Annotated in this window: 56 protein-coding genes, 1 pseudogene and 1 other annotated feature (1 of these 58 running past the window's edge); of the genes and pseudogenes, 45 read left to right on the forward strand and 12 right to left on the reverse strand. The window is 35.9% G+C overall.

Features of this window, described 5'->3' with window-relative positions; translation table 11 throughout:
* Positions 1-193: 193 nt before the first annotated feature.
* The gene (locus BUB48_RS03225; protein ID WP_073024522.1) at positions 194-1,102 is read right to left on the reverse strand and encodes a LysR family transcriptional regulator; all 909 of its coding nucleotides are present in this window, start codon (positions 1,100-1,102) and stop codon (positions 194-196) included.
* A gap of 304 nt (positions 1,103-1,406) precedes the next feature.
* On the opposite strand from BUB48_RS03225, the gene BUB48_RS03230 reads away from it, so the two are divergent.
* The 18 genes from BUB48_RS03230 to BUB48_RS03315 all read left to right on the forward strand — a co-directional run bounded on the left by BUB48_RS03230 (position 1,407) and on the right by BUB48_RS03315 (position 22,535).
* The gene (locus tag BUB48_RS03230; RefSeq protein ID WP_175548339.1) at positions 1,407-2,582 is read left to right on the forward strand and encodes a Gfo/Idh/MocA family protein; all 1,176 of its coding nucleotides are present in this window, start codon (positions 1,407-1,409) and stop codon (positions 2,580-2,582) included.
* A gap of 209 nt (positions 2,583-2,791) precedes the next feature.
* Positions 2,792-3,706: a hydroxymethylglutaryl-CoA lyase gene (locus tag BUB48_RS03235; protein ID WP_073024526.1), complete on the forward strand. Its 915-nt coding sequence runs from the start codon at positions 2,792-2,794 to the stop codon at positions 3,704-3,706.
* Between the two features lie 49 nt (positions 3,707-3,755).
* Positions 3,756-5,225: an aldehyde dehydrogenase family protein gene (locus BUB48_RS03240; protein ID WP_084524335.1), complete on the forward strand. Its 1,470-nt coding sequence runs from the start codon at positions 3,756-3,758 to the stop codon at positions 5,223-5,225.
* Between the two features lie 18 nt (positions 5,226-5,243).
* Positions 5,244-7,064, forward strand: coding sequence for a thiamine pyrophosphate-binding protein (locus tag BUB48_RS03245; protein WP_175548340.1), 1,821 nt, complete (start codon positions 5,244-5,246; stop codon positions 7,062-7,064).
* 21 nt (positions 7,065-7,085) lie between these two features.
* The gene (locus BUB48_RS03250) at positions 7,086-7,907 is read left to right on the forward strand and encodes a sugar phosphate isomerase/epimerase family protein (RefSeq protein WP_073024528.1); all 822 of its coding nucleotides are present in this window, start codon (positions 7,086-7,088) and stop codon (positions 7,905-7,907) included.
* A gap of 60 nt (positions 7,908-7,967) precedes the next feature.
* Positions 7,968-8,846: a shikimate dehydrogenase gene (gene aroE / locus BUB48_RS03255; protein WP_073024530.1), complete on the forward strand. Its 879-nt coding sequence runs from the start codon at positions 7,968-7,970 to the stop codon at positions 8,844-8,846.
* Positions 8,847-8,895: 49 nt separating this feature from the next.
* Positions 8,896-9,462 (forward strand): TRAP transporter small permease, encoded by a 567-nt coding sequence (locus tag BUB48_RS03260; protein ID WP_073024532.1) that lies wholly within the window; start codon positions 8,896-8,898, stop codon positions 9,460-9,462.
* Positions 9,459-10,745: a TRAP transporter large permease gene (locus BUB48_RS03265; RefSeq protein WP_073024534.1), complete on the forward strand. Its 1,287-nt coding sequence runs from the start codon at positions 9,459-9,461 to the stop codon at positions 10,743-10,745. The genes BUB48_RS03260 and BUB48_RS03265 overlap by 4 nt, the downstream gene beginning before the upstream one ends.
* A 122-nt stretch (positions 10,746-10,867) precedes the next feature.
* Complete coding sequence (locus BUB48_RS03270; protein WP_073024536.1) at positions 10,868-11,944, forward strand: TRAP transporter substrate-binding protein; 1,077 nt, start codon at positions 10,868-10,870, stop codon at positions 11,942-11,944.
* A gap of 380 nt (positions 11,945-12,324) precedes the next feature.
* A complete protein-coding gene (locus BUB48_RS03275) occupies positions 12,325-14,064 on the forward strand; it encodes a methyl-accepting chemotaxis protein (protein ID WP_073024538.1) in 1,740 nt (579 codons plus the stop codon).
* A 316-nt stretch (positions 14,065-14,380) separates the two neighbouring features.
* On the forward strand, positions 14,381-16,666 hold the full coding sequence (gene helD, locus BUB48_RS03280) for an RNA polymerase recycling motor HelD (protein ID WP_073024540.1): 2,286 nt from the start codon (positions 14,381-14,383) through the stop codon (positions 16,664-16,666).
* A 143-nt stretch (positions 16,667-16,809) separates the two neighbouring features.
* Positions 16,810-17,040: a DUF1858 domain-containing protein gene (locus BUB48_RS03285; protein WP_073024542.1), complete on the forward strand. Its 231-nt coding sequence runs from the start codon at positions 16,810-16,812 to the stop codon at positions 17,038-17,040.
* 50 nt (positions 17,041-17,090) lie between these two features.
* Positions 17,091-17,462 carry a PH domain-containing protein gene (locus BUB48_RS03290; RefSeq protein WP_073024544.1) on the forward strand — a complete coding sequence of 124 codons (372 nt, stop codon included), beginning with the start codon at positions 17,091-17,093 and terminating at the stop codon, positions 17,460-17,462.
* Positions 17,463-17,690: 228 nt separating this feature from the next.
* Positions 17,691-18,140 carry a DUF2975 domain-containing protein gene (locus BUB48_RS03295; RefSeq protein WP_073024546.1) on the forward strand — a complete coding sequence of 150 codons (450 nt, stop codon included), beginning with the start codon at positions 17,691-17,693 and terminating at the stop codon, positions 18,138-18,140.
* A 15-nt stretch (positions 18,141-18,155) separates the two neighbouring features.
* The gene (locus tag BUB48_RS03300; protein ID WP_073024548.1) at positions 18,156-18,365 is read left to right on the forward strand and encodes a helix-turn-helix domain-containing protein; all 210 of its coding nucleotides are present in this window, start codon (positions 18,156-18,158) and stop codon (positions 18,363-18,365) included.
* Positions 18,366-18,382: 17 nt separating this feature from the next.
* Positions 18,383-19,951, forward strand: a complete 1,569-nt coding sequence (locus BUB48_RS03305) for a DUF4153 domain-containing protein (protein ID WP_073024550.1) — start codon at positions 18,383-18,385, stop codon at positions 19,949-19,951.
* Between the two features lie 658 nt (positions 19,952-20,609).
* Entirely contained in the window at positions 20,610-21,056 is a 447-nt protein-coding gene (locus BUB48_RS19285) for a methyl-accepting chemotaxis protein (RefSeq protein ID WP_242944157.1), read from the forward strand.
* Positions 21,057-21,413: 357 nt separating this feature from the next.
* Positions 21,414-22,535 (forward strand): SLC13 family permease, encoded by a 1,122-nt coding sequence (locus BUB48_RS03315; protein WP_073024554.1) that lies wholly within the window; start codon positions 21,414-21,416, stop codon positions 22,533-22,535.
* A gap of 49 nt (positions 22,536-22,584) precedes the next feature.
* On the opposite strand, the gene BUB48_RS03320 is transcribed toward BUB48_RS03315, so the two are convergent.
* Positions 22,585-23,196, reverse strand: a complete 612-nt coding sequence (locus BUB48_RS03320; protein WP_073024556.1) for a cupin domain-containing protein — start codon at positions 23,194-23,196, stop codon at positions 22,585-22,587.
* 419 nt (positions 23,197-23,615) lie between these two features.
* Here BUB48_RS03320 and BUB48_RS03325 point away from each other — a divergent pair, with 419 nt between their 5' ends.
* On the forward strand, positions 23,616-24,353 hold the full coding sequence (locus BUB48_RS03325; RefSeq protein ID WP_073024558.1) for a DNA methyltransferase: 738 nt from the start codon (positions 23,616-23,618) through the stop codon (positions 24,351-24,353).
* An 82-nt stretch (positions 24,354-24,435) separates the two neighbouring features.
* Here the strand turns inward: BUB48_RS03325 and BUB48_RS03330 are convergent, their stop codons facing one another.
* Together BUB48_RS03330 and BUB48_RS03335 are read right to left on the reverse strand one after the other, a co-directional pair.
* Positions 24,436-24,636: a hypothetical protein gene (locus BUB48_RS03330; protein ID WP_073024560.1), complete on the reverse strand. Its 201-nt coding sequence runs from the start codon at positions 24,634-24,636 to the stop codon at positions 24,436-24,438.
* Between the two features lie 177 nt (positions 24,637-24,813).
* Positions 24,814-25,563 (reverse strand): epoxyqueuosine reductase, encoded by a 750-nt coding sequence (locus tag BUB48_RS03335; RefSeq protein WP_073024562.1) that lies wholly within the window; start codon positions 25,561-25,563, stop codon positions 24,814-24,816.
* Between the two features lie 172 nt (positions 25,564-25,735).
* Between BUB48_RS03335 and BUB48_RS03340 the strand changes: the two genes are divergently transcribed.
* From BUB48_RS03340 to BUB48_RS03360, 5 genes and pseudogenes are all read left to right on the forward strand, one after another.
* On the forward strand, positions 25,736-26,173 hold the full coding sequence (locus tag BUB48_RS03340) for a MarR family winged helix-turn-helix transcriptional regulator (protein WP_073024564.1): 438 nt from the start codon (positions 25,736-25,738) through the stop codon (positions 26,171-26,173).
* A gap of 25 nt (positions 26,174-26,198) precedes the next feature.
* Complete coding sequence (locus BUB48_RS03345; RefSeq protein ID WP_073024566.1) at positions 26,199-27,926, forward strand: ABC transporter ATP-binding protein; 1,728 nt, start codon at positions 26,199-26,201, stop codon at positions 27,924-27,926.
* Complete coding sequence (locus tag BUB48_RS03350; RefSeq protein ID WP_073024568.1) at positions 27,923-29,755, forward strand: ABC transporter ATP-binding protein; 1,833 nt, start codon at positions 27,923-27,925, stop codon at positions 29,753-29,755. Before BUB48_RS03345 ends, BUB48_RS03350 begins: the two co-directional genes overlap by 4 nt.
* Positions 29,756-29,946: 191 nt before the next feature.
* A pseudogene (locus BUB48_RS03355) lies at positions 29,947-30,132 on the forward strand (transposase); the annotation flags it as partial.
* Between the two features lie 358 nt (positions 30,133-30,490).
* Positions 30,491-30,994 (forward strand): GNAT family N-acetyltransferase, encoded by a 504-nt coding sequence (locus tag BUB48_RS03360; protein ID WP_073024570.1) that lies wholly within the window; start codon positions 30,491-30,493, stop codon positions 30,992-30,994.
* Positions 30,995-31,168: 174 nt separating this feature from the next.
* Here BUB48_RS03360 and BUB48_RS03365 read toward each other — a convergent pair whose 3' ends face one another.
* The gene (locus tag BUB48_RS03365; protein WP_084524336.1) at positions 31,169-31,519 is read right to left on the reverse strand and encodes a YggT family protein; all 351 of its coding nucleotides are present in this window, start codon (positions 31,517-31,519) and stop codon (positions 31,169-31,171) included.
* Between the two features lie 160 nt (positions 31,520-31,679).
* On the opposite strand from BUB48_RS03365, the gene BUB48_RS03370 reads away from it, so the two are divergent.
* The 5 genes from BUB48_RS03370 to BUB48_RS03390 all read left to right on the forward strand — a co-directional run bounded on the left by BUB48_RS03370 (position 31,680) and on the right by BUB48_RS03390 (position 35,415).
* Positions 31,680-32,093, forward strand: coding sequence for a bacteriohemerythrin (locus BUB48_RS03370; RefSeq protein WP_073024572.1), 414 nt, complete (start codon positions 31,680-31,682; stop codon positions 32,091-32,093).
* 36 nt (positions 32,094-32,129) lie between these two features.
* Positions 32,130-33,095 carry an AEC family transporter gene (locus tag BUB48_RS03375; RefSeq protein WP_073024574.1) on the forward strand — a complete coding sequence of 322 codons (966 nt, stop codon included), beginning with the start codon at positions 32,130-32,132 and terminating at the stop codon, positions 33,093-33,095.
* A 149-nt stretch (positions 33,096-33,244) separates the two neighbouring features.
* A complete protein-coding gene (locus BUB48_RS03380; protein WP_073024576.1) occupies positions 33,245-33,478 on the forward strand; it encodes a FeoA family protein in 234 nt (77 codons plus the stop codon).
* 2 nt (positions 33,479-33,480) lie between these two features.
* A complete protein-coding gene (gene feoB / locus BUB48_RS03385) occupies positions 33,481-35,250 on the forward strand; it encodes a ferrous iron transport protein B (RefSeq protein WP_073024578.1) in 1,770 nt (589 codons plus the stop codon).
* Between the two features lie 15 nt (positions 35,251-35,265).
* On the forward strand, positions 35,266-35,415 hold the full coding sequence (locus BUB48_RS03390; protein ID WP_084524337.1) for a FeoB-associated Cys-rich membrane protein: 150 nt from the start codon (positions 35,266-35,268) through the stop codon (positions 35,413-35,415).
* Positions 35,416-35,466: 51 nt separating this feature from the next.
* On the opposite strand, the gene BUB48_RS03395 is transcribed toward BUB48_RS03390, so the two are convergent.
* Together BUB48_RS03395 and BUB48_RS03400 are read right to left on the reverse strand one after the other, a co-directional pair.
* Complete coding sequence (locus BUB48_RS03395; RefSeq protein WP_073024580.1) at positions 35,467-35,769, reverse strand: hypothetical protein; 303 nt, start codon at positions 35,767-35,769, stop codon at positions 35,467-35,469.
* Positions 35,770-35,918: 149 nt separating this feature from the next.
* Positions 35,919-36,446 carry an amidase domain-containing protein gene (locus BUB48_RS03400; protein WP_073024582.1) on the reverse strand — a complete coding sequence of 176 codons (528 nt, stop codon included), beginning with the start codon at positions 36,444-36,446 and terminating at the stop codon, positions 35,919-35,921.
* Between the two features lie 157 nt (positions 36,447-36,603).
* On the opposite strand from BUB48_RS03400, the gene glpK reads away from it, so the two are divergent.
* Positions 36,604-38,103: a glycerol kinase GlpK gene (gene glpK / locus BUB48_RS03405; protein WP_073024584.1), complete on the forward strand. Its 1,500-nt coding sequence runs from the start codon at positions 36,604-36,606 to the stop codon at positions 38,101-38,103.
* A 26-nt stretch (positions 38,104-38,129) separates the two neighbouring features.
* Here glpK and BUB48_RS03410 read toward each other — a convergent pair whose 3' ends face one another.
* Entirely contained in the window at positions 38,130-39,611 is a 1,482-nt protein-coding gene (locus BUB48_RS03410) for an AAA family ATPase (protein WP_073024991.1), read from the reverse strand.
* Between the two features lie 9 nt (positions 39,612-39,620).
* Complete coding sequence (locus BUB48_RS03415; protein WP_073024596.1) at positions 39,621-40,151, reverse strand: hypothetical protein; 531 nt, start codon at positions 40,149-40,151, stop codon at positions 39,621-39,623.
* Positions 40,152-40,280: 129 nt separating this feature from the next.
* On the opposite strand from BUB48_RS03415, the gene BUB48_RS03420 reads away from it, so the two are divergent.
* Positions 40,281-40,475: a DUF378 domain-containing protein gene (locus tag BUB48_RS03420; RefSeq protein WP_073024598.1), complete on the forward strand. Its 195-nt coding sequence runs from the start codon at positions 40,281-40,283 to the stop codon at positions 40,473-40,475.
* A 57-nt stretch (positions 40,476-40,532) separates the two neighbouring features.
* Here the strand turns inward: BUB48_RS03420 and BUB48_RS03425 are convergent, their stop codons facing one another.
* On the reverse strand, positions 40,533-41,546 hold the full coding sequence (locus tag BUB48_RS03425) for a leucine-rich repeat domain-containing protein (protein ID WP_073024600.1): 1,014 nt from the start codon (positions 41,544-41,546) through the stop codon (positions 40,533-40,535).
* A 569-nt stretch (positions 41,547-42,115) separates the two neighbouring features.
* On the opposite strand from BUB48_RS03425, the gene potA reads away from it, so the two are divergent.
* The 13 genes from potA to BUB48_RS03490 all read left to right on the forward strand — a co-directional run bounded on the left by potA (position 42,116) and on the right by BUB48_RS03490 (position 54,978).
* Positions 42,116-43,162: a spermidine/putrescine ABC transporter ATP-binding protein gene (potA, locus tag BUB48_RS03430; RefSeq protein WP_175548341.1), complete on the forward strand. Its 1,047-nt coding sequence runs from the start codon at positions 42,116-42,118 to the stop codon at positions 43,160-43,162.
* Positions 43,159-43,983, forward strand: coding sequence for an ABC transporter permease (locus BUB48_RS03435; RefSeq protein WP_073024604.1), 825 nt, complete (start codon positions 43,159-43,161; stop codon positions 43,981-43,983). The genes potA and BUB48_RS03435 overlap by 4 nt, the downstream gene beginning before the upstream one ends.
* The gene (locus tag BUB48_RS03440; protein WP_073024606.1) at positions 43,977-44,768 is read left to right on the forward strand and encodes an ABC transporter permease; all 792 of its coding nucleotides are present in this window, start codon (positions 43,977-43,979) and stop codon (positions 44,766-44,768) included. The genes BUB48_RS03435 and BUB48_RS03440 overlap by 7 nt, the downstream gene beginning before the upstream one ends.
* Positions 44,765-45,811: an ABC transporter substrate-binding protein gene (locus BUB48_RS03445; RefSeq protein ID WP_073024608.1), complete on the forward strand. Its 1,047-nt coding sequence runs from the start codon at positions 44,765-44,767 to the stop codon at positions 45,809-45,811. The genes BUB48_RS03440 and BUB48_RS03445 overlap by 4 nt, the downstream gene beginning before the upstream one ends.
* Before the next feature lie 258 nt (positions 45,812-46,069).
* Positions 46,070-46,301 (forward strand) — a binding site (T-box leader).
* Positions 46,302-46,507: 206 nt separating this feature from the next.
* Complete coding sequence (locus tag BUB48_RS03450) at positions 46,508-47,686, forward strand: ABC transporter substrate-binding protein (RefSeq protein ID WP_073024610.1); 1,179 nt, start codon at positions 46,508-46,510, stop codon at positions 47,684-47,686.
* Positions 47,687-47,782: 96 nt separating this feature from the next.
* Positions 47,783-48,661: a branched-chain amino acid ABC transporter permease gene (locus tag BUB48_RS03455; RefSeq protein WP_073024612.1), complete on the forward strand. Its 879-nt coding sequence runs from the start codon at positions 47,783-47,785 to the stop codon at positions 48,659-48,661.
* 12 nt (positions 48,662-48,673) lie between these two features.
* Positions 48,674-49,606 (forward strand): branched-chain amino acid ABC transporter permease, encoded by a 933-nt coding sequence (locus BUB48_RS03460; protein WP_073024614.1) that lies wholly within the window; start codon positions 48,674-48,676, stop codon positions 49,604-49,606.
* Positions 49,607-50,383 carry an ABC transporter ATP-binding protein gene (locus tag BUB48_RS03465; RefSeq protein WP_073024616.1) on the forward strand — a complete coding sequence of 259 codons (777 nt, stop codon included), beginning with the start codon at positions 49,607-49,609 and terminating at the stop codon, positions 50,381-50,383.
* 162 nt (positions 50,384-50,545) lie between these two features.
* Positions 50,546-51,808 carry a LysM peptidoglycan-binding domain-containing protein gene (locus BUB48_RS03470; protein WP_073024618.1) on the forward strand — a complete coding sequence of 421 codons (1,263 nt, stop codon included), beginning with the start codon at positions 50,546-50,548 and terminating at the stop codon, positions 51,806-51,808.
* A 288-nt stretch (positions 51,809-52,096) separates the two neighbouring features.
* A complete protein-coding gene (locus tag BUB48_RS03475; protein WP_073024620.1) occupies positions 52,097-52,969 on the forward strand; it encodes a tRNA 2-thiocytidine biosynthesis TtcA family protein in 873 nt (290 codons plus the stop codon).
* A 5-nt stretch (positions 52,970-52,974) separates the two neighbouring features.
* The gene (locus BUB48_RS03480; protein WP_073024622.1) at positions 52,975-53,463 is read left to right on the forward strand and encodes an LURP-one-related/scramblase family protein; all 489 of its coding nucleotides are present in this window, start codon (positions 52,975-52,977) and stop codon (positions 53,461-53,463) included.
* A 136-nt stretch (positions 53,464-53,599) separates the two neighbouring features.
* A complete protein-coding gene (gene mscL, locus BUB48_RS03485) occupies positions 53,600-53,983 on the forward strand; it encodes a large conductance mechanosensitive channel protein MscL (RefSeq protein ID WP_073024624.1) in 384 nt (127 codons plus the stop codon).
* 20 nt (positions 53,984-54,003) lie between these two features.
* On the forward strand, positions 54,004-54,978 hold the full coding sequence (locus BUB48_RS03490; protein ID WP_073024993.1) for a P1 family peptidase: 975 nt from the start codon (positions 54,004-54,006) through the stop codon (positions 54,976-54,978).
* A gap of 557 nt (positions 54,979-55,535) precedes the next feature.
* On the opposite strand, the gene BUB48_RS03495 is transcribed toward BUB48_RS03490, so the two are convergent.
* Positions 55,536-55,829, reverse strand: coding sequence for a YmaF family protein (locus BUB48_RS03495; protein WP_073024626.1), 294 nt, complete (start codon positions 55,827-55,829; stop codon positions 55,536-55,538).
* A 40-nt stretch (positions 55,830-55,869) separates the two neighbouring features.
* Between BUB48_RS03495 and BUB48_RS03500 the strand changes: the two genes are divergently transcribed.
* The gene (locus BUB48_RS03500) at positions 55,870-57,270 is read left to right on the forward strand and encodes an MATE family efflux transporter (RefSeq protein WP_242944152.1); all 1,401 of its coding nucleotides are present in this window, start codon (positions 55,870-55,872) and stop codon (positions 57,268-57,270) included.
* On the opposite strand, the gene BUB48_RS03505 is transcribed toward BUB48_RS03500, so the two are convergent.
* Positions 57,253-57,671, reverse strand: the 3' portion of a protein-coding gene (locus tag BUB48_RS03505) for a DUF3810 domain-containing protein (protein ID WP_073024628.1). 652 nt of this gene lie beyond the right edge of the window; the window shows 419 of its 1,071 coding nt (coding positions 653-1,071); the start codon falls outside the window, past its right edge; the stop codon is at positions 57,253-57,255. The genes BUB48_RS03500 and BUB48_RS03505 overlap by 18 nt on opposite strands.

The raw sequence follows: 57,671 nt of genomic DNA on the forward strand, positions 1-57,671 counted from the left end.
ACCCATATAATATCATCTATCAGGGATTTTATATCCTTATTGATTGGTATAATATTCCTGATAGTAAAATCGAATTAACTAGCACAAGAGGTTAAGTTATAGAATTGATAATCGGCTTTGCATTGAATCTTGAATATTTGATGATTAAACTCAGTATGAATGTGAAAAAATCTTCCTTTTATTAAAGCATTTCTTATATATTTTTAATTGCATCTTTATTTGACCTTATATACATGCAAAAATCCAAAAAACTTGTCAATGCATGACTATGAGTTATGCAATTATTCCATAAAATGCTGATAGTCCTGTTTACTGTTCTATCTTCAAAAGGAATAGCAGTTACCTTATAGTTGTCGAGAGCCGGTATTTTTGGCATAATGGCTATTCCAAGCTGTGCTCCTACAAAGGAAGCCATAGAGTTACATTCATCAACTTCAAAAAATACATTTGGGATTATATTGTACTTCTTAAATAAGGAATTAGTCTGCAAATAAAGATCTGTTCCTTTTTTTATCATAATGAACTTCTCGTTTTTGAAATCGCCTATTGTAACAGAGGTGCGGTTTGCTAAAGGATGGTCATTGTAAACAACAAGGTAAAGCTCCTGTTCAAATAGAGGAATGGATTCAATACATTCGTTATTTACTTCAGAAGCGGGAGCAATGACAACATCAAGAGAACCTTCTATAAGCCTCTTTATAAGCAAATCTGTCATATTAACCTGAAAACTGAAACTAATATTACGGTTACCTCTATACATGTAGAACTCATCGATTAATTTAGGAATTGCATCAAAGCTGACAGTATAGATGTATCCCAAATTTATATTACCACCAGAAGGATTAAACATTTTGCTAATCTGTGCTTCGCCTTGAATAAGAATGTTAAGGGCACTCTCTGCATATGGAAGAAAAGCTTCACCGTATTCTGTCAATGAAACCTTCAATCCTTCTTTTTTAAACAATGGTACTCCTAATCTCTTGCTTAGTTGTGTTATGGCATAACTAAGGCTAGGTTGAGATATATTCAAATTCTCAGCTGCTTTAGTGAAATGAAGTGTATGGGCAATTTCAACAAAATACCGTAGTTGCTGTAGTGTCATAATATCATCTCCTATGGAGTTTAAATATAATACCAGAACAAATTATAGAGAGCTTCTATTAGATTATACAAAATGATTATTAGACAGTCAAGAAATTAGAATATATAATTAATATGCAGCAAATAATAGGTATATAGAGCTAAGTTAGTTATTACCTATAACTTGTAATTGCTGTATATAAAAGTATAAAAATGTTCTATATTTAAGCACCTTTCAGAAGTTCATGTCCAGATTTCTTGTCTGTATATGAAATCATAGAAAAAATTTATAAATTACACACATTATGATTGGAGGAAGGGTATGTATGAAAACAATTAACGTCGCATTAATAGGTTCAGGTTATGGAGGATTTCTACATGCAAATGGCTACAGCAAGGTTTGTAAGGTACCTGTGAAGATTAAAACTGTAGTAGATGCCTATGATTTAGAAAAGGCAGAGAAGTTTGCCAAGACTTATGGCATCGAAAATGTAACAATGAATATCGAGGATGCACTCAATGATCCAGAAATAGATATCATTGATATTGTTACACCTCCAATATCTCATGTTGACATTACAATTAAAGCTCTTAAAGCTGGAAAGCATGTTATCTGTGAAAAACCACTGACTGGCTATTTCGGAGAAGAAGACGATGAAAAGCCTATAGGAAAAAAAGTTCCTAAAGCTAAGATGTATAAAAAGGTTGTTGAACAGATTGAAGAGCTGAAGAAGGTAGTGGAAGCCAGCGATAAGTTGTTCATGTATGCAGAAAACTTTGTATATTGTCCTTCAATTATAAAGTCTGCAGAAATCATCAGAAGCAAGAAAAGCAAGATTCTTTTCATGAAGGGTGAAGAAAGCTTAAGAGGTTCTTCATCACCAGTTGCAGGTTATTGGGATAAAACCGGTGGAGGTTCCCTCATAAGGATTGGATGCCATCCCCTTACAGGAATATTGTGGTTGAAGCAAGTTGAAGCTGCTGCAAGAAATGAAGAGATTCGTGTAGTGAGCGTAACAGCTGATATGGGCAATACAACTACTCATCTTAATGAATATGAAAAAAGACATTTAACAATCAAGCCATATGATGTTGAAGAATTTGCAAATGTGACATTGACATTCTCTGACAACACAAAGGCTGTTATCATGGCCAGCGATAATGTATTGGGAGGCACCAAGAATTACATAGAAATCTATGCAAATGACGGTGCTTTGATGAATAACATAACTCCTGCAAATAATCTGCAAGCTTACTTCCTGGATCAAGAAGGCATTGAAAATGTACAGTTCTCAGAAATGCTGCCTGAGAAAACCGGCTGGAATAACCTGTTCGTATGTGATGAAATACTACGAGGTTATGTATATGAAATGCAAGACTTTGTTGAATGTGTTGCATATGGCAGAAAGCCCGTATCCGACTTCAATCTTGCCTATGAAGCTATAAAGACTATTTATGCTGCATATCAATCTGCAGAAGAAGGAAGAAAGATTGAACTATAAAATGCCTTGTTATGAAGCAAGAAATTGCAAGCAAAACTAGAAGCGCTTGAGATGCTTAAGACTTCACTTTTTTAATAAAAGTCAGAATAAGTCCATAGAGAACTTCTATCAAGTTATACAAAACCCGTATTAGACAGTCAAAAAAAAGTGATTTAGAATAATAATGACATAAAAAAATGCCAATATTATTCACAAAGGGGGGAAGAAATATGAATCTTCCATCAAAGATAACTATTTGTGAAGTCGGCCTTAGAGATGGTCTGCAAAATGAGGCTAAGATATTGCAAACCTCAGAAAAGCTGGAGATAGCGAAAGACCTGATAGATGCCGGTTTCAAGGTAATAGAACTAGGTTCTTTCATGAGTCCAAAGGCAGTACCTCAAATGGCAGACACCGATGAGCTTTACAAGCAATTGAACCAAGTTGATGAAGTAGAGCTTAGAGCACTGATTGCCAATAAAAAGGGTGTAGAAAGAGCCATAAACTGCGGTTGCCGCAAGGTTAAGATTAATGTTTCAGCAAGTCGAGGACATAACCTGGCTAATTTGAACATGACGCCTGAAGAAAGTGTTGCTGGTTTTAAGGAGATTGTTGATATGGCAGCAGAACATGGCATTGAGGTATCTGGATCAATATCCATGCCCTTTGGTTCTCCATGGGAAGGCAAGATACCGCTAGAAGATGTCCAGAGTATAGTTGAAGCATACTTGAATGTGGGAGTAAGCGAAATATCCCTGTCAGATGCTTCTGGAATGGCTGTACCAAATCAAGTTTATGAAATGTGCAGTAAAATGAAAGAACGATATCCACAGGTTAAATGGTGGCTTCACTTCCATAATACAAGAGGAATGGCCATGGCTAATATAATAGCTGCAATGCAGGCAGGTATGACTCAATTTGATTCCTCCTTCTGCGGCTTGGGTGGCTGTCCTTTTGTGCCAGGAGCTGCAGGAAATGTTTCATCCGAGGATGTGGTACACATGATGGATGAAATGGGAATAGAAACGGGCATCGACATTGTTAAATTAATTGAACTGTCAAAAAAGGTACGGCAAATGGTAGGCCACGATACTGATTCCTATATACTAAAGGCAGGCCGTTCCAAAGATTTGATTAAAAAGTAAAGATGAGACACAAAATAAAGGGAGTAGCATTTGATTAGGAGGTATTATTATGAGCAGAATGAATTCAATGGATGAAGCTTATGCAAAACTAACTCAAGACCAGATAGACGAAATAGAGGAAAAATTTGCGAGAGCTGATGCAGCGCAAAAGATATTTGAAAAATGGAGTCAGGAGGAAATTGACCGCACTATCAGAGCTATAGCATGGAAGGTAGCAAATACTCAGACCTTTAGAGAATTGGTTAGGATGAGTATAGAAGAGAGTGGAATGGGTGATCCTGTAACTCGTGAGAACAAGAAATATAAAATCAGAGGTGTATTGAGAGATGCACTTCGTCAGAAGAGTGTAGGAATTATCGAAGAAATTCCTGAAAAAGGAATTGTTAAATACGCAAAACCTGTAGGAGTTATTTCCTGCGTTATCCCAGCTACTAATCCTGATTTGACACCTGCAGGTAATGCTATATACGCACTTAAAGCCAGAAACGCTATAATTTTCTCACCACATCCAAGAGCAGTTAAAACTGGCGGACGTACAGTTGAGCTTATGCGTGAAGGCTTAAGACAAGTAGGTGCACCTGAAGATCTAATCCAGATCATAGGAACAGGAAAAGCAAAGATAAACAGAGCTATGTCTGAGGCTTTAAATACAAAATGCGACTTGGTAATTGCTACCGGAGGACAAGGTGTTGTTAGAAGAGCATACTATTCAGGTACTCCTGCTTATGGTGTAGGCGCAGGTAATGCAACAATGATATGGGATGAAACAGCTAAGCAAGACCTCCACAAAGCTGCATACAACACTATGCTGTCCAAGACATCTGACTTCGGGTCTGGATGTTCTGCTGATGGTAATATCATCATTCATGAGAGCATATATGAAGATGCAATTAAAGAATTGGTTGCAGTGGGTGGTTATCTGCTAAGCGAAGAAGAGCAAGAAGCCATCAAAAAGATCATGTGGGATGAAGAATGCCATCGTAAGCCTGATTCAGTAGCACAATCACCACAGAAAATGGCTCAATTAGCTGGATTCTCAATACCTGAGGATCGCAAGTTCCTTATAGCTAGAGGAACAGGCTCTTATACAACTAGCTATGAAGATGTATGGTGCAGAGAAAAATTAACAACTTTATTGGCTGTACACAAATATGAAGGCGAATTCCAGAATGCCATAAACATAGTTAAAGCTATACACGAAGTAGGCGGTAAAGGCCATAGCGTAGGTATATTCTCCTTTGATGATGATCATATTCACAGATTGGCCCTTGAAGCTTGCGTAGGTCGTATCATGGTTAGACAACCACAATCAAAGTCCAATGCAGGATCTTTTACTAACGGAATGCCTATGACTTCAAGTATTGGATGCGGAACATGGGGAGGCAATGCTACATCTGAAAATGTTAATCTACGCCACTACATGAACGTTACATGGGTATCTAGAGAAATTCCTGAAGATAGACCAAGCGATGAAGAACTATTCGGTGAATTCTACGAACCAGAGAAAGAACAAGTATAATTGAGAGGAGGCTATTTCTTGAAAAAACTTGTAGCTGATTTGATGGTAAATTATTTGGAACGCCGTGAGGTCGAATATGTATTCGGCCTCTGCGGTCACACTGTAATAGGTTTTCTGGATGCACTATCCAGAAGCAAAAGTGTAAAGTATATATCCTTTAGAAACGAACAGATTGCAACTATTGCAGCTGACGGATATGCCAGAGTAAAGAAAAAAGCAGGAGTAGTTTTATGCCATGTAGAACCTGGCATAATGAATACTGTGACAGGGGTAGCTAATGCAGCAGCTGATTCCATACCTATGGTAGTAATAGCAGGGGATGTACCAAGATATTACTATGGTAAACATCCACATCAGGAAATAAATATGCATACTGACGCTTCTCAGTATGAAGTTTTGAAACCTATAGTAAAGAGAGCTTGGAGGGTAGATGATCCAGAGGCAATGCCAGAAATATTGGACAAAGCTTTCCGCCTTGCTGAAAGCGGAAGACCTGGACCGGTTCTCGTATCTGTGCCAATGGATGTATTCTCCGAAAAAATAGATGAAGAACTATTCGCAAGAACTTATCTTGACAGTCATAAGACAATTAAGCCTGGATTGGCACCATCTGCCGCACAAGCAATAGCTAAAAAATTGGTAGAAGCTAAGAATCCAGTTATTCATGCAGGTGGGGGAGTACTAGCAGCAGGAGCCTCCAAAGAGCTTCAGGATTTAGTAGAATTCCTTGATATACCAGTATCCAGGACATTGATGGGACAGGGTTGTTTATCTGATACTCATCCTTTGATGCTTGGACAGACAGGATTCTGGGGTCTTGAATTCACTCACAGGTTTACTGCCAATGCAGATGTACTTCTAGGTCTTGGAACCAGATTTGCAGAAGCTGACAGTTCAAGTTGGTATCCGGGAGTAACCTTTGACATGAGTAAGACAGAATTCATTCAAATTGATATAGATCCAGCAGAAATCGGACGCAACTATCCAGTAAGCATCGGTGCTGTAGCTGACTTAAAAGAGGCATTAGCACAGATACTGGAGGAAGTTAAGAAAATATGTCCTGAAGGAATAAAGAGACCAGAGCTCAGGGAAATGATAAAGAAAAATCGCGAGCAATTCAAAGAATCCAACAGAGCCATAGCCGAGGATGGGCGCTTCCCAATGACTCCTCAAAGAATATTGAAAGATGTTAAGGAGACTATTCCTGAGGATGCATTAATATTCACAGATGTAGGCTGGAATAAGAATGGTGTGGCTCAACAGTTTGACATCACTGTGCCAGGAAGCATTCATCACAGTTCAGGATTTGCGACTATGGGCTTCGGAGCATCAGCCCTTTTGGGAGGCAAGCTTGCTGCGCCTGATAAGGTTGTACTCACACTTGTTGGAGACGGCGGATTCGGAATCAATCCAAGCCCACTGGCAACAGCAGTAGAGCAGGGAATACCAGTAATTTGGATTGTAATGAACAACTCTGCATTTGGTACAATTGCCGGCTTGGAATATTCAAATTACCAGACTAAGTTTGGAACGGTGTTTACAACACCTGATGGTGAAAAGTATTCTCCAAACTGGGCAGAGGTTGCAAAGGGATACGGAGTTGATGCAATTCGCATAGAATCAGCCGATGAATTCAAACCAGCACTAGAAAAAGCATTGGCAAGCAAAAAGCCCTTCCTGTTGGATGTTCCAATGGAAAACATTGCAGTGCCAACACCTGGTTGCTGGAATATAAATGATATCTACACACCAAAAGCAAATGTAGTGAACGGTAAAGTGAGGAAAAATGAAAAGGGTGAATATGAAGCGCCTAATCATTCAGCTTCACATAAAAATTAAAGAGTTTGAAAGGAGATAACTATGGCCAGAAAATTTTCCCTTGCTTATCTAACCATACCTGGAACTAACCCCGTTGATCAAATAAAAATAGCTGCGGAGGCGGGATATGACTTTGTCAGCCTCCGCCCCATTCCCATGCATCTTCCTAACGAGCCCCTTTTCCAATTTGACCAGAATAAAGATTTATTCAATAACATAAAGAAGGCTTTGTCAGACAATAATATTAAACTGATGGATATTGAGTTGGCAAGAGTTAGAGAGGATCTGAAGGTCGAGGATTTTGAATCAGCATTTGCTGCAGCGGCAGATTTGGGAGCTACAGATGTGCTCTCAAGCATATGGACAAAGGATAAGAACTTCTACTATCGTGAATTTGAGAAAATATGTGATCTTGCTGACAAATATTCACTTAAAGTAAATCTTGAATTTGTTACTTTTGCAGGAGTTACAAACCTTGATGAAGCTTTAGATGTGCTTAATACAGTAAATAGACCTAATGCATATCTGATGGTGGATACACTTCATGCGCATAGATCAAGGGTATCTGCAGATGATCTAGCAAAGGTAGATCGTTCTAAGTTTGGATTTATCCACCTTTGTGATGGTCCTGGAGCGATTCCTGCATTGGATGATCCAAGCATGACAGGAGTTGCAAGAGAAGGAAGATTATATCCTGGAGAAGGCGAAATAGACTTAAAGGGTATGCTCCTTGCAATGCCACAAAACCCAATATCCATTGAATTACCAAACTCCAAGGAAATGACTGCAAGAGGAGCGGCAGGTCATGCTGCACAATGCTTGGTAAAAGCCAAAAAGTACTTTGCAGAAAATGGCATTGAATGAATAAATTAATACTGACAATATATAAGAGATATAAGATATAATTACAAGGAGGAGACTAATATGCCCGTTAATATTAATACAAAGATGATTACTCTTCTGGGAAAACCTCTATCTCAATCCTATGCTGCAAGAATGCAGAATGCTGCATATAGAGCAGCTGGATTAAACATGCTGTATTTCTATACTGAAGTTGATAATGAACATTTAGGTGATGTAATTAATGGTATTAAGCACATGAATTTTGCAGGTTTTGCTGTAACAAAGCCTAATAAGGTAGAAGTTATGAAATATGTTGATGAAGTGGATCCTCTATGCGAAAAAATGAATGCAAGCAATACTGTAGTAATAAAGGATGGAAAACTTATAGCATACAATACTGATGGCGTAGGTTTCTTCAGATCCTTGATAGAAGAAGCACCCGAACTAGATGTAAAGAATTCTGTGTTCTTATGCCTTGGAGCTGGTGGAGCTGCCAGAGCTATTTGCAGTGTACTTGCATATAACGGAGCAAAGAAGATATACATTGCAAGCAGAACTATGTCAAAGGTTCAGGAGTTGGTAGATGACATCAATAATAACTTTGCACCTATAGCTGAAGCTGTAGATATGCAGAATGAAGAGAAATTTAAGGAAGTAGTAGCAGCTTCCGATGTTCTCATGAACAATACAGGACTTGGTATGCCTGTAAGCATAGATAAAACTCCTGTTCCTAAAGAATATCTCAGACCTGGACAGATATGCTTTGATGCAACTTACAATCCTGCCAAGACTAGATTTCTTGTAGAAGCAGAAGAAGTGGGCTGCAAGATAATAAATGGATTGGGAATGTCCTTATATCAAGGTGTAGCGCAAATTGAACTCTGGAGTGGCAAAGAGGCGCCTATAGAAGCGATGCGTCAGGAACTCATGGATATTCTCGCAGGAAAAGAAGAGAAATAACGGGCTAAAATGAGTTTAGTTTGCTCATAAAATTGGAAGGGGGAAAAACATGAAGGTACTCAAATGGTTGGATGAGCACTTCGAAGAAGCTATTTTGATAGTTTTACTGGCAGCCATAACCTGTGTTATGATGGCACAGATCATTGCAAGAACCTTTGCAGCTTCCATGACCTGGCCTGAAGAATTCTCAAGGTATTGCTATATTTGGTCAGTATTTCTTTCTCTTGGATATACGGTAAAGAAGGGAAATATGCTTAAGGTAGGCGTATTAATGGATTTATTTCCTCTAAAGGTGCGTAAGTCCATAGAGATAGTTGGAAACATAATAATGTTAGCAATATTTGGTATTTTGTTCAGATATTCAATAATTTATACTGGCAAAATCAAAACAATGGGACAGGCTTCAACTGCAATGGGTGTTCCCATGAGCTTTATGTATACGGCTACGGTTATAGGATTCGGTTTGGCTGTATTCCGTACAGTAGAGTTAATAATCTACAATATCAAGCATTTCGATGAAAAGGCTGAGACAACATTGGAAGCTACACTGAAAGAAGCACAGCAGGAAGTACAGGTTAATGCTGCTGGTGCAAATAAGACAGGGGGTAAAGCATAATGGCATTGTGGGTATTTATTGTATTCTTGGTAACGCTTGCATGTGCGATTCCTATAGGAGTAAGTATGGTAATGGGAGCTATGACACCCCTTGTTTTAGGAGGACCAGGAAGCTCTATTCAGCAGATGATTGCAAATACATTTGCTGGTGCAGATAGTACACCTATTTTGGCAGTACCTCTCTTTATCCTTGGGGGAGTACTCATGTCCGAGGGTGGTATATCTAAGAGATTGTACAACTTCTTTGCTTACTTTGTAGGCGGATTGCCTGGAGGACTGCCTTGTGCGGCTATTCTTACATGCTTATTCTATGGAGCTATTTCAGGCTCAGGACCAGCAACAACTGCAGCTGTAGGATCCATGGTAATTCCGTTCTTGGTAGAATTAGGCTATGACAAGACCTGGACTGCAGGTATGATAGCTACAGCAGGAGGACTTGGAGTTATTATACCTCCATCTATACCTTTTGTTCTTTACTCATTGGCTACAGGTGTATCAACAGGTGCACTTTTCTTAGGAGGAATTATACCAGGTATACTAATCGGATTTTTCTTGATGGCCTATGCAGTTTACTATTGCTTAAAAAATGGAGAAGACAGAGAAAAAATCAACGCCAAGATGAAAGAGCTTCGCTCCATGGGATTTCTTAAATTATTTAAGGAGAGTTTCTGGGCTTTGTTATCACCTGTAATAGTATTGGGAGGTATTTATTCCGGTATAGTAACACCAACAGAGGCAGCATGTATTTCAGTGTTCTATTCTTTATTTGTCTCTTTGGTTATCTATAAATCCTTTACTATTAAACAGATCATACCTTTCCTTGGTAGCTCTGTAAAGACCTATGCTCCACTTTGCTTTGTACTTGCCTTTGCAACAGCCTTTGGTAGAGTATTGGCATTGGCTAAGGCTCCAGCATTGATTGAGGGCTTTATAGTTAACAATTTCTCATCAAGCTTGGCCGTATTAACAGCTATCGTAATCATATTCTTATTACTTGGAATGGTTATGGATACAGGACCAGCAATAGTAATATTGGCGCCAATCTTGCTGCCGGCTGTTCAGGCTATGGGAGTGAATGCGGTACATTTTGGTGTAATAATGGTATGCTGCTTGTCAATCGGATTGGCAACACCGCCCTTTGGATTGGATTTATTCGTTGCAGGTACATTATCTAATTTACCACCTATGAATGTGGCTAAAAAAGCTATTCCCTTCATAGTAGCATTTGGTATAGCGTTGTTTATGATAACTTATGTTCCATGGTTTAGCCTTGTGTTTCTGTAAAACTGAAAATATGGTATAATATCTTGTATTTTTGTAATGTAGGAAATACAATAGTGTTTTATATTCCTGCATTACAGGAATCGGGGTATAATATACACCTAAGAAAAAAAGGGGGAAAGAAAATGAAAAAACTACTAATCATGTTAATGGTGTTAGTTATGGCATTAGTTCCAGTAGCTTGTTCTAGCAAAACACCATCAACACAACCTACAGAGCAGTCTGGAGGACAGTCATCAGAAGGTGCAAGTGGCTATGATGCATTGAAGCCTGTAGTACTTATCGGTGCTGATAACGCAAGTATGGGTGCTGCAGCTCAGCTTTTCGGTGAACTAGTTTCTAAGAAGGTTTCCGAAATTACAGGCGGAAAACTGACAGTAGAGTATTATCCAAACAGTCAGCTTGGTAATGACCAGGAGCTTCAGTCTCAGATGCTTGCAGGAGATATTGACTTTGTAGTATGTCAAACAGCTCAGACAGTTAACTTTGTGCCTGAAGTAGCAATATTTGACCTTCCGTTGGTATTTGCAAAGTATGATGCTAAGACTATTGACTATGCATTGAATAAGAGCCCATTCTTTGACAAGATTAATGAGGCTTATACTGCAAAGAACATGCGTGTAATGCATTATTTACAAGCAGCTACTTTCCGTGAGACAACTTCCAACAAGAAGATCAGCACTATTGATGATTTCAAGAACCTGAAGATAAGAACTATGGAAAATCAAAACCATATGGCCTTCTGGAAAGCTTTGGGAGCAGCTCCAACACCACTTCCATGGTCAGAAGTTTATGTTTCTTTGCAGCAGGGTCTTGTAGATGCACAGGAAAATGCAACTGATACTTCTGCTGGTGCAAACTTGCAAGAAGTTCAGAAGTACTTGGTGTTAACTCATCACATACTATACTGCAACCAATTCCTTATCAATAACTCTAAGTATGAAAGCTTAGATCCATTATATCAGGCTGCTTTACAACAGGCAGTAAATGAGGCTGCAGTGGAAATTGAAGCAAAATTAGCTACAATAGATACTGAAAACAGACAAAAGCTTGCAAACGGGGGTATAGAAGTAATTGAGCTTGATAATGCTTTCATAGACCAAATGCTTGAAAAAGCACAAGGTGTATATGATTCAATAGGTAAAGCTATAGGACAGGAGTATGTAGATACACTCCAAAATGCTCTTCAGAATCCACAATAATCAACTCTATATCAAGATAAAATAAAAGCTGGCGCTTAAATGTGCTGGCTTTTATTTTGATCAGACCTGATGACTTTGTCAATTAAGACGGAATGTATAATAATTGCTGTTTTTATATTTTAGCATAAACATTAATCATATATTGTTGATGAAATATTTTTTAAAAAAGTCACATAAATCTTGATGTCCTGCTAGGTCATTTTTAAAAGATTGCTTCATGCTCAATAGACAACAGCTTATAAAAATATACAAAAAATAAAAATTATACATAAGCTTGTCTGGTTTTTGTGATATAATACTATTATGTAATAACAAGTGTCAATAGTTGGTAGTGATTACTATACATATACTTTGAATTGAAAAAGAGGAGGATTTAATGGATGAAGCTTCCCAAAAGTTTAAGAATACGTACAAAGTTGATTTCAGGGTTTTTAGTTGTGGCATTTATTGTTGCATTAGTAGGAGTTATTGGGTATGGTGCAACAAATAAAATGTACAAGATTCAGGAGGATTTTACCGAGCGAAGGCTTCCAAGCGTGCAATCATTGCTAATTGTATCAGAAGCTCAGACCTCGATTAATAATTCGGTTAATAGTATTTTGTTAAATGCAATTAACGGTAAAGATTATAAGGAACATTTAAATAATATAGATAATGCATTTAGCAAAATAGAAAGCGAATGGAAAGCATATAATGAAATGTCGGCAACGGCAGATGAAAAAAAATTAAGAGATGATTTTAATCTATTTTGGAATGCATGGAAAAATAACATCAATGATTTTGTTGAACTTGCTAAACAGCACAATGAATCTAATTCAGAAGAAATAAAAACCATGATGCTTATAAAAAATCTTAGTGGAAATGATAAGTATTATGCTAATTCTAAAGCACAACTGGAAAAGCTTGTTGCATTGAATGTAGAATATGCTAATAATGAAAAGGCAGATGCTAAGGTAATGTATACCAGTATATCTGTGTTCCTTGCAGCTGCTATAATAATAGGTTTCTTATTGGCTTTGACACTTGGCTTATTTTTAAGTTCTTCAATAAGTAAACCTATTGTAGAATCGGTGTCTATTGCCAATGAAATTGCTAAAGGTAATCTTAAGCTTAATATAAAAAAACAGCAAAGTACAAGAGAAATTGGGCAAATGTTTATGAGCATAAGCCAAATGGTTGATGGTTTGAAAGAACTGGTCGAAAAAATTAGTATGACTTCTAAGGCTTTGACATCTTCAAGTCATCAACTGGCAACAACATCAGAGGAAGCATCTACCATAAGTGCGAACATAGCAACTACTGTAAATCAGCTTTCAGAAGGTTCTGCAGAACTGGCTCAAGAAATGCAGAATATCAGTAATAATATAAATGATGCAAGCAATGAGATTGAAAATATGTCTATTAATGTTACTAAAGCAGTTGAAGGAAGCAGGAAAGTACTGGAGGCATCAAGCAACGGTCTTGTGGTATCTGAAAATGCAGTACATAAAATTAAATCTATACAGGAAACGTCTATGGAAACATTTAATGTTATTGACATGCTGGGAGAAGAATCAAAGAAAATCAATGATATAGTAGATGTTATTAGGAATATATCGGAGCAGACAAATCTATTGGCATTAAATGCTGCAATAGAAGCTGCAAGAGCAGGAGAATATGGAAGAGGTTTTGCCGTAGTTGCTGATGAAGTAAGAAAACTTGCAGAGCAAAGCAATGGTTATGCTCAGCAAATTGCTGAGGTCGTAGAAAATATTTATAAAGAAATAGAAATAGCGGTAAATAATATGAAAGAAAGTACTAGAGAAGTTGATGAAGGTGTTGTAATAGTAAGTGAAGCCGGAGACGCTTTTAGAATGATAGTAGGCGAGATTGAGAGTATAGTATCCCAAATTGAAAATATTGATAAGTTGATACAAGCTGTGGCAAACAGAAGTAAAGATATTGCAAAATCTATTAACAGCACAGCTGCAATAAGTGAGGAAGCTGCAGCATCAACAGAAGAAATATCAGCTTCCACTCAGGAGCAGACAGCTGCAATACAGGAAGTAGCAGCATCATCTCAGGAGCTGGAAAGAATGGCAGAAGAACTTAACTCTGCTGTGAGTAGATTTATATTATAATTGAATTGCTGTATGGGGCTCATTTTTGTAAAAAAGCAAGAACTTTAGGTTATACTGGGTTTTTGCTTTTTAAAATTTATGGAGTAAAAGCTATATTGTATTATATAGACTTTACTCCATAAATTGCCAGAAAAGTTGCCATTCATAATATTATGTTTCATATATCATTGACATGACTAGTTGGAAAATGATATAGTAGAATCAGCTTGCGTTTATAGGCTCATATGCATAATAACCCTAATTTAATTATATAACAAAACGCGAGCAATGTCAATATAGCTGAATAAAATATTTATTATTTTCAGGAGGTTGTGTCATGAAAATCAACGACTATAAATGGATAGAAGAAAACAAGTGGTTGGATGTTGTACTGAAAGAAGCCTATAGGCAGCTTGATGAAAAGCGTGAACTTTGCATGAAGTTAAGGATGGAAAATATAGAAATACAACGGCAGCTATGGGAAGAGATAGGTTCCATTTCTATAGAAAGCAACCTGGATCAGCTTGTAGATTTTATGTCATTCATAGATATTATAAAAAGGCAAAAGAGGACTTATAGTTTTATAAAAAAGATTGAAAAAAAGTATGAGAGAATAGTAGAATCACCCTATTTTGGGAGGTTTGATTTCATAGAAGACGGAAATAATAATCCTGAAAAATATTATATTGGAATTGCAAATTTGATAAACAACAATTGTGATATATTGGTATACGATTGGAGAGCACCAGTTTCCAGTATTTTTTATGATTATGAAATCGGTGAGGGAGCTTATAATTGTCCTGAAGGAATTATTAAGGGTAAAGTGATATTGAAAAGGCAATATAAAATATCCAACGGGAAGCTGGAATATATGTTTGACAGCAATCTGAAAATTGATGATGAGATACTGCAGGAGGTATTGGGAAGAAGCTGTGACAATAGGATGAAGACCATTGTAACAAGCATTCAAAGAGAACAGAACAAAATAATACGAAATGAAGAGTACAAATATTTGATTGTGCAAGGGCCTGCTGGCAGCGGAAAAACATCAATTGCCCTTCATCGGGTTGCTTATCTTCTTTATAAGCACCGCAACAAGGTATCACCTGAAAACATAATAATATTTTCACCAAATAGAATTTTTAATGACTATATATCAGATGTTCTACCACAGCTTGGAGAAGACAATATGATACAGACCACCTTTAAAGAATATATGCATAAGGCTCTTGATTGTGAATTAAAAAAGGAAGATTACTATGATATGATGGAGTATATTTTAACATCAAAGGATGAACCGTGCTATCAAAAGAGAATACAAAATATAAAATTCAAATCATCAATTGAATTTGCAAATATGCTAAAGAAATATGCAGCTTATGTTGCTGAAGGAGAAAAAGATTTTAATGATATTTATTTTTCAAATAAATTGATAATATCTTCTGATGAGCTTAAAGAGCTTTATTATAATGATTATTCAAGGCTTTCGCTGAAAAATAGATTAGATAAGATTAGAAGAAGAATTATGTTCCTTTTAAAACCTCATGTAGAGGAAAAGATAAAAGAAATCTCTGGCAAACTTGCTGATGACAATTCTGGAATGGATGAAGAAGAAATCATGAAAAAAGCCAAATCTAGCATAAGGGACGAATTAAAGGATGTTCATTCTGAAATTGATAGGATGACTAAGTTTGAAATAGTAGAAATATACAAGCATTTTATTGAAAAAATGGAGCTTTTTTTAGTAAATAAAACTAGTGAAAAGATAATTGATGAAGTAAAAATATTTACAATGGAAAATCTCAAAGCAGGACAGCTTTACTATGAAGATCAGATTCCTATGCTATATCTAAAAATATCATTGGGTGAATTACCCAAAACTTCAGATATCAAGTATGTTATTATAGATGAGGCTCAGGATTACACGCCACTTCAATATGAAATTCTATATCAGCTTTTTAAACATGCAAACATAACTATGTTGGGCGATCTCAATCAAGCTATTAACCCCTATATGAATGTTGGAGATTATAATAATATTTCACATTTATTCCCAAAAGATAGTACATGTATCATGAACTTGACTAAAAGCTATAGATCTACAATGGAAATCGCAAAATTTACAAGAAAGATTTTGAAGAATGAGTCTTCAGATGAGTTTATAGAAAGACCTGGAGATGAGCCCTTGATCCTTGGTTTTTCTCAAGAAGAGGAAATTAATAAAAGAATTATTGAAGATGTAGAGAAATATAAGAATAAAGGCTATAAATCCATTGGTATTATTACAAGGACTAAAAAAGAAGCAAATGATGTTTATAGCCGTCTAAAGAACAAAATTTTTGTAAAAACCATAATAGATGAAAACGAAGAATTTAAAAATGATGTTGTAATAATACCTTCTTATCTTGCTAAAGGATTAGAATTCGATGTAGTGATTATTTATAATGCAGGAGATGGAAACTATAATTGTGAAGAAGAAAGATTGTTGTTTTATACTGCCTGTACTAGAGCACTTCATATATTATGTGTCTACTATTTAAAAAACTCTCAACATAGCCATGTACAGAAGTTTGAACACCATATCTTAGAAAAGTTTTTGGAAAAGCCAAAGATGGCTGGGTAAAGTTCTATGACGAAAGCTTGACAGTGAGGATGCAGTGTAGATAGTTCAGATTTTAATTATGACAGCAATATGAGATACTATTAACTGAGATTTCAATAGTTGATTGACATCAATGTCAATAATTCTGTAGAGAGGTTGATTGTATGAGAAAGAAAATAAACATAACAAAGAGCGTATATGAAATTTGCAAAGATTATCCTGATGTTATTGAGATAATGAAAAATTTGGGTTTTGAGAGCATTACAAATCCTGGAATGATCAATACGGCAGGTAGATTTATGACTATTCCCAAAGGTGCTTCTATGAAAAATATATCTATGGATAAAATAAGAGAAGAATTCGCAAAGAATGGATACGAAATATCAGGAGAATAAATGGATATTATAGAAAATAGTATTATACTTATAAATAAGGAGGTGATATTATGGCGGATGTAGCTAATATATTAAGTTGGACATTTGTATCTGAATGTCCTATACCAAGTGATGTCAATGATTTATTAGTAGAAGGAGAAGAAGCAGTTGCCGCCTATAAAACATTCCGAGATACTGCAATATTTACAAATAAAAGATTGATTGTAAGAGATGCTCAAGGTATTACAGGAAAAAAAGTTGAAATATATTCTTTACCCTATTCATCCATTAATATGTGGTCTACAGAAAATGCCGGAAAGTTTTTGGATCTAAATGCAGAAGTGGAGCTTTGGACTAGGGCAGGACATATAAAGGTGAATCTGCAAAGAGGCGTTGATATAAGGAAGTTTGACAAGTTGATAGCCAATGCAGTTTTAAAATAAGAATATATATCATGTAATTGAATTAACAGACTGGGAATCTATGTTCCCGGTCTTTCTTATTGCAAAGTTTATATACATTTTTGAATTAGTGTGAGGCACGATGCATATAATAAAAAACATAAAAAAATTATCGAAAAACAATAAAATTATATTGTAAATCAATAAGTACTGTGTTATACTACAAATAATGGAAAGATATTTTGTTACTATATTTTGGAGGGTGATTCCATGTGGAACGATAAGAAATCAATTGTTCTAAGCAAGTTTTGCATTTTGGCTTTTTCAGCAATGCTAATTGGTGTAGTTATTACAGCACCATGGATTGTGAATTGGTTTATAGGTTTTTCGCGATCTTATTTGGTAGGAAGGAAGATTTTTTTTCTGTTTACCATCTATTCTGGAAGCATTCCAGCAGCATTACTGCTCTTTTATCTTTATCGTTTGCTACATCACATAGATTTGGAACAAGTATTCATTACAGCGAATGTGGAATATCTAAGACATATTTCATGGTGCTGCTTTGTGGGAGCAATTATCAGTTTTGTCTCAACTACATACTACTTTCCTTGGATATTTGTTGCTGTTGCCGCTGCTTTCATGGGTCTCATTGTACGAGTTATTAAAAATATTATTGCCGAGGCTGTGGAACTAAAGAATGAATCGGAATACACCATATGATGAGGAGGGAAAGATATGCCAATTATAGTGAATTTAGATGTGATGATGGCAAAAAGAAAGATGTCATCCAGTGAGCTGGCTGAAAAAATTGGTATAAGTCAGGCTAATCTCTCCATTCTCAAGACTGGAAAGGCTAAAGCAATACGGTTTTCTACACTGGAAGCAATATGCAAAGCTCTTGATTGCCAACCTGGAGATATATTGGAATATAGCGAAAAAGCTTAAAAAAGGAGGCAAAAAAATTGAACGATAGTTTTTCAAGTTATAATAAAGCATTATTGATAAATGGTGAATCTAAGGCAACTGAAGCGGCTAAGTTAAGAGAGCCTTTTGAAACAGATAAGAAAGACAGCTTTTTTGCCATAATTGCTTATGTGCTAGGATTTTTCTTTGTCAGATGGGTAGTGTTTTCGTCATGGCAGGGTTGGGGAGTTACCATATTTTCAATTGGCTATTGTTTTGCAGTTACAATGTATATCATTAAAAAGGGTTTCAAGATTCCTAGAACAGGACTTTTTTGGCTTGTAATGGTTTTGCTTACGAGCATCAGTTATTCCATGTATGCGAACAATGGTTTGGAACCATGGAGAAGCTTATTTCTATTTTGTTCAGCAGTTTATTTTGTTGTTTGTGCCACAGAACAGCAAATATTGGGCAAAACCAGCAATTTACTAATCATTGATAGTATTAATGCTTTGTTTGTTATTCCTTTTAAGAATTTCAGCTGTCAGTATAAGAGTATTTCTTTTACCAAGAATGCAAAAAAAGGTTCTGGGAAGCAGTTTTCATCAATTGCGCTGGGTTTGTTGCTGGCTATAATTATTGCTGGAATGGTTTTTCCGTTGTTGATGAGAGCTGATAGTGGAGGCTTCTCAAAAATTGCACATGGTACCTATGAATTCTATCTTTTGTTGCAGAATCAGTTTATGGATATCATATTCAACATGATTATTGCAATTCCAATGTCTGCCTATATATTTGGCCTAGTGGCAGGTTGTGTTCACAAGAGATATTGTAGAACATTTAAAGAAGAAAATCTTCAGCAAACAGCTGATTCCATGAGAATACTGACATCCATAACCATTTATACTACTCTGGGTGCAATATGCGGATTATATATAGTTTTCGTAGGAACTCAAATTCCTTACTTTTTCTCAGCATTTGCAGGTCGAATACCTGAAGGATGGCAGGTTTATTCTGAATATGCCAGAAGTGGGTTCTTTGAGTTGTGTCAGATTGCAACCATCAATCTATCATTGCTAATATTAGCAAACCATATATGCAAAAAAACTGAAAAGGGATATTTAAAAATATTAAATTGCGTGCTATCATTGCTTACTTTATTGCTTATTGCTACAGCTTTCAGTAAAATGGCACTTTATATAAGTGTCTATGGACTTTCAATAAGAAGGTTTCTGCCATGCTTGTTCATGATTTTTCTTACAGTGGTTTTCAGTGCTATTATAGCATTGCAGAAATGGCAATTTTCAATTATGAGGCTTTCGCTCATTACTGCCGCACTGATGATTTGCGGTTTTAGTCTGCTCAATCCGGACGGCTTTGTTGCAAATTACAATGCTAATAGATATCTTGCAGGAACATTAAAAGATTTTGATGTTACCATCCTATATCAATCAGGTCCTGCGGGAGTCGAATCTGCATTGAAGGTTTATGCTGAGACTGAGGATCAAGCATTGAAAGCAGAGCTAGAAAACTATATTGAAGAGCAGCGGCTAATAAGTTTAAGCACATCAGGCAAGCCAAGTGATAATATACAGAATATGCTTATAAGAAAAAAGTTCCAACTGTAATTTATAAATAGATATTTCTAAAAAACCTCTTCTGAGCTAGCATCAGAAGAGGTTTTTACAACCCATAAAAAGCTGTTCACATTCATGCAGGAAAATATGAATCAAAATGCATTTATGTTAAAAAGAAGGTAAAAACAAAATTTTGTAGAAATAAATAAAAATTAAGGAATTATTATAATTTTTGCTCGATTATAATAGAATTTTATGTTCATAGTTGAATGATACATAAAAATGTATAAGTGAGGCGAATGGTATGAAACATACAGGAGAAGAAGTTTTACAATTATTTACAGAGTTAGCCCCATATCTTAATGATATTACTATTGAAGATATTGGAGTATCGGTAATCAAAGACGGTTACTATACCTGCTATGTGCATGGAAAATCTTTTGATTTAGGAATAAAGGCAGGGGAGCCTATGAAAGGCCAGGTATGCGAAGAGTGTATAGAAACAGGCAAGAAGGTTGTCAAAATGATTACCAAGGAGCAATCGGTTTTTGGAGTTCCTTATATTGCCTGTGCCTATCCTATTAAAGAAGGGATGAAAACAATTGGTTGCGTTATAACAACTCAAGCTATTACCAATCAAGAGAAAATTAAAAGCATTTCATTTGATTTAGCTGCATCCACGCAAGAGTTTACAGCTAGTATGGAGAAAATGGGGATAGGTGCTCAAGAATTAACAGATGTCTGCGGTAAACTTCGACAGCTGAGCAGCGACCTGGTTAATACCATTAAGGAAACTGATAAGATAGTGGAATTTATTCGAAATGTAGCTAACCAAACTAATCTTCTAGGACTTAATGCTGCAATTGAGTCTGCTCGTGTAGGTGAAGCAGGTAAAGGCTTTGGCGTTGTGGCTCAAGAAGTTAGGAAATTGGCTATTGAATGTGCTAATTCCGTTAATAGTATTCAAACTTTATTAAGTAAAATACAAGACTCAATTGCTCTTGTGAACGAAAAAGTGGAAATTATTGATAATACTGTGCAAAACCAAGAAGAATCGATACAGACTATGACCCAAACCAGCCAAGACTTTGCTACAATGGCTGGTGAGTTAGCAAATATTTCTGAAATCATGTTAAAAGGGACCGCAGTTGAGTAGAAAAGCTTCAGAACCATATTTATGGATAACATCAGAGAATTCGGTTTTCATAGGTTTCTGTGGTACTTATTCGAATGTTAAACTTTATATTATATAATATTCAATATTTGTTGCTAGGAGAGATAAAGCAATATCCTGTGATCTGTATAGCAATAACAGGATATTGTTTTTGATTTCGTTATAGTATGAATGAGACCTTATATATTGTTAATTAATTTAAGACAGTAATGTATTGAATAAAACTTTAAAACTGTGCAAGTTGGTGGTAGAATTAATGTGTTTGGAAAAATAGATTATAATGACGTTTTTTGGAATTATATAGATAATAACTAAATGAAGTAAGGATGAAGCAGAAGTATGGACAGATTAAAACCGGATAATGTAATGAAATTATTTAAAAAGGATCCTGTATTTTCAATTTCTCTTATACTGGCATTGATAAGCTGTACCTTGTCAAGACCTAAGGCGGACTATATAAACTTTGAAGTTCTGGCTTGCTTATTCAATCTGATGGTAGTGGTTAAAGCCTTTGAGGAACTATGCTTTCTGGATAAAGTTGCTGTAAGTATACTGAATAAATGCACAGATAGCCGTAAGGTATCTCTTGTGATGGTATTATTGAGCTTTTTCTCATCTATGGTTATTACCAATGATGTGGCTCTCATAACTCTTGTGCCTTTGACATTGATTATCAGCAGAAAATCGGATATGGACATGCTTGTTACAGTTATACTTCAAACTTTGGCAGCTAACTTGGGCAGCAGCTTGACGCCTATAGGCAATCCTCAAAATCTGTATATTTTTTCTTATTATAGGCTTACAGCTTCTCAGTTTTTTGCATCTATCAGTTTTTTAGCTGTATCAGGATTGGTATGGTTATGTGTACGAAGCCTTAGAAGCTCAAAAATTGAGTATGAGTTGAATTTGGGAAATGTAGATATTAAGGATAAAAAAAAGGCCACAATATGGGCCTTGCTATTTATCATAATAATATTATCTGTTTTTGATGTAATTAATTATAAGATAGTTTTTATAGCCACATTGATAATAACATTTTTTATAAATAAGAGGCTTTTACTGAAAGTGGATTATTTGTTATTGGCTACTTTTGTTTGTTTTTTCATTTTTATAGGGAATATTTCCAATATACCTTCGGTAGCTGAGTTTATGAAGCAAAATTTAGATGATCCGGTACAAACTTATTTCAGTTCCATCTTGTTAAGCCAGGTTATTAGCAATGTACCATGTGCTATTTTTCTATCGAAATTTACTACTTATTGGAAGGAGCTGCTGCTAGGTGTTAATATCGGAGGAATGGGAACTATAATCGCATCTTTAGCAAGTGTAATATCCTACAAATTATTTGTAAAGGATAATCCCGGAAGCAGCAGAAAATATATCGGATTGTTTAGCCTTTATAATGTTATAAGCCTTGGTTTATTTACATTTATCAACTATTTTATAGCTATAAAAAGATAGTATTAAAATAAATGCTTTCTCGGAGGATTCTACCATTTATGAAGCAGAGTTAACGGTTTTGCCTTTTCTCTGCTTCTTCTGCATCTGCTTTTGTTTTATGAACTGTACCCCAAGGGTGTTGAGGTGGCGAATAAATTGAGTAAAGTTTGATGGGTTTATTTCCTGTGTTTATCAGATTATGCCATGTTCCTGCAGGTATTATTAATATGAAATCGCCGGATACTCTTGCCTCAAAATCCAACTTGTCTTTTCTGCTTCCCATTTTAACGATTCCTTGGCCTTCTTCGATTCTTATGAATTGATCCAGGTAAGGGTGAATTTCTAAGCCAATGTCTTTGCCTACATCAATGCTCATCAATGTAAGCTGTAAATGCTTTCCTGTCCATAAAGCAGTACGAAAATTTTTATTTTCTTTGGCAGCCGCTTCAATATTAATGACAAGAGGTTTAGGACCATAATCCTTTAATCTGGTGTTACTGCAGCAATTCTTTTTCCATGTATGGCTATACGCACTATTATAATCTTCGGCATATTCTTCGCATCCGTCATAATCCTCCAGAAAATCTTCCCATAGTTCATGATTATAAAAGTATTGATTGGACCAATAAGGGCACATGTTCATGTAGTAAGGCCATGGATGATTCTTATATGAGTTTTTCATGGTTTTACTCCTTTCATAGCTTTTATAAACCACAGGAAAGTATAATGCTACCTTGCTATAAACTTGACCTAGTGGATTTCTAAAACAATTCTTAATGGAGAGTAACGAAAGCACTCCCTGAAATAATGAAGTGTTAATCAGGTTCATACTGAATCTTGACTTCTAATGGAGTTTAGATTCAGTAGAACGCGGACGAAAGGCTTCATTGATTGATATAAATGCTTCCAAAGAAAGCCTTTTTTAATTATAATATGCTCTTTCAACGTGGAAGGTTCCTCAATGAGAAGTATAGTTAAGCTCAACAGTCATATAAAGTTATATGCACTGGAATAAGTTATGCATGGGTCGATAAATTATGCAAATTCCAGTAATTATGGACAATCCTTTATGCATAGACATGCAAAAAGGGGGATGAGCCATTGGATACAGATATGATGATTGATAATGAATTTCATGATGATTATGATGAATGGCTTCAATGCTTAAATAGCCTATGGTGTGGAAAAAAAGTAGATGTGATCAAAAGAATAATCAAGATGTTTACAAGTCCGAAGGAAATTGTTCTTGATCCATTCATGGGTGATGGGACTACTGTTGAGGTAGCAAATACTTTGGATAGGAAAGCCATTGGATTTGAAATAAATGAAAAGTACATATCTGCTGTTATAGAAAGGCTAGAGGGGCATAGAGATAGTTATGAAATAATCGAAGATAGCTGTATTAATATTACCAAATATCTATATGAAGAATCAGTGGATCTTTGCATTGCTACGCCACCATGGTTGAATATGTACCATAGAAACCATGCAGGACATAAAAAGCAAAATGATTTTACCTTATTGCATAAGAATATAGGAAAGACAAGCAGCTATTCTTGCTATCTAAGTAACCTAGCAAAGGCTTTTTCAGAAGTGTATGAAGTTTTGAAACCAAATAAAATGTGTATTGTTATTGTAATGGATATGAGAAAAAGAGACAGGTTATATCCTTTACACATAGATTTAGCTAATATAATGGCTGATATTGGATTTATAATAGATGATTTAATAATATGGGATAGCAGGAAGGAACACAGTACTCTGAAAGCAGTGAGTAATTCCTGTGTTTATAGAACAAATATAGTACACGAGTATATCTGCATATTTAAAAAGGAATAGAAAGAAAGTAGAATCCTATGATGATGCAATTAGAGCCTTAAACTTATGAGGATATCGTGGAAAATATTTCATATAATTACATCTACAATAATTCTAATAAAATAGCAATGCCAAAACCAATACATAAAATGCCTATAATAAGATAAAAGATAGCCGCAATACGATCTCCAACAAGCTTCCTTAACGCTACAGCTTTTCTGTTTTCCCAATAGAAGTCTGGTTTTAATAAAGTACAAATAGTAGTAAATAGACCAATAAACAAAATCACAACTGCAGTTGCCATATTTATATCTCCTTTACACTTGTTTATATGTACAAATACATTATATAATAAATGCATAAATATGTAAAACCATATCAAATCATGTAATTCATATTTCATTAAAAGAATTAGCTAGAAATATTAAACTTTATATTCAATATTAAGGCTACAGCTGAGTCAATTACTGTAGCTTTAATATTACTTATCAATAATTGCAACAGGACAGGAAACTACGCATTTACCGCAAACATCGCATAGCCCAATATCAGTGAACTGCTGTGATATATCCAGTAATCGGTTGTAGCATTGGAATCTATTGAAACCATCAATGCTAAGGGCATCGACAGGACAGGCTTTAACGCATTTCAAACAACTGCCGTTTTTATAGTATAGGCAGTATTCTTCTTCTGTTCTCTCATCAGGGAATATTTCCTGGGACATAATTACGGTACCGTATCTTCCTGCACTTCCTGCTTTAGTTATGAGCATTCTATTTACACCGAACTTTCCTAGGCCGGCCACGTAGGCAGCACTTCTGTGGGACCATCCGGAGGTCAAGGTTTTCTCATCAAAGTTGTGGGTTGCTTTCACTGTTGCTGCCTTTATTCCAAATTGCACCAAAAAATCAATCATATTTTCGGATATATCATTGATTAGCTTGTTAGTTTTCACATAGGATTCAGCCCATTCGATAGAAACTGTATCGCCTACTCGATTGCTGGAAACAACGCTTTCAGAGAAAGGAATGAAAAAGGATACCACTGTTTTTGCTTCAGGAAGAATATCTTGAGGATAAAGGTGTTGGAGTCCTGCATTGTTTTTTATGTTTTTAAATAATGGGTCATTGGCGGAAGAAAATCCAATCAGCGGTTGTCGGTAAAAGTCTCTTTCTTCTGATTCTGCCACTGATTTTTTTATCAGTTCAATAAGTTCATCTTTAATATTCATTTCACCCACTCCTTTTATAAAGAAATGACATAAAGTTAAGCTATTGCTTTTATAGTAGCATAGTCCCCATTTTTAAATCAATGAATAAGTTATTGACTTTAGAGAAAAATTAGTTTAGCATTTAAGTATTGTTTTTATATACTTTAGCACTAAAGTATTTGGAGGTGTAAATGTGTTAGAATTAGATGTGGCGATAAAGTTGAAGGAGACTCATCAGAAGATTACTCAAGTAATGCAATTGAAAATAGATGAGTATGGCCTTACTTTTGGTCATTTGCGTCTTATGATGTTGATTGACATGTTTCCTAATGCAAGCCAAAAGCAACTGGCTGAAAAGATGAGATTTACTCAAGGAGCTATGAGCATGGTAGTTAAAAAGCTGTTAAACCTCAGTATGCTGGAGCAAGTGGCTCAGGAGTCGGATATGCGGCATAAGAGATTGATTATAACTGATAAAGGCAGAGCTATGATAGATGAGTATACGGATCATATCAATAAAAAATATAAGGATATGTTCATTGGATTTAGCAGTGAAGAACTATATGAGATTTATGATTATTTGACAAGAATTAATGATAATTTGGGCAGAATTATATCCAGTAATGATTGATACTGACATGTAGAACAGGAGGGATATGTTGAGAAAGTTATTGACTTTTATGAAAAAATATGCTATATACGCTTTTTTAAGTCCTTTATTTATGATATTGGAAGTGTTGGCAGATATTATAATACCCTATATAATGTCACGTATTGTTGATGTAGGTATTGCAAATCAAGACATTCAATACATTGTAAAATTGGGAATAGCTATGGTAATATCAGCATTGCTGGCAATGACCTTCGGTGTTTTAAGTGCCCATTGCGGTGCCCGAGCCGGTTATGGATTTGCCGCAGAAATAAGAGAAGAAACTTTCAGAAAGATTCAAAGCTTTTCCTTCACAAATCTTGATCAATTGACTGTTCCTTCGCTTATAACAAGACTTACCAACGATTGCAATACAATAGGTCAGGTTACCATGATGAGCCTTAGAATGGCTGTAAGGGCTCCTTTTATGTTGATATTTGCTCTTATTATGGCTTTTACCATAAATTCATCTCTAGCAAAAGTCTTTATGATTGTAATACCCATTACTGTAATTGCAATAGCTGTAGTATTATATAAAGCGGGTCCGCTCTTTAAGAAGCTTCAATCGCGTATAGACAGAGTAAATGCAATCATTCAGGAGAATTTGATTGCCATAAAGGTTGTAAAATCCTTTAACAGGCAAGATCATGAAGAAAGAAGATTCAAAGAAAGGAATGACGATTTAAGAGATACAGCTCTAAAGGCAATCTCATTGATTCTATCACTTACTCCTGTTGTAAATCTGATGATATATTCTACTATCATCGCTGTACTGTGGTATGGAGGACGGCAGGTAATGATTGGTTCCATGGGAAGCGGGGAGCTGATTTCTTTCATTACATATATAACTCAGGTATTAATGTCTCTTATGATGATTTCAATGTTCTTTATGCAGCTTATGAGAGGTGTTGCTTCAGGTAGCAGAATTCTGGAAGTACTAAATACGGAGTCTGAAATAAAGGAACCGAAAGAACCTGTAAAAGAGATGAAGGATGGTTCAATAAGCTTCTATAATGTAAGTTTTTCCTATCCCGGCAGTAAGGAGAAAGTGCTTAAGGATATAAATTTAAGCATCAAATCGGGAGAGATTATTGGTATTATTGGTTCAACGGGTTCGTCCAAGTCCACCTTGGTTCAATTGATACCCAGGCTATATGATATCAATGAAGGTTCAGTGGTAATAGGAGGAGTGGATGTAAGAGATTATGATATAAAAATCCTTCGTGATCAGGCAGCTTTTGTGCTTCAGAAGAATACATTGTTTTCCGGAACCATCCGTGACAATATGAAATGGGGAAAAGAAGACGCCACTGATGAAGAGATCATCGAAGCGCTGAAGCAGGCACAGGCTTGGGAATTTGTTTCGAAGTATAAAGATGGATTGGATCATAGAGTAGAGCAAGGCGGTGACAATTTCTCGGGAGGTCAGAAGCAAAGGCTTACAATTGCAAGAGCTTTGTTAAAATCCCCTAAAATTATTATACTTGATGACTCAACCAGTGCGGTAGATATGGCTACAGATGCAAAGCTTCAAAAAGTCTTCAGAGAGGAATTGCCTAAGGTGACCATAATAATAATCGCTCAAAGGATATCCTCCATACAACATGCAGATAGGATATTGGTACTCCATGAAGGACAGATAGAGTCCATTGGAGATCATGATACTTTGATGAAAGTATCACCAATATATAGAGAAATCTATGAGTCTCAACAGAAAGGAGTGATTGGGCAATGAATAGGCAATCAAAACCTTTACATCTGCGTCCAAAGGATCCGAAGAAGACTTTGATAAGACTCTTCAGCTATTTCAGATTTAATAAAGTCTACTTTTTTGGAGGAATACTATTTATTATATTAGGTGCTCTTGCTGAAATAGCTTCTAATGCCATGTTAAGTCCCATCATTGATACATTTATTGAAGGAAAAGAGAAAAGAATTCTAATCAGATATTTTTTAATAATGGGCATGTTTGTAATAATCATAGCTTTGGGTCAATATTTGGGAAATTTGTTTATGGCAAAACTGTCCCAGAGAACGATTCACAGGATTCGTGAGGATATGTTTTCTCATATGGAAAAACTACCTATATCATACTTTGACAGAAATTCTCACGGCCAATTGATGTCTACATTCATAAATGATGTAGATATGCTTACTCAATCTCTGGAGCAGGGAATTTCTCAGTTTACAATATCATTAATAACAGTGGTAGGCACATTTGCCATGATGATATATTTAAGTCCCATACTCACTTTATTGGTAGCAGTTATGCTGATAGTCATGTTTAGAGCTATAAAATATGTTGGCAAGAAATCCGCAACCAATTTTAGGAATCAGCAGGCTGCCTTGGCTGATATGAACAGTTATGTTGAAGAGATGATGTCAGGACAGAAAGTGGTTAAAGTTTTTAACTATGAGGAACGGGCTATAGAATCATTTGTTAGGAAGAATGAACAGCTTCGCATAGCTAGCACTCAAGCTTCTACATACGGAGTTATGCTCATGCCTATTATGGGTAATCTATCATATGTTACTTATGCCCTTGTATCTATGATGGGAGCATTTTTAGTTTTGAAAAAAGTTCTCAGTGTTGGGAACATTGCATCATTTTTGCAATATACCAGGTCTGTTTCGAGACCAATAACCATGTTTTCAAATCAACTAAATACATTATTTGCTGCCTTAGCAGGAGCGGAAAGAATCTTTGAAGTGTTAGATCAGGAAGAAGAAATTGACCAAGGAGATGTAAACCTTGTTAGAAATCGCAACGGAGAAAAGGGATATTGCTGGAGAATACCTAAAGAGAATGGAGAATATGAGGAAATACCTCTTAGAGGATATATAACTTTCAAAGATGTAAACTTCGGATATGATGAAGGGAAAAGGGTGCTGAAAAATATAAATCTCTATGCCAAACCCGGTCAGAAGATTGCATTTGTGGGTTCTACCGGTGCAGGGAAAACCACCGTAACAAACCTTATCAACAGGTTCTATGAGATAAATGATGGCACTATATTATTTGATGGTATAGATATAAGAAGAATTAATAAGCATGACTTAAGGAGTACCATGAGTATTGTGCTTCAGGATGTCCATTTGTTTGAGGGGACTATCAAGGATAACATAAGATATGGGAGACTTGATGCCACAGATGAGGAGATAATTGAGGCGGCAAAGCTTGCTAATGCCCATTATTTCATCAAGAACCTTCCCAATGGTTATGATACTATGCTGACAGCAGACGGCATGAACCTATCTCAGGGTGAGAGACAGTTGCTGTCCATTGCAAGAGCTGCAGTTGCAGATCCTACAATTCTAATACTTGATGAAGCTACATCATCTGTAGATACAAGGACTGAGAAGCTTATTGTAGAAGGCATGGATAAGTTGATGGAAGGAAGAACGACCTTTGTAATAGCCCATAGACTGTCTACTGTTCGTGACTCTGACGCTATAATGGTATTGGAACATGGAGAAATAATTGAAAGAGGCGATCATGAGGAGTTGATGAATCTAAAAGGCCGTTACTATGAATTAAATACGGGAGCTGCAGAACTAGAATAAATTTATAAGAGTACACCTGAAAAGGTGTGCTTTTTTGTGGGCTTTAGCCTGTTGAGCATGAAGCGAGTTTCTCGAGAGAGAAATGAGCCATACGAAACAATAAACCACCCGCTATGCGGGTGCGAGACGGAAGTTATACAAAAAAATCACCTTTCTGTTATAATAGAGTTGTTCAAGCTACTATAACAACGAAAGGAAAGAGTGCACTAATGATATTTGATAAACATGCAAACTTAAAATATAAGTTTGGAAAAAGGCATTTTTGGGCAGAGGGTTGCTATGTAAGTACTGTAGGGTTAAATGAAGCAACCATAAAGAAATACATACAAGAACAAGAAAAGCATGACATAATGATAGACAAATTAAGTGTGAAGTAATATGAAGACTAAGGGGTAGCAAGTAATACGGTCGTCCCTTAAGGGGCGGCAAAAGCGACAAGGGCGTAGTGGCTTGAACGAAGTGAAAGCCAGCGTCTTTAGGCGCTGGCCGGTAACAGAGGCTTATAGCCTCAGAGCAAACTACCCGTTTTACGGGTAGTTATGATTTAATGAAAATAATTCACCTATTATGAGTCATATAGATAAACATAGGAAAGCACAACTTTCAGTCAGAAAGATGAGTTAAACTAAGTTAAAGGTGATTACAGCATTTGACTATATTGTATCATGATGGTATCATTTCCATGACCTTATTTAAGCCTGTATGGCTTATTATTTTTTATGGAGGGTTGTGTTAATGAAATCAAAAAAAGTCCATCTAAGGCAGGAGGTTTTTGAAGCGGATGCATATAAAATTGCCGCTTGGTTGGAAGATCAGGAAGTATCAAAATATTTGAATGAACATCAAAATGTATCAAAGTCCATTAGATTAGTATTGCAAAGGATGAATATGCCTATATTGACTCATGTATTCAATCAAAACGGCAGTTTCTTTGTAATATTGGAAGAACAGCTACCTATAGGATTTCTAAGATTAGTTCCAAAGGGTAAAATGGCAGAAATGGTAATTGTAATAGGTGATAAAGAAAAATGGGGATTGGGATTAGGAAAGAATGCCATAATTCAAGGCTTGAACCATGCATTTTTTTCTTGGAGAGTTGATAGTGTAATTGCAAAAATTAATTATAAGAATGAACGATCCATCAGAGTCTTTAGAAGGGTGGGATTTAAGCCTGACAGAGAATTGGCAAAAGAAATCCAATATTCAATTACCATGGAAGACTTTCTGAAGATAAGCTAATAAGGTCCGATAAAAACAGGAATTTAATATAGATCTATATGTGGGATTTCCTAAATTTTGATCTTTCAGGGGTTGATGACTAAGATATCCCCAAAATATGAAATAGCAATATTGTTTGGGCGATGTTAAAAGAGATGACTTAATAAATATTTGATGAGACAAATATTTATTAAGTCACTCTTTTTCTGCCTTTATACGAATGAGACCTACAATGCCCCAAGCTATGACAGAGTAAACTATCATGCCGATTATAGTGGCAGGCTCTAATACTGATTTTGACGTGAGTCCTTTAGATACAAAAGAATTGAATATTCCGGTAAAAGGTGCTATGAATATTCCCGTCATGGAATATATAAACGATACAAATCCATTATCAGGATTTGCACCTAAAAGTTTAAAAAGGAAACGAAACAGCAGAAGAGCCTCAATCAGGCTCAGTATATAATAGATTGCATGTTTAGTCTTTTTAAACCATAGGGGTTTGTCATAATCTATATCATTACGATTTTTTGTAAAATTACTCATAATATCATTTCAGACTCCTAAAATTAGATCATTATTCTCTATTATTCCAAATTCCTCGAATAATATGTGTAGTAAAAGATGGCTTTATTATTGTTATTTTTTTGCCTGTGATGTAGAATTATTATGAAATGTTGTATTAAATATGGAGGTGGTGTATATAATGTTTGAATGGAAAGATGCTTACAAAGTTAATGTGCCTGAAATAGACAAGCAACATAGGGAGCTTTTCAGAATAGGAAGGGAAATTGCTGATCTTGTTGATGCAAAGGATGATTATGATCATTTCGATGAGATAATGGCGATTTTGAAGCAGTTGAAAGACTATACCTTTTATCACTTTCAATATGAGGAAAAGCTTATGGAGAAATATGGTTATGAAGGGACTGACCTTCATAAGATTGAGCATCTTTTCTTGACAAAGAAGATTGAGAAATTTGAAGAAGAAGATTTAGATGAAAAACAAGGTGAAGCTGTTGTTGAACTGGTCAACTTTATTTCTGACTGGATATGTGGTCATATACTGAAAACTGATATGAAATACAAGGATTTTTTTAATAAAGTTATACAGGATTAATCGCAGCATTAATATCAACTAAAAAGGAAGAGTTAAATGAATGTATTTTTATTTGTACTAACAAACAATATAATACCCATATTTACTGTTGTAGCACTAGGCTTTCTACTTGGCAAGAAATTTAATTTGGACATAGGCACTATATCAAAGATGATATTTTATGTTATCATACCTTGCTTTGTTTTTGTGAATATTTATAAAACTGAAATACACATCGATATGATGAAGGTCATGCTGATAGCTGCCACAATTCTCCTATGCAATTTTTTACTTTCAGCTTTTATAGCTAAAATTAGAGGATATGACATAGGAATGAAAAATGCCTTTGCTAACTCAATTATGTTCTTCAATTCTGCCAACATAGGAGTTCCATTAATCACTTTAGTATTCAGCAATGAACCTTTTGTAATAAATGGGGAAACACCTTATTTAAGCACAGCTATTGCAGCTCAGATAATGGTTATGCTGTTTCAGAATATCACTATTAATACAATAGGATTTATAAATGCAGGCAGGGCTAGTACACAATGGAAGGATTCTCTGGCAAAGGTTTTAAAAATGCCAATTATATATACTATTATTCTGGCATTCATATTTAAATTCTCAAATTATGATTTGACCAAAGTTCCAATATGGCCTTCATTGAATTATTGTGCCAACGCACTTGTAGCAGTTAACCTCATTGCACTGGGAGTTCAATTGTCAAAAACTAATTTCAGTCTAAAAAATAAAGAAGTTTATTTATCATGTTTGGTAAGGTTGATCATTGCTCCTATAATGAGTGTAATATTGATAAATATGTTACAGTTGAAGGGTATTGTTGCTCAGGTTGCAATGATTTCTGCAGCATTACCTACAGCGGTAAACACAGCCCTCATTGCTGTAGAATTTGATAATTATCCTGATTTTGCTTCTCAAACTGTTATGGTATCCACACTATTAAGTGCGATTACTTTATCATTTGTCATCTATTTTGCAAGAGTGTTATTTCCAGTAATATGATAGATTGTGATAATGAATCCATATTTAGAATACATAATATCTTAATAGGTATTATGTATTTTTTTGCATATAACATTGACATTCAATCTCAATGAGACTATTATAATAATGTAGTAAGTGAGAATGCTTATCATTAGGGGGACTGAAATATGAGTTTATATGATCTAAAGCCTGGTCAACAGGGATATATTCAATCAGTAAAAGGAGATGACAAGTTGGCAAAAAGGCTTTTGGCTTTGGGATGCATCGAAGGTACTCCAGTAAAAGTGAAGCTTGTTGCACCATTAGGAGATCCCATCGTTATAAGCCTTCGTGGATTTGATCTTGCTATAAGGAAGAGGGATGCGAAGAACATACTTTTGAAGGAGGTAAAGGAGGCATAAGATTGATAACAGCAGCATTATTGGGTAATCCCAATGTAGGAAAGACCACGCTTTTCAACTATCTTACTGGCTCCAATCAATACGTAGGAAATTGGCCAGGTGTTACAGTAGAGAAAAAAGAAGGTTATATCGATAACAATATTAAAATAGTTGATTTACCCGGCATATATGCATTGGATACCTATTCAAATGAAGAGAAGGTTTCTAAGGAATTCTTGGAAAAAGGAAATGTGGATGTAATTATAAATATCGTTGACGCTTCAACGCTGGATAGGAATTTATATTTGACACTTCAACTTAAACAGTTTAATAAGCCAATTATTTTGGTTCTTAATATGATGGATGTTGCTAAATCAAAAGGTATTAAAATAGATTTTCAAAAGCTCGAAAGTAAGCTTGGGGTTAAGGTTATCCCAATATCAGCATCTAAAGGTATAGGATTAGAAGATGTAAAGAAGCTGCTTAAAAGCGGTAATTTTTATAGCTTATCAAATGAGAATGATTATCATTATATAGAGGATGAAAAGAAAAATTATAGATTCATTGAGGAAGTTCTTGCTGAAGCCATAGTGAAAGAAAAAGAGGAAGGCATGACTATAGGAGATAGAATTGACTCAATTGTTTTGAACAAGTTTTTGGCTTATCCTTTATTCCTTTTAATATTATATGTGATTTTCAAGCTTACATTTACATGGGTTGGACAACCACTGTCAGATCTTATGGATGAGTATGTCATCGGTGGCGTAGTATCTTTACTGGAAAGTTTACTGGAAAACAGTAGCCCTTGGTTCAAATCTTTGATAATAGATGGTATAGTTGGGGGAGTAGGTTCGGTTATTGTATTTTTACCTGTAGTAATGACCTTATTTTTAGGTATATCTTTCCTCGAAGACAGCGGATATATGGCCAGAGCAGCTTTCATTATGGATAGAATCATGAGAAGGATAGGTTTATCAGGTAAAGCCTTTATTCCTTTTATTATTGGTTTTGGATGTTCAGTGCCAGGTATCATGTCTGCTAGGACTCTAGAAAGCGAGAAGGACAGAAAGTTGACGGCACTATTGGTTCCTCTTATGTCTTGCAATGCAAGGTTGCCTGTTTATGCCTTGTTTGCAAGTGTGTTTTTCCCTGGCAAGGAGTCATTTGTTACCTTTTCATTGTATTTGCTAGGTATTGCTGTAGCAATTTTTATTGGAATCCTTTTTAAAAACACAATATTTAGGAAAGGTGAAGAGCCTTTTATTATAGAATTACCACAGTATAAAATGCCAGAGTTTAAGAGCCTTATGAGAAATACTTGGGAAAAAGGAAAAGGATTTTTGAAAAAGGCGGGAACTATAATATTCTCAATGTCTGTAATCGTATGGCTTTTATCTAATTTCAACTTCAACGGTATGGTAGGCATGGAAGATAGCTTCTTGGCTCATATAGGAGGAGTTATATCGCCTATATTCAAACCTATGGGTTATGGAACATGGCAAAGCTCAGTAGCATTATTGACAGGCCTTATGGCAAAGGAAGTAGTTGTGAGCACCATGGGTGTTGTATACGGAGCAGATTTGCAGAATATACTTCTTCAATATTTTACGCCTATAGCTGCCTATAGCTATCTTGTTTTCGTATTATTGTATACACCTTGCGTATCTGTAATAGCAGTTATGAGAAAGGAATTCGGCAGTAAGATGATGGCTTTCTCAGTAGTATATCAGTTGATATTGGCTTGGATTGCATCCTTCCTTGTATATAATTTATGTAGCCTTATATTAGGCTAGGAGAGGGGAATATATATGGAAATATTAATTGCCTTGGGTATTGTGGCATTGGCAGCTTTTCTACTTTTCAGAAGTGGAAAGAAAAAGACAAAGGGAGATTGTGGTTGTGGTTGTGGAAGTTGCTCCTTACAGTGTCCTGTAAATGAAGATCAAAGGGAAAAATAGCAGGTAAATGGTATAAATGCCTATGAGGTTTTATTCCTTATAGGCATTTGTCTATCCATAGAATTCCGGATCTATAGTATGGTCAGAACGGATTGCTTTTTGGAGTATGGTCATAGAAACTCCTCTTGTATCTTCATTGAAATCACATGGAAATGTGGCTCTGCAATTTTCACATTCTAAATATTCTTTAGAGTCTACTTTTTCTCTATTGTCGAATAGAAAAGGGAGAAACTCATCCTTGTTTTCTCCTTCTGGTGCATGTTCACCAATTCTATAGGAATAAACGTAGGATGCTTTGAATTTTGCAATTAAATTATTGCTTCCGCATTGAGGACATGCTATTTTGCCATCCATTTACTTTTTACCTCTTTTCATGTAACTAGTTTATTAACATAATCTGTATGAACGTCACTAATTAAGATTTGATTTTCCAGCATGGCTAAAAAGTGATTATTAGCAGCTTTTATTATTATCCCAATACAGACTCATTACTATTCATATTGCTAAATTCTAATTTTAATGTAATGGTATCTAGGGTTCAGCCACGGCTTAAGATACGGGATATCCCGGGCCTCATAGGTATGTTGGGATACCAATGTTGCACTTGGTGAAAAGCCTGTAACAATGGCGGAATGAAATATAATTCCTCTATGGTTTTCATAAAAGATTAAATCACCTAACTCAAGCATTGAAACACTTCTGACTTCCTGACCTCTAACACTATTGATATTAGATTCATTATTGACTTTTAAGGTCCAATAAAGGGAATGAGCTACAGTCCAAGCTACAGACCACCTATCATAAGCAGTACCATAGGTTCCGGACTTGTTGTACCACCAGGCATGTTCACCTGTATATGTCATTGGTGCTCCGCCTGCAAGAAGGCATTGAGAGACGAAATTTGCACAGTCTCCCCCAAGGGTTTCATGGACGTTGAAATATCTATAGCTTGGATTGGGAGAAAGGGCATAGATCCTTGCATATTCTACTGCTCGGATTCGGTTATAGCTATTTTGCCTTTCAAAAAACATATAATCACCCTATAATAATCATATACTATTATCATATTATGTAAAAGATGTTTGGAAGCTTTATGAAATTCTATAGACCTTATGGTATGGATTTAATATAAATTAACAGATATAATTATTTTGAAACTTTACTTCAAGACAATAAGGGGGCGGTTTTATGAGCAAGAATTATATTATATCCCTAGACCAAGGGACCACCAGCTCCAGAGCAATACTCTATGATATAAATAAAAAAGCCATAATTGGGATGAAAAATAAGCCTTTTACTCAAATATATCCTAACTCAGGATGGGTAGAACATGATCCTGAAGAAATATGGGAAGGACAACTGGAGGTTATGAAAGCTGTCATAGAAGAAGCTGGGGTTTCATATGACGATATTGTTTCTATAGGCATTGCTAATCAAAGAGAAACAGTGGTGGTATGGGATAGAATAACAGGAAAACCAATATATAATGCAATTGTATGGCAGTGCAGAAGGACGGCAGATATTTGTGAAACGCTGAAAAAAGAAGGATTGGAAGATGTAATAAAGGAGAAGACAGGTCTTGTTGTTGATGCCTACTTCTCTGGAACAAAGATTCAGTGGATTCTTGATAATGTGGAAGGAGCAAGAGAAAAAGCTCAAAGAAATGAGCTTATGGTAGGTACTATTGACAGCTGGCTTATCTGGAATCTTACCGGGGGAAAGATTCATGTCACTGATTATACAAATGCTTCTAGAACAATGTTGTTCAATATAAAAAAGCTAAAATGGGATGAAGAACTGTTAGAGCATATGAATATTCCCATGTCCATGATGCCTTCAGTGGTTCCTTCATCTGGAAGGATAGCTGTTACTGATAAATATGTAGTGGGCTGTGAAATACCAATTAGCGGTGTAGCTGGTGACCAGCAAGCCTCCTTGTTTGGCCAGACATGCTTCGATGTGGGTTGTGCCAAAAATACATATGGCACAGGATGTTTCATATTGATGAATATAGGGGATAAGCCAATCAGTTCTAAGAACAACCTCATCACAACCATAGGCTGGGTCATAGGAAATGAGGTTAAATATGCCTTGGAAGGCAGCGTATTTAATGCAGGGTCCACAATTCAATGGATAAGAGATGAGCTGGGATTGATTAAGACATCTGAAGAATCTCGGATAGAAGCTGAGAAAGTCAATGATACAAATGGTGTATACCTTGTGCCTGCTTTCACAGGTCTAGGAGCCCCCTATTGGGATATGTATGCCAGAGGAGCCATATTGGGCATTACTAGAGGTACAAGGAGAGAACATTTGATAAGAGCAGCTCTGGAGTCCATAGCCTACCAGAGTATGGACGTATTAGAGTTGATGAAACTTGATTCTGGCATTGAACTTAAAGAACTTAAGGTTGATGGTGGAGCAAGTGCCAATGATTTTCTCATGCAATTCCAAGCTGATATGCTCAATATCAATATTAAAAGACCTACAATTACAGAAACAACTGCGTTGGGCGCTGTCTATCTTGCCGGCTTGGGAGAAGGAATATGGAAAAGTAAGGATGAGCTTATCAGAAGTTGGTCCTTGGATAGGACGTTTGCTCCAAGGATGACAAAGCGAGAAAGAGATGATAAATCCAAGGGATGGAAAAAAGCTGTAGCGAAGTCTCTTGCCTGGGAAGAAGCATAGAAAGAAAAGCTGCTTAGTTATTGATTCTAAGCAGCTTTCAATTTTATTAGAGCTCTTAACTCATCACCGGATAAAGTTTCCTTATCCAATAATTCATTTGCAATGGTTTGCAATGTTTCAATATTATCATTTAATAATTCTATTGTGCTCTTCTCTACATCTTGTAAAATGGAAGATAAAGTTGCATGGAGTTTATCTTTTGGCAAATCTTCAGTAGAAATTATACCTAGTTCTGACATTCCTCCATATATTATATGGCGGGCTAAATCAGAAGCATGTTGAAAATCACTGGAAGCCCCTGTACTTCTGGAACCTATGAGAATTTCTTCTGCTATGGTACCTGCCAGCGATACGGCTATTCTTCCCTTTAGATAGTCATAGGTATATAGAAACATATCATCCTCTTGAGTATTGCGCACATAACCTAGAGCGTTGCTTCTGGATGCTACGTTTACACTGGCTACTGAATCAGGAAACAACAGTTCTCCTGCTAAAGCATGTCCTGATTCATGGACTGCTATTCTCTTCTTTTCATCAGCAGAGGGAAGTCTATCTAATTTTTCTCCCATCATAACCTTTTCGATGGCATTCTTAAAATGCACAGAAGTAATTAGCTGTGAATTTTCACGCATGGCCAAAATGGCTGCTTCATTAGCTACGCTTTCTAATTGGGCTCCGGAAAAACCAAATGTATCCTTTGCTAAAGATTCTATATCAACATCTGGAGACAAAGGTTTGTTTCTGGTATGAAGCTTCAAAATATGAACTCTTCCTTTTTTATCCGGCAAATCCACTTTCACTATACGATCAAAACGGCCTGGGCGTAAAAGAGCTGAATCCAGCAAGTCTGAACGATTGGTAGCACCGATTATAAGAATTTTTATATCATCATCCGATGATATTCCATCCATTTGCACCAGAAGTTCATTGAGGGTTTGATCATGTTCCTGATGGCTATGGTTTTGTCCTCTTTTTCCCCCTAAAACTTCAATCTCATCAATAAAGATTACTGCGCTATGCTTGTTGTGTTTTCTGGCAGCCTGTCTTGCCTGGTCAAACAATTGCCTAACTCTTTTAGCGCCTACACCTACATACATTTCTACGAATTCAGAACCACTGGCAGATAGGAACACAGAATTGGTATGCTGGGCTGCAGCTTTTGCCAGTAATGTCTTTCCTGTGCCAGGAGGTCCATTTAGCAATATGCCTTTAAGAGGCCTTATGCCCATGGATTTAATTATGTCATTGCTTTTTATGAACTCCAGAGCTTCACAAAGTTCATTTTTAGCTACTTCTTGTCCGCCTATGTCATCAAAAGAAATAAGTCTTTCTTTTTTGCTCTCTCCCACAGAAATATGCTTTACTCTGGCCAGTTGTCCACTGCTGATAAAATATATGGCAGCTGTGAAACCGGCAAAAAATATGAGGGGTAATATGTTAATTCCAATCATAACTAAAAATGCACTTACACCTGACGCTAATCCAATAATAATCTCTTTATGCTTCATTATCATTCATCACCTACCCCTTGATTGTCTAGATACGAGTTTATACAAGTTATTATTTCCTTTGGCTATATGAATGTATATATACTCATCATCAATAGAAATGTTGGCAACAGAATCAATTGTATTTGCCAGCTCATGGCTTTTTTCCACTAGAGTAGGGAAGCTTCCGTCTATTAATGATTTTTCTACATATAAACTAATAGCCGAATAAAGATTTTCCAATTCTTCATTTTCATTTCCTTTTATATTTATTACATAGGTCTTATCTTTTAAGGTTTGTACAATTTTTTCGTTAATTTCTGTATAGGTTTTTGGAAAATTGGAAACACTACTTAAGGATATAGAAATGTTTATGGGTTCATTAATTTTAGCGGGTTTTTGTACAATAACATTTTGAATTCCGGGTATTGTCACAAGCTCTTTATTCAAAGGCATGGTTATTGAATAGTTTTGCCAGAGAAATTGTACTCCATATAATATGAGCAAAGTTGCTATAAAGGCTAAAAAGCCTCTGATCATTTTTGTGGCTTTTATATTCATAATCCACCTCCATGTTTACATAATATTATAACATGGTTTTGTAATGTGGACTAATGACAAATATTTGAATAGATATTTCAATGTTGATTAAAAATACTAAATAGGACAGTAGGAAAGAAGGTGAATTATTTGGATAGACTTTCATTGGTCTTGGTGATTATCGGAGCTCTAAATTGGCTATTGGTGGGTTTATTTCAGTTTGATCTTGTAGCAGCATTATTTGGCGGTCAAGATGCAGTTCTGAGTCGTATCATATACACCGTAGTCGGATTAGCAGGCATATGGTCAATAAGTCTGCTTTTTAGAGATCGTCAAAATGTATAAAAAATCCTCCTGCACGGAGGTGTGTCATAAGATAGTTTTTATTTTAGAGGGGTCATTTTACCCCTCTGTTTCATAAATTTCTACAGAGCTATCCTTAAAGACATCTAAATCTTCAACATTGTTAGGGTTAATGTCGATATATGTTAAATTTTTATATTCTTTAAGAGGTGATAATCTTTTTACGTCAGTATACCTTAAACCTATAGCATGTATATGGTTTACTCCCGATAATTTACTTAAATCACATATTTCTGTATCATTCAAATATAACTCTTTCAGCTTTGGTATTCTATCAGGTGAAATATTGATCTCTCTCAATGGGTTACTGGATAATGATAAAAACTGAAGGTTTTTCACTTTAGGAAAATTATTCAGCGATACTATTTTATTGTTATAGAGAGAAAGCGCTTCCAAAGAATCCATGTCGGGAATAGTATCTATATCTTTTTCAGTTAGTTCACAGTTTATTAAATCTACAATATTAACATTTGGTAAATACTTTAATGGTTGATAATCATGAACATTTGGAACATTATCCAGCGTAAGAGATGTTAATTGATTCATATTGCTCAGGAATTCGATATTTGTCAGATCATTGCTGTTGCGAATAGTTAGGTTTTCTAATGAAGTTAAGTATGCAATGCTTTTAGCATCAAAATCATTTATATTGCTGACCTCTAGTGTTTTCAGTTCACTTAAATTCTTTAATACAGAGTAATCTTCCAATTTTATATTTTTACCAATGTCTAAATCCAGATCTGTCAAATTAGTCATTTCTAAAAGAATGGAAAAATCGTACTTTTCTCCATCTTCAAAACCATTTTCCTTACTAAAATATAAATATGTTACTTTTTTCAAATCATCTTTTGTAAGCTCTTTATAATTTTTATTCACTTCAGAATTTTTTCCTATTGCTATCAAAATAGGTTCTGGGTATTTGCCGTAAATTAATTCATTGCTTTCATTTGTAGTGGAAATATTAGATGAATTGCTGTTATACTGAACAATATTGCAGCCAATAATAGAAAGAGCGAACATTAAAACGAATAAGGATATTTTAAAAAACTTCATTCTATTTACCTCCGTAGAACATAAGATTTCATTATTTACATTTTACTTTATAATGCTTGTTTTGGAAATATATATTTAATGATGTGAATAATTGTTAACTTTTACTAAGCAATACAATGGATTTTTTTACGTGGTAAATGTTACCTTGATCATAGGCTAACATTTACCATATTTAAAAGGTTCAGTTTTGCTTGATTTGCTATTTTAAAAGCAAACAGGAAATATGCAAATTTAATTTGATAGTATTTTGCTGATATATGAACTTTTAGTGAGAGAATATCATCTACCGAAACATTGGTATTCCTGTTGTCATACCCTATGCAAATAAATAAATATTATATTGACTTTACATCCCCAATGTGATAAAAATACATTGTTATAATAAATTATTATTTGACCCGATAGCTAAGCGTGGCTATGTATATGAGCAGGCATAAGCCGGTATTATGGTTGGCAGATTGCCTTCAAGTTGGGTTCAAAGCAGCGCTCAGCTTCTGGATAATATCTTCTTGAACTCATATTTATTATAAAAAACATCTATCATAATACTAAAAATGGAGGAAGATAAATTGCATGAGGAAATTATCAGATTGGTCAATGTATCCAAAAGTTTTGATGATCAGCAGGTATTACAAAATATAAACCTAAGTATAAGCAGGAATGAGTTTGTAACTTTATTAGGTCCTAGCGGCTGTGGTAAAACTACTACATTAAGAATAATAGGGGGCTTTGAAGTAGCAGATACAGGCGATGTTATTTTTGAAGGAAAAAAGATTAATAATCTTCCTCCCTATAAAAGAAACCTAAACACTGTATTTCAAAGATACGCCCTATTTACACATATGAATGTATACGAGAATATAGCCTTTGGGCTTAAAATTAAGAAAATAAATAAGACTGACATAGAAAGAAAAGTTAAAGAAGTTCTGAAGCTGGTGAATCTAAGCGGATATGAGAATAGAGACATTGATTCTCTTAGTGGAGGTCAGCAACAGAGAATAGCTATTGCAAGAGCTTTGGTGAATGAGCCTCAGGTTCTGTTATTGGACGAACCTTTAGGGGCTCTTGATTTGAAGCTTAGAAAAGACATGCAGTTAGAGCTTAAAAGAATACAGCAAAGTTTAGGAATTACATTTATATATGTAACTCATGATCAGGAAGAAGCATTAACCATGTCAGACACCATAGTTGTCATGAAAGATGGAAAGATTCAGCAGGTAGGAACACCTCAGGATATATATAACGAACCTGTAAATGCTTTTGTAGCGGATTTCATTGGAGAAAGCAACATTATTGACGGAGTAATGGTTAGAGATTATTATGTAGAATTTGCGGGAAGAGGATTTGAGTGTGTAGATAAAGGTTTTGAGACTAATGAAAAAGTCGATGTGGTCATAAGACCCGAGGATATAAAGCTTGTACCTGTTGAAGAAGGTATGCTGGAAGGTGTAGTAGAATCAGTTATCTTCAAAGGGGTACATTATGAAATGATCATATATGGCAATGGAATACGCTGGATGGTTCACAGTACCATGATGGAGCCAGCAAACACAAGAGTAGGGATGAAAATAACTCCCTATGATATTCACATAATGAAGAAGGTGACAAAAGAATGAAAAAGCACCTTATGGCCTATCCTTATGCATTATGGATGTTGATATTTACCATGATACCATTGGCTCTGATACTTTTTTACAGCGTTTTTGCCATTGATGATGCAGGAATTCATTTCACCCTTGATAATTTTAAAAGAGTGTTTGAACCTTTATATTTGGCGGTGTTCTGGCGTTCAATAAAATTAGCAGCTGAGAGCACCATTATATGTCTGGTTTTGGGATATCCCATGGCAATGATTCTAGCTGGCAAGAATTTAAGCAAAAAAAGCATTCTTGTGGTATTGTTTGTCATACCAATGTGGATGAACTTCCTTGCCAGAACCTATGCATGGATGACTTTATTGGAGAAAAATGGACTCATAGCAACAATAGCGGGCTTTTTTGGCATAGATTTACCATCTTTGCTATATACTGAAGGTGCTGTCGTGTTAGGAATGGTGTATAATTTTCTGCCTTTTATGGTTTTGCCTATTTATTCTGTATTGGTCAAGATTGACAAAACCGTCGTGGAAGCAGCAGAGGATTTAGGAGCCAATCCCATAACTGTCTTTAGAAGAGTTATTTTCCCATTAAGCATTCCCGGTGTTTCTTCAGGGATAACAATGGTGTTCATGCCAGCTCTGACAACTTTCGTAATATCAAGGTTATTGGGCGGAGCTCATTTTACCCTTATAGGCAATCTTATAGAACAGCAGTTCCTGACTACCATGGATTGGGGTTTTGGTTCTGCTCTATCAATTGTGCTTATGCTCATGATTATGCTTAGCATGGGCGTAACCATGAGATACGAAAAAGAAAACGAGGGGGGCGGCTTATGGTGAAAAATGTATTTAAGAAAATCTATACTTTTTTAATATTTTTATTTTTATACGCTCCCATAATAGTATTGATAGTATTTTCATTTAATGAATCAAAATCCAGAGCCCATTGGACTGGATTTACATTTAAATGGTATGTTGAAATGTTCAAGGATCAGCAGATAATGACTTCATTATACAACACAGTTACTATTGCCCTTATAGCCTCAATATTTGCAACAGTGTTGGGAACAGCTGCAGCCATAGGAATTCATCATATGAAAAAGACTCCAAAGACAATAATGACAAACCTTACTTATCTGCCTGTGCTGAATCCTGATATAGTGACAGGAATATCGCTGATGCTGTTGTTTATCCTTGTGAAATTTCCAAGAGGCTTTTTTTCTATGCTATTAGCACACATAACATTTAATTTGCCTTATGTAATATTGTCAGTTATGCCCAAGCTTAAGCAGTTGGATAATCATGTATATGACGCTGCATTGGATTTAGGGGCTACTCCCGCATACGCCTTTTGGAAAGTTATTTTACCTCAAATTGCGCCGGGTATATTCACAGGTTTTTTATTGGCAATGACTATGTCTATCGATGATTTTGTCATCAGCTTTTTTACAACGGGACCTGGAGTATCAAACTTGGCCATAACTATTTACTCTATGGCTAGAAAAGGTATAAGCCCTAAGATTAATGCTGTATTGAGCATATTATTTGCAGGAGTAATTTTGATGCTTCTGATTATAAATAATAGAATGTCTAGAGATGATGGTAGAAAGGAGAATGTGGCATGAAAAAATCATTAAAGGCCATACTGGCACTTACTCTTGCAATTTCGGTGGTTCTAAGCATGACAGGATGTGGTGGAGAGCAAAGAACACAGTTGAAAGTGTACAACTGGGGTGACTATATAGATCAATCTGTTATAACTGAATTTGAGAAAAGATATAACATTGATGTTATATACGATGAGTTTGCTACCAATGAAGAAATGTATGCCAAGATAAAGGCTGGTGCCAGCGATTATGACATATTGATACCTTCTGAATACACGATAAAGAGAATGATAGATGAGGATATGCTTCATAAGATTGATTTGAACAATATTCCCAACTACAAGTATATAGATGACAAGTTCAAGAATCTTGCCTTTGATCCCAGTAATGAATACTCAGTACCTTATACATGGGGCACAGTAGGAATATTGTATAACAAGACCATGGTAAAAGAACCTGTAAACAGTTGGAAGATTTTGTGGGATGAAAAGTATAGCAAGCAAATATTGATGATGGACAGTTTAAGAGATTCTATAGGAATAACTCTTAAGATGCTCGGCTATTCTTTAAACACTAAAGATGATAAAGAGCTGAATGATGCCAAAGAGGCTTTGATGAAGCAAAAACCCTTGGTTCTGGCATATGTAGGTGATGAAGTAAAAGATAAGATGATTGGCGGTGAAGCTGCTTTGGCAGTTGTATGGTCTGGAGATGCCATGTATATGAAGAGGGAAAATCCTGACTTGGAATATGTGGTGCCAAAAGAAGGATCAAATATGTGGTTTGATTCAGTAGTCATACCAAAAACAAGCCAACATAAAAAAGAAGCAGAATTGTTTATCAATTTCCTTTGCGAACCTGAGATAGCATACAAAATCGCAAACTATATAGGTTATTCTACTCCTAATACAGAAGCAGTTAAAATGCTTCCTGAAGAGGTGAGAAATGATAAAACTGCCTATCCACCAGATGAAGAGTTGGCAAGATGTGAAGTATTTGAAGATTTAGCAGATTCTTTAGTAAAATACGACAGGATATGGACAGAGGTAAAGGCACAATAATAGCAAATTAAATGAAGGCTTCCATTGGTGTCGTTTTGATGCCAAGGAGGCCTTTTTTCACATCACAATGAATCTATGCCTAAAAGGTGTCAAGATTAGTGTAAGTCCATATTGACAACTCATAGAGACAGGTTTATACTGGCAAATCTAAATTTTCTTATGAATTATTAAAAAATTTTTTAAATACCCATTGACGGCTGTAGTTTTTTGTGGTAAATTATAAAACATAATTTCACTTTAGAATATTTATACAGAACACTAAAGATGATGACGAAGAGAAAAATATCCGGAATTTAGTCACAGAGAGCTGCTGGTAGGTGTAAAGCAGTACTAAATGGATATATAATGATCACTTCTGAGTCGCGTGACTGAAGGTAAGTAAGTCATGACGGGTTGACAAACGTTACATTGTCAGGGTTTGATAGAACCTGTTGAGATTATTGCCATAGGCAATAAAATAGAGTGGTACCGCGTTAACAACGCCTCTATATGTATATCAATACATATAGAGGTTTTTTTATTCAATTTTTTCGTGCAGAAAAGTGCACTTTTTGCACAGTGAATACATGAATCCCCGGGGAAAATCAGATCTGATTAAAATATAATAAATTTGATTCGAGGTGTTGTTGAGGTAGCAAACTAGAACTTTACATTATGAAAATTACTTAGAAATAGATGAATAAGGGAGGATTTTTTATGAAGAGATTATCTGTAGTATTAGCTATGGTTTTAATATTAAGTTTATTCACTGGGTGCAGCTCACAGCAGGCGGCGGCACCGGCACAGTCTACTGATGGCGCTGATACAGTCAAGGTAGGATTAAATTATGAGTTATCAGGAAATGTAGCTACATATGGTCAAAGTTTGACAGAAGGTATTGAGTTGGCAATGGAAGAGATCAATAATAATGGGGGCCTTCTTGGCAAGCAAGTGGAACTTGTAAAAGCAGATAACAAATCTGACAACGCAGAAGCAGCAAATGTAGCAACAAAGCTTATTACAAGAGATAAAGTAGTGACAATTCTTGGTCCTGCTACATCAGGCAATACAAAGGGAGCAATACCTGTAGCAATGCAGCATAAAGTGCCTTTAATATCTGCTTCAGCAACAGCTGATGATGTAACTGTAGACAGCAATGGAAATGTAAGGGAGTTTATATTCAAAACCTGTTTCAGTGATTCATTTCAAGGAGTTATAATGGCCAATTTTGCCGGCCAGGATCTGGGAGCGAAAAAAGCGGCTATACTTATAGATACTACAAGTGATTATAGCAAAGGCTTGGCAACAAGCTTTAAAGATAAATTTGAAAACCTTGGAGGGACTATTGTTACACAACAGGCTTATCAGACCAAAGATAAAGATTTTAGAGCAGTATTGACAAATATAAAAAGCGTAAACCCTGATGTATTATATCTTCCTGGATATTACGAAGAAGTTGGATTAATAGCGAAGCAAGCAAGAGAATTAGGGCTTAATGCACCAATACTGGGAGGAGATGGATATGATTCTCCAAAATTATTAGAGTTGGCAGGAAAAGAAGCATTAAACCATGTTTATTTCACTAATCACTATTCATCCATGGATGATAGCCCAGAAGTAGTAAAGTTTAAAGAAGCATTCAATAAAAAGTACGGAAAGGATCCAGATGCATTCAATGCATTAGGTTATGATTTGGCTTATTTCTTTGCAGATGCATTGGTAAGAGCAGGGGAGGCCGATCCTGTAAAGATAAAAGATGCACTGGCAACAACAAAAAACTTTAAGGGTATAACAGGTACACTTACCGTTGATGAAAACCACAATCCAATTAAAGCCATTACTATAATTGAAATGAAAGATGGAGTTCAGACCTTCTTGAAGAAGCAAGAACCATAAAATTAATTTTGGGAAATTAGCATGGCTACCATCCGATGGAGTTGGTTTCTCCAATGGATGGTATCCTGTTGAATTTTTAGAAGGAAGTGATGACGCATGGAGCAAGTATTGCAGCAATTAGTTAATGGAATTTCTTTGGGTAGTATTTATGCCCTTATTGCATTAGGTTATACAATGGTTTATGGAATAATTAATCTAATCAATTTTGCTCATGGCGATATATATATGATAGGTGCATATGTTGGATTTGCCGCAACTACCTTCTTTGGATTGGGATTTATTCCTGCCTTAATAGTATCTATGATTATAACAGCTGTATTAGGTGTAGTGGTGGAAAAGGTTGCATATAAGCCTATAAGAAAATCCACTAGGATAGCAGCATTGATAACAGCAATAAGTGTATCTCTCTTTCTGGAGTACGGTATGATGTATTTTGTTAAAGCTGAAACAAGAACTTTTCCTGAAGTGTTGCCAAGTAAAAATTTTAGATTGGGTAATGTGATATTAAATAACAAGGATGTATATATAGTTATAGTTACAGTAGTCATGATGCTTATACTTCAATATATAATACACAAAACAAAAATTGGTATGGCAATGAGGGCAGCATCCATGGACAGCGAAGCGGCACAGCTTATGGGGATAAGCGTTGACAATACCATATCTGTCACATTTGCCTTAGGTTCATGTCTTGCAGGTGTGGCAGGAGTTCTAGTAGGAGTCTATTATAATTCTATTGACCCTCTTATGGGTATGATGCCGGGTATAAAGGCTTTTATAGCAGCAGTAATAGGAGGAATAGGAGTAATACCTGGAGCCATGTTTGGAGGATATCTGTTGGGCATAACTGAAACTATGGTAAGCGCTGCTGGGTATTCCCTGTACAAGGATGCAGTAGCTTTTGCAATATTGATTTTAATGCTCCTCATAAAGCCTAAGGGACTTTTTGGGAAGAATGTGAGAGAAAAAGTATAGGAGGGATATCTTGTGAAAGTTATTAATAGGAAAACCATTATGTTAGCAGTTGTAATACTAGCCATCTATGCTGTTGTAGAAATGATGATTGGACAAGGTATCATTGACTCCTATGTAGAGCTGAACATTGTCTTAATAGGAATCAATATTATACTGGCAGTTGGACTGAACCTGGTTACAGGATTCACAGGACAGTTTTCTCTTGGTCATGCCGCTTTCATGGCTGTAGGAGCCTATGTATCTGCTATTGTTACCGCTAAATTTGGACAACCCTTTATAGTGGCAATAACACTTTCTGCACTAGCTGCATCACTTGCAGGTGTTATAATAGGGATACCTACCCTTAGATTAAAGGGAGACTATTTAGCTATAGCTACTTTAGGTTTTGGTGAAATTATAAGAATAATGGCGTTAAATATAGATTATATAGGTGGAGCAAGTGGTTTTAATGATATACCAAAGATGACCAATTGGACCTGGGTATATTTCATGGTAGTAGCTTCGATTGTAGTAATAAAGAATTTTATAAATTCCAGGGGAGGAAGAGCCTGCATATCCATAAGTCAGGATGAGACTGCAGCAGAGGCTATGGGCGTCAATACAACAAAATACAAAATTCTGGCCTTTGTAATAGGAGCCTTTTTTGCAGGTATATCCGGAGCTCTTTATGCCAATTACTTCTACTTTATCAAACCTGATTCCTTTGGTTATATGAAATCCATTGATATTCTCGTTATAGTGGTTTTTGGAGGCATGGGAAGCATAGCAGGATCCGTGGTTGGAGCTGTTGTATTATCTCTTATATCATTATTTCTTCAAAGCATACCTGAGTTAAGAATGGTTATATATGCTGTCATACTGTTTATGATAATGGTTTATAGACCCCAAGGACTTTTAGGCAAAGAGGATTTCAGGTTCAAGTTTTTAAAGAAGAGGGTGGTATAAATGACTATATTGAAGCTGAATAATGTATCAATAACCTTTGGAGGCTTGAAAGCAGTTTCAAACATTGACATGACAGTAGAAAAGGGACAGATTGTAGGTATTATAGGTCCAAATGGAGCAGGTAAAACAACACTGTTTAACCTCCTTACAGGTATGTATGCACCTACCTCTGGTGAGATATTGCTATACAAAGACAATCCTATAAAACTCAACGGTTTAAAGCCATATAAGATTACAGGTCATGGAATAGCAAGAACCTTTCAGAATATAAGGCTCTTTAGGGATATGACTGTTTTAGATAATGTTAAAATTGGGTTTCATAGCCGTACCAAGTGTGGATTTCTTTCTTCAGTTATAAGACTTCCATCATATTATGATGAAGAAAAAAGAGTTAGGGAAGATGCGGAAGAATTATTGAAGATGTTAAACCTTGATAACAAGAAACATGAGTTTGCAAAGAATCTGTCTTATGGTGAGCAAAGACGTCTGGAGATTGCAAGAGCATTGGCGTCTGAGCCAAGCATCCTTTTGCTGGATGAACCTGCAGCAGGAATGAATCCAAATGAAACTATAGAGCTGACTCATTTAATTACATGGATAAGGGACAAATTTAATTTGACGATTATACTCATAGAACACGATATGAAGTTGGTAATGGGTATTTGCAATAAAGTATATGTATTGAATTATGGAAATTTAATTGCCGGAGGAACTCCTGATGAAGTACAAAATGATCCGCAGGTAATTGAAGCCTATATCGGTTCAGAAAGTGCATAAGCTTATATAAAAATAATCATTGATGAGCAGAAGTGAAGATGAAAAGCTATTATATTGCTCACATTATTTATAAAATTTTCCAAAAAACAAAACAACATGAATAGTAGGAACTTTTCTATAATATCTTGATATTGAATAATAAATCAATATGGAGTGTTGTATATGAGGATTTATGTTGTAAAAAGCGGTGATACTCTATGGAAAATTTCAAGGACCTATAATGTGAGCATAAATAGCATTGTACAAGCAAATGCAATGGCTGATCCTGACAGGCTCATCATCGGACAGTCACTGGTCATACCAACACAGGATGATGTTCACATTGTCCGGCCTGGTGAGACCCTCTGGTTTATAGCCAGAATATACAATGTAACTATACAGGATCTAGTAAGAGAGAATAATATAGCAAATCCTAACATCATAAATGTGGGACAAAGGCTCGTAATTCCAAAGCCCCAGATAGAAGTAAATGGATATCTCACTCAAACAGGTCCTACAGGTGAAGAAACATTAAGATGGACAGGACAATACCTCACATATTTCTGCATGTTCAGTTATGGCATTACTGCAGAAGGCAACTTGACTCCACTTAATGATGAATCTGTAATAAGTATGGCCAGATCCAGAGGTGTAACACCTCTAATGTGCCTTACCAATTTCCTTGGAAGAAGATTCAGTTCAGATTTAGCAAGTGCTTTTCTATCAAATGTAGAAGTTCAAGAGAGACAGCTTGCTAATATAGTCAATACCATGCGCCAAAAGGGTTATCAAGGATTAAACATTGATTTCGAATATGTATATCCTAGAGATAGAGAGAAATATAATGCGTTTTTAAGACGTGCAGCAGACAGGATGCATGCCAACGGTTTTTCAATTTCTACAGCTCTGGCGCCAAAGGTAAGAGCAGATCAGATCGGGTTGTTGTATGAGGCTCACGATTACCCGGTTCATGGACAGTTGACAGACTTTGTGGTTTTGATGACATATGAATGGGGATGGGCAGGAGGAGAACCCTGGGCTATTGCCCCTATAAATCAGGTAAAAAGGGTATTGGATTATGCCGTGTCGGTCATACCCAGAAATAAGATAATGATGGGAATACCTTTATATGGAAGGGACTGGAAGATACCTTGGGTTCAGGGAACCACCGCTTCCACTGTAAGTTATATGGATGCCATAAGAAGAGCATACCAATACGGAGCAGAAATTCAATACAATGAAGAATATCAATCTCCATTCTTCAGATATACGGATACATCAGGTCAGCAGCATGAAGTATGGTTTGAAGATGCCAGAAGCTATCAGGCCAAATATGATGTCATTAAGCAATATGGGCTGAGAGGAGCCAGCTATTGGGCGTTGAATCTTCAGTCAATTCCTAATTGGCCTGTACTAACAGCTAATTTCAGAATAGCAAAGCTATAAACCTGAGACATCGGGGATGGTTCTCTATGTCTCATCAGTAAAACTTTCCCCTATAAATATAAAGAAAGGCTTTCTCGAATTTTAAATATTTCTATGAAATGCCTTTCTTTTTTTGCTTCTATTTATTTTGTTCTACAAATAATTTCTTTCATATAAGCAAACATATATTTGATAGTAAAATATCTTTATGCTATTCTATCAATATTAGAGATGTATGTTATGATATAACAAACTTTATACATGATACACGAGTATATTGGTAATAATTACTTAAGATGAGGTGAGACCATGGACAGCATATCATCTGCTAATTGTGAAACACTGCTCCCTACAGGAGAATTGAAGCCTTTGGATGAAATAGAGAGAAGTATAATAAAAAAATACAGAAAGCATCTTTGGTCAAAATTTATAAAAGCTATAAAGGATTTCAAGCTCATAGAAGAAGGGGATAAGATAGCCGTTGCCATATCCGGGGGCAAGGACAGCATGCTTATGGCAAAGCTTTTTCAAGAGTTGCAAAAACACGGCGATATGAAAATAGATTTGGAATTTATCGTAGCAGATCCGGGGTATCATGAGCAAATAAGAGAGTTGATGATTAAAAACTGTGAATACTTGAACATACCTATAAAAATATTTGATTCGGGCATATTTAAAATAGTTGATAAAATTGCCAAGGATTATCCTTGCTATATGTGTGCAAAGATGCGCCGAGGAGCATTGTATTCAAAAGCTCAGGAGTTAGGCTGCAATAAACTGGCATTGGGACATCACTTTAATGATATCATAGAAACCACCATGATGAATATTCTCTATACCGGAAGCTTCAAAACAATGCTGCCCAAGCTTCATTCTACTAATTTTAAAGATTTGGAGCTTATAAGGCCTATGTATTATATAGAAGAAAAACATATAGAGAGATTTACCCAAAATAGCGGTATCATGCCTCTTAATTGTGCATGCATGGTAGCCGCAGAGAGGACGGGAAATAAGCGCTATGAGATAAAGAATTTAATAAAAGAACTTAGCACAAAAATTGATAATTTGGAAATAAACATTATGAGGGCGGCTCAAAATGTCAATATGGAAGCAATTTTAGGTTGGCAGAAGGGAGGAAAGACTTATTCATATTTAGATTTTTATGATGAGTATAAGGAGTGATTATTATGCGTTTTGTAGTTAAGCAAAAGATTTTTTCCTTCGGAGATAACTTCACAATAAACGATGAAATGGGAAATTCTTATTTTCAGGTGCAAGGAAAGGTTTTTGCTATTGGTGACAAGCTTCGTATGTATGATATGCAGGGAAATGAGGTTGTTTATATAGAGCAAAAGCTTTTCAAGCTTCTTCCTGAATATACCATATATTATAATGGAAATCCTGCTGCCAGAGTAAAAAAGGAGTTTACATTATTCAAACCCAGGTTTAATATTGAGAGCTTTATTGGAAACTATACAATAGAAGGAAATTTCTTGGGTATGGATTTTAATGTGTTAAAGAATGGCAGGGTGGTAGCTCGTGTGTCAAAAAAGTGGTTTTCATTTCGAGACACTTATGGAGTTGATATTTCAGATGAAGAAAATTATGCATTCATACTCGCATTGGTAATAGTTATCGATCAAGTAATTCATGATAATAACCATAATAATAACTAGAGGAAAATACAATGGAAAATGGTTATATAAGAGTTTAACTTGAAGTTTCAAACACCCTTTAATCGTGGCCGAGGGGGATGTTGCTGAACTTTATTGTTAAAATTTAAAAAGATAAATTAGAAACACAAAGGGGGAGATTATAATATTACAGGAGTTTAAAAAGTTTGCCTTAAGGGGAAATGTGCTGGACTTGGCAATAGGAGTTATTATTGGAGGCGCTTTTGGAGAGATAGTCAATTCCCTTGTCAATGATATGCTAATGCCAATTATAGGACTTTTGTTGGGAGGAATAGATTTTTCTAGCTTACAAATAACCATAAATGATGCTACCATCAGATATGGAGCCTTTATACAAAGCGTTGTTGATTTTTTAATTATCACATTTTCAATATTCATATTTATTAGAGCCATCAATAGACTGAAGAAGAAACAAGAAGAAAAACCTGCTGCGCCGCTAGAACCTACAAAAGAAGAAATTTTACTTACCGAAATAAGAGACATACTTAAAGATAAAAGATAATACAGGAAGTGATAAGAATGGTGGAATATGTAAATTTAACGAAAATACCAGGTATAAAACTGGGAAACGCTGAAGACCTGATAGGTGGGACAGGCTGTACCGTTGTATTATGTGAAAAAGGTGGCATAGCCGGTGTTGATGTAAGGGGAGGTGCTCCGGGAACTCGCGAGACAGACTTGTTGAACCCTATCAACATGATGGATAAAGTACATTGTATTATGCTGGCTGGAGGAAGTGCTTTCGGCCTTGATGCGGTAGCAGGTGTTATGGAATATCTGGAGAGCAAGGGTATAGGTTTTGATGTAGGAATTACGAAGGTTCCCATTGTTCCTGCAGCTGTTTTGTTTGACCTGTCGGTGGGAGACTACAGGTGCAGACCTGATAAAGCCATGGGCTATAGAGCTTGCATCAATGCTGAAAACGGAGGATTTTCAGAAGGAAGCGTTGGCGCAGGCACAGGTGCTACTGTGGGGAAAATTCTTGGAATGGATAAGGCCATGAAGGGTGGTTTAGGCAGTTTTTGTATAAAAACAGGAGAATTGTATGTTGGAGCTGTTGTGGCTGTCAATTGCTTCGGTGATGTGGTGAATCCGGAAAGTGGAGAAATCCTAGCAGGTGCTTATATACCAGAGGAAAATAGATTTGTAAATACAGAATTGCTCATCATGGAGAGCGCAAAAAAGGATGATAACCCTTTTAGTGGAAATACCACGATAGGTTGTGTAATAACAAACGCTCGTTTGAGCAAAGCAGAAGTCAATAAAGTTGCATCTATGGCTCACAATGGTTATGCCAGAAGCATAAGACCTGTTCATACCATGTATGATGGAGATACTATATTTGCTCTTTCTACGGGACAAATAGAAGCGGATGTGAATCAAGTAGGGGTTATGGCTGTAAAGGCTGTAGAGCAGGCTGTGATTAATGCTGTGAAGAAAGCTACACCGCTGTTTGGCATTAGGGCCTATTCAGAGGTATTTAGAGAAATACCCTAGGCCACGAAGTCGTTAATCGAAGAAGTTTATGGCAATTGCATCTTAGAATGGGATTCAGATATAAAAGTTTGCTTTGATAGTTATATAGTTAGATCTTACAAAAAGCCTAACGGCATCATCCACGGCCCCCCATGTCCTGGGACGCCTAGGCTGGCATCCGTGCCAGCCTTACGGCTTTTTGCTCGTTCTTCCATAAGAACTACAACAAAGCTCACAAAATAGTATCAGCACATACCTAATATCATTATATAGCTAATCAAAATTAAATATCGTTTTGCTGCCTAGGATAATTCCAGGGTAAAATATTTTGCAATAAAAAAAAAATCATAGCATACCTATAATTACTATGATTTCATTTCCATATTATTTAAAAAGTATAATGATCTTTAGTGTATTTTAGTGAACTTTGGTGTTCTTTAGTGTTCTCAGAGAAATCCACCGTGTTAATCCGAGATAACTTCTGTGCAAATCCGTGTTCCTCAAAATACCCCAAAAGGAATATCTAAATTACTCGTAACTCGCAGCAAGACAGAAAAGGAATACCTTCGGGCAGCCCATTAATAGTCTGAATGAATAGATGTATAACCCCATATTATGTGGAAATGCCTTTTGTTCATTGTGGTTACGCACTGATAATAATGAATATGGCCTCCTTCCACTTCTATACTAGGGCCTGTAACAACAGAAAAGTAATGAGCATGACCTTTTACCTCTTCTATATAACCGGAAAAATAATGATTATGACCTTTAAAATTAGGATTCTTGCTGGATACACCAGCGTATTTGTGCTCATGTTTAAAGACTCTATTTGTAATCCCATCAAATTCATGGAGATGTAGTTTATCGTACATAAAACCACCTCATAATATTTTATGCTGCTGTGGTGAAAATGTGAGAGGAAGTGAATTTATTCTGAAACGCATTAGATACACAATAAAGAATTTACTCAGTGACATGCAATTTTATACGGATCTTGGTGTCATTGCAGCACCCATAATCATTCAAAACTTCATTAGTACATCCTTAAACATGGTGGATACAATCATGATAGGAATGGTGGGAGAAACTCAGATTGCAGCTGTTGGAATAGCAAATCAGGTTTTTTTGCTGTTTTCCATGTTTATATTTGGAATATGCAGTGGATGTGGTATATTTATATCACAGTTCTGGGGTAAAAAGGACACTGATAACATAAAACGTGTGGTGGGGGTAGAGGTCACATCTACATTGGTCATATCAGCCATATTTACCTTTGCAGCAATTGTTTTTTCAAAAAATATTATCGGAATATTCAACACTGATCAAGAAGTATTGCTATATGGAAGCCGATATCTCAAGATTGTTTGCCTTAGTTATGCTCTAACTGCCCTAACTTATTGTTTTAGCTTTGCTTTAAGGTGTACGGAAAAAGCTGTATATCCCATGTTTGTAAGCGCAATAGCACTTATGACCAATACATTTTTAAATTATGTTTTCATATTCGGACATTTTGGATTTAGAGCTATGGGTGTGGAAGGAGCAGCCTTGGCAACGTTAATAGCAAGATTAATGGAAACAGCCTTGATTATTGCAGTAATATATAAAAGGAACAGGATATTGGCTCCATCAACTAAAGACATGTTTTTAATAGATTATAATTTCTTTAGAAGGATATTCAGGACTACTATCCCCGTATTGCTTAATGAAGTATGCTGGGGATTGGCATCCGTAGTGTATTCTGTCGCCTATGGACGCATTGGAAAAGAAGCCATAGCTTCTGTACAAATAAGCAATACAATACAGCAGTTGTTTATGATACTTTGCTTTGGTATTGCAAATGCTTCCGGAGTAATGATAGGAAAAAGGATTGGAGCTGGTAATGAAGAAGAAGGCAGGGATTATGCCCATAGATTTGCAGTGCTATCCATTGCTACAGGCATATTAATAGGGGGAATGATTGTTGTTGGTGGACCTTTTATACTTAGCTTTTTCAATGTTTCTCAAAGAGTGGCTTTGGATTCCTATAATATAATGAAAATAAATTCATTGATAATGCCATTGAGGGTATTTAATATAGTAGCAATTGTGGGAATACTGAGAGGTGGAGGAGATGCCAAACGGGCCTTTGCCATCGAAGCCTCCACCATGTGGTTTATAGGAGTGCCTGTAGCTTTTGCCGGTGCATTGCTCTTTAAGTTTCCCATATATGGGGTAGTTGCATTGACTCTCCTCGAGGAAGTAGGGAAGTTCATATTATGTATGTATAGGCTGGTTTCAGATAAATGGATAAACAACCTAGTGAAGAATTTCTGATTCGTAATAAGACAGCAGCAAATCTACCATTCTCCCGTAACTTTGTACTCCATCTTTCTGATTGTTTGCCTTAAGATAAGTATTATTTAATTTTGTAGAGGCCCTTTCCACAGGGCCTTCAAATTTATCCCAATAGGCATTTATATTGGCCAAGTCTTTTTTTAATCCAGGGCCGTATTGAGATGTAAGTTCTACTGCCGCATCTTTATCAACTTTATACAAAGTATTTATGGAATGAATCAATGCCAATAGAGTTCCTGAGTATTTAAAATCCACATCATCACTATATATGCAAGTCAAAAATGCTATGAAATTAGCTTCATCCTCTCTGGCAAAACCTCTTTGATGAGCCATTTCATGAATCATACTGCTTGGAAATACAGCATCAGGCATATCACCAT

It is taken from the genome of Lutispora thermophila DSM 19022 (assembly GCF_900142105.1).
Taxonomy (GTDB): Bacteria; Bacillota; Clostridia; order Lutisporales; family Lutisporaceae; genus Lutispora; species Lutispora thermophila.

Coding starts and splice junctions, on each gene's coding strand:
- BUB48_RS03225 (WP_073024522.1), bottom strand. CDS start 1,102: ATGACACTACAGCAACTACGGTATTTTGTTGAAATTGCCCATACACTT.
- BUB48_RS03230 (WP_175548339.1), top strand. CDS start 1,407: ATGAAAACAATTAACGTCGCATTAATAGGTTCAGGTTATGGAGGATTT.
- BUB48_RS03235 (WP_073024526.1), top strand. CDS start 2,792: ATGAATCTTCCATCAAAGATAACTATTTGTGAAGTCGGCCTTAGAGAT.
- BUB48_RS03240 (WP_084524335.1), top strand. CDS start 3,756: ATGAGCAGAATGAATTCAATGGATGAAGCTTATGCAAAACTAACTCAA.
- BUB48_RS03250 (WP_073024528.1), top strand. CDS start 7,086: ATGGCCAGAAAATTTTCCCTTGCTTATCTAACCATACCTGGAACTAAC.
- aroE (WP_073024530.1), top strand. CDS start 7,968: ATGCCCGTTAATATTAATACAAAGATGATTACTCTTCTGGGAAAACCT.
- BUB48_RS03260 (WP_073024532.1), top strand. CDS start 8,896: ATGAAGGTACTCAAATGGTTGGATGAGCACTTCGAAGAAGCTATTTTG.
- BUB48_RS03270 (WP_073024536.1), top strand. CDS start 10,868: ATGAAAAAACTACTAATCATGTTAATGGTGTTAGTTATGGCATTAGTT.
- BUB48_RS03275 (WP_073024538.1), top strand. CDS start 12,325: ATGAAGCTTCCCAAAAGTTTAAGAATACGTACAAAGTTGATTTCAGGG.
- helD (WP_073024540.1), top strand. CDS start 14,381: ATGAAAATCAACGACTATAAATGGATAGAAGAAAACAAGTGGTTGGAT.
- BUB48_RS03285 (WP_073024542.1), top strand. CDS start 16,810: ATGAGAAAGAAAATAAACATAACAAAGAGCGTATATGAAATTTGCAAA.
- BUB48_RS03290 (WP_073024544.1), top strand. CDS start 17,091: ATGGCGGATGTAGCTAATATATTAAGTTGGACATTTGTATCTGAATGT.
- BUB48_RS03295 (WP_073024546.1), top strand. CDS start 17,691: ATGTGGAACGATAAGAAATCAATTGTTCTAAGCAAGTTTTGCATTTTG.
- BUB48_RS03300 (WP_073024548.1), top strand. CDS start 18,156: ATGCCAATTATAGTGAATTTAGATGTGATGATGGCAAAAAGAAAGATG.
- BUB48_RS19285 (WP_242944157.1), top strand. CDS start 20,610: ATGGGGATAGGTGCTCAAGAATTAACAGATGTCTGCGGTAAACTTCGA.
- BUB48_RS03315 (WP_073024554.1), top strand. CDS start 21,414: ATGGACAGATTAAAACCGGATAATGTAATGAAATTATTTAAAAAGGAT.
- BUB48_RS03320 (WP_073024556.1), bottom strand. CDS start 23,196: ATGAAAAACTCATATAAGAATCATCCATGGCCTTACTACATGAACATG.
- BUB48_RS03330 (WP_073024560.1), bottom strand. CDS start 24,636: ATGGCAACTGCAGTTGTGATTTTGTTTATTGGTCTATTTACTACTATT.
- BUB48_RS03335 (WP_073024562.1), bottom strand. CDS start 25,563: ATGAATATTAAAGATGAACTTATTGAACTGATAAAAAAATCAGTGGCA.
- BUB48_RS03345 (WP_073024566.1), top strand. CDS start 26,199: ATGTTGAGAAAGTTATTGACTTTTATGAAAAAATATGCTATATACGCT.
- BUB48_RS03350 (WP_073024568.1), top strand. CDS start 27,923: ATGAATAGGCAATCAAAACCTTTACATCTGCGTCCAAAGGATCCGAAG.
- BUB48_RS03360 (WP_073024570.1), top strand. CDS start 30,491: ATGAAATCAAAAAAAGTCCATCTAAGGCAGGAGGTTTTTGAAGCGGAT.
- BUB48_RS03365 (WP_084524336.1), bottom strand. CDS start 31,519: ATGAGTAATTTTACAAAAAATCGTAATGATATAGATTATGACAAACCC.
- BUB48_RS03370 (WP_073024572.1), top strand. CDS start 31,680: ATGTTTGAATGGAAAGATGCTTACAAAGTTAATGTGCCTGAAATAGAC.
- BUB48_RS03375 (WP_073024574.1), top strand. CDS start 32,130: ATGAATGTATTTTTATTTGTACTAACAAACAATATAATACCCATATTT.
- BUB48_RS03380 (WP_073024576.1), top strand. CDS start 33,245: ATGAGTTTATATGATCTAAAGCCTGGTCAACAGGGATATATTCAATCA.
- BUB48_RS03390 (WP_084524337.1), top strand. CDS start 35,266: ATGGAAATATTAATTGCCTTGGGTATTGTGGCATTGGCAGCTTTTCTA.
- BUB48_RS03395 (WP_073024580.1), bottom strand. CDS start 35,769: ATGGATGGCAAAATAGCATGTCCTCAATGCGGAAGCAATAATTTAATT.
- BUB48_RS03400 (WP_073024582.1), bottom strand. CDS start 36,446: ATGTTTTTTGAAAGGCAAAATAGCTATAACCGAATCCGAGCAGTAGAA.
- glpK (WP_073024584.1), top strand. CDS start 36,604: ATGAGCAAGAATTATATTATATCCCTAGACCAAGGGACCACCAGCTCC.
- BUB48_RS03410 (WP_073024991.1), bottom strand. CDS start 39,611: ATGAAGCATAAAGAGATTATTATTGGATTAGCGTCAGGTGTAAGTGCA.
- BUB48_RS03415 (WP_073024596.1), bottom strand. CDS start 40,151: ATGAATATAAAAGCCACAAAAATGATCAGAGGCTTTTTAGCCTTTATA.
- BUB48_RS03425 (WP_073024600.1), bottom strand. CDS start 41,546: ATGAAGTTTTTTAAAATATCCTTATTCGTTTTAATGTTCGCTCTTTCT.
- BUB48_RS03435 (WP_073024604.1), top strand. CDS start 43,159: ATGAAAAAGCACCTTATGGCCTATCCTTATGCATTATGGATGTTGATA.
- BUB48_RS03440 (WP_073024606.1), top strand. CDS start 43,977: ATGGTGAAAAATGTATTTAAGAAAATCTATACTTTTTTAATATTTTTA.
- BUB48_RS03445 (WP_073024608.1), top strand. CDS start 44,765: ATGAAAAAATCATTAAAGGCCATACTGGCACTTACTCTTGCAATTTCG.
- BUB48_RS03450 (WP_073024610.1), top strand. CDS start 46,508: ATGAAGAGATTATCTGTAGTATTAGCTATGGTTTTAATATTAAGTTTA.
- BUB48_RS03455 (WP_073024612.1), top strand. CDS start 47,783: ATGGAGCAAGTATTGCAGCAATTAGTTAATGGAATTTCTTTGGGTAGT.
- BUB48_RS03465 (WP_073024616.1), top strand. CDS start 49,607: ATGACTATATTGAAGCTGAATAATGTATCAATAACCTTTGGAGGCTTG.
- BUB48_RS03470 (WP_073024618.1), top strand. CDS start 50,546: ATGAGGATTTATGTTGTAAAAAGCGGTGATACTCTATGGAAAATTTCA.
- BUB48_RS03475 (WP_073024620.1), top strand. CDS start 52,097: ATGGACAGCATATCATCTGCTAATTGTGAAACACTGCTCCCTACAGGA.
- BUB48_RS03480 (WP_073024622.1), top strand. CDS start 52,975: ATGCGTTTTGTAGTTAAGCAAAAGATTTTTTCCTTCGGAGATAACTTC.
- BUB48_RS03495 (WP_073024626.1), bottom strand. CDS start 55,829: ATGTACGATAAACTACATCTCCATGAATTTGATGGGATTACAAATAGA.